General features: G+C 41.9%; 51 protein-coding genes and 2 tRNA genes (2 of these 53 cut by a window edge). 46 read left to right on the forward strand and 7 right to left on the reverse strand.

The window, feature by feature from the left end:
- The 10 genes from rpmE to WMO43_RS00315 form a co-directional block, all read left to right on the forward strand.
- A protein-coding gene (gene rpmE / locus WMO43_RS00270) for a 50S ribosomal protein L31 (RefSeq protein WP_177962797.1) crosses the window boundary here: on the forward strand, positions 1-62 show its final stretch. 145 nt of this gene lie to the left of the window's left edge; 62 of the gene's 207 nt are visible here — the last part of the coding sequence; the start codon falls outside the window, past its left edge; the stop codon is at positions 60-62.
- Between the two features lie 62 nt (positions 63-124).
- Complete coding sequence (locus tag WMO43_RS00275; RefSeq protein ID WP_353529291.1) at positions 125-1,060, forward strand: DUF1385 domain-containing protein; 936 nt, start codon at positions 125-127, stop codon at positions 1,058-1,060.
- Positions 1,061-1,079: 19 nt separating this feature from the next.
- Positions 1,080-1,907 carry a peptide chain release factor N(5)-glutamine methyltransferase gene (prmC, locus tag WMO43_RS00280; RefSeq protein WP_177962795.1) on the forward strand — a complete coding sequence of 276 codons (828 nt, stop codon included), beginning with the start codon at positions 1,080-1,082 and terminating at the stop codon, positions 1,905-1,907.
- A gap of 59 nt (positions 1,908-1,966) precedes the next feature.
- On the forward strand, positions 1,967-3,040 hold the full coding sequence (gene prfA / locus WMO43_RS00285; protein ID WP_353529292.1) for a peptide chain release factor 1: 1,074 nt from the start codon (positions 1,967-1,969) through the stop codon (positions 3,038-3,040).
- Positions 3,041-3,278: 238 nt separating this feature from the next.
- Entirely contained in the window at positions 3,279-3,557 is a 279-nt protein-coding gene (locus tag WMO43_RS00290; RefSeq protein WP_177962726.1) for a type II toxin-antitoxin system Phd/YefM family antitoxin, read from the forward strand.
- Between the two features lie 4 nt (positions 3,558-3,561).
- The gene (locus WMO43_RS00295; RefSeq protein WP_353529293.1) at positions 3,562-3,879 is read left to right on the forward strand and encodes a type II toxin-antitoxin system RelE/ParE family toxin; all 318 of its coding nucleotides are present in this window, start codon (positions 3,562-3,564) and stop codon (positions 3,877-3,879) included.
- Positions 3,880-3,979: 100 nt separating this feature from the next.
- Positions 3,980-4,174 carry a hypothetical protein gene (locus WMO43_RS14170; RefSeq protein ID WP_434784152.1) on the forward strand — a complete coding sequence of 65 codons (195 nt, stop codon included), beginning with the start codon at positions 3,980-3,982 and terminating at the stop codon, positions 4,172-4,174.
- Positions 4,175-4,284: 110 nt separating this feature from the next.
- Entirely contained in the window at positions 4,285-6,099 is a 1,815-nt protein-coding gene (locus WMO43_RS00305) for a ligand-binding sensor domain-containing protein (protein ID WP_353529294.1), read from the forward strand.
- Positions 6,068-7,837 carry an HD domain-containing phosphohydrolase gene (locus WMO43_RS00310; protein WP_353529295.1) on the forward strand — a complete coding sequence of 590 codons (1,770 nt, stop codon included), beginning with the start codon at positions 6,068-6,070 and terminating at the stop codon, positions 7,835-7,837. Before WMO43_RS00305 ends, WMO43_RS00310 begins: the two co-directional genes overlap by 32 nt.
- Position 7,838: 1 nt before the next feature.
- Positions 7,839-9,032, forward strand: a complete 1,194-nt coding sequence (locus WMO43_RS00315) for a BMP family ABC transporter substrate-binding protein (protein WP_353529296.1) — start codon at positions 7,839-7,841, stop codon at positions 9,030-9,032.
- Positions 9,033-9,045: 13 nt separating this feature from the next.
- Here WMO43_RS00315 and WMO43_RS00320 read toward each other — a convergent pair whose 3' ends face one another.
- Together WMO43_RS00320 and WMO43_RS00325 are read right to left on the reverse strand one after the other, a co-directional pair.
- Complete coding sequence (locus tag WMO43_RS00320; protein WP_353529297.1) at positions 9,046-10,791, reverse strand: hypothetical protein; 1,746 nt, start codon at positions 10,789-10,791, stop codon at positions 9,046-9,048.
- A gap of 14 nt (positions 10,792-10,805) precedes the next feature.
- Positions 10,806-15,050, reverse strand: a complete 4,245-nt coding sequence (locus WMO43_RS00325; RefSeq protein ID WP_353529298.1) for an acyl-CoA dehydratase activase-related protein — start codon at positions 15,048-15,050, stop codon at positions 10,806-10,808.
- Between the two features lie 245 nt (positions 15,051-15,295).
- Between WMO43_RS00325 and WMO43_RS00330 the strand changes: the two genes are divergently transcribed.
- The 12 genes from WMO43_RS00330 (at position 15,296) to WMO43_RS00385 (ending at position 27,602) form a co-directional block, all read left to right on the forward strand.
- Positions 15,296-16,150 carry a rhomboid family intramembrane serine protease gene (locus WMO43_RS00330; protein ID WP_353529299.1) on the forward strand — a complete coding sequence of 285 codons (855 nt, stop codon included), beginning with the start codon at positions 15,296-15,298 and terminating at the stop codon, positions 16,148-16,150.
- Between the two features lie 102 nt (positions 16,151-16,252).
- On the forward strand, positions 16,253-17,926 hold the full coding sequence (locus tag WMO43_RS00335; protein WP_353529300.1) for a glutamine--tRNA ligase/YqeY domain fusion protein: 1,674 nt from the start codon (positions 16,253-16,255) through the stop codon (positions 17,924-17,926).
- Between the two features lie 20 nt (positions 17,927-17,946).
- On the forward strand, positions 17,947-18,807 hold the full coding sequence (locus WMO43_RS00340) for a DUF2225 domain-containing protein (RefSeq protein ID WP_353529301.1): 861 nt from the start codon (positions 17,947-17,949) through the stop codon (positions 18,805-18,807).
- 7 nt (positions 18,808-18,814) lie between these two features.
- Positions 18,815-20,233 (forward strand): MocR-like pyridoxine biosynthesis transcription factor PdxR, encoded by a 1,419-nt coding sequence (gene pdxR, locus WMO43_RS00345; RefSeq protein ID WP_353529302.1) that lies wholly within the window; start codon positions 18,815-18,817, stop codon positions 20,231-20,233.
- Positions 20,234-20,254: 21 nt separating this feature from the next.
- Complete coding sequence (locus WMO43_RS00350; RefSeq protein ID WP_353529303.1) at positions 20,255-20,968, forward strand: LytR/AlgR family response regulator transcription factor; 714 nt, start codon at positions 20,255-20,257, stop codon at positions 20,966-20,968.
- Between the two features lie 280 nt (positions 20,969-21,248).
- On the forward strand, positions 21,249-21,971 hold the full coding sequence (locus WMO43_RS00355) for a LytR/AlgR family response regulator transcription factor (protein WP_353529304.1): 723 nt from the start codon (positions 21,249-21,251) through the stop codon (positions 21,969-21,971).
- On the forward strand, positions 21,958-23,271 hold the full coding sequence (locus tag WMO43_RS00360) for a sensor histidine kinase (RefSeq protein WP_353529305.1): 1,314 nt from the start codon (positions 21,958-21,960) through the stop codon (positions 23,269-23,271). The genes WMO43_RS00355 and WMO43_RS00360 overlap by 14 nt, the downstream gene beginning before the upstream one ends.
- Positions 23,272-23,691: 420 nt before the next feature.
- Complete coding sequence (locus tag WMO43_RS00365; RefSeq protein WP_353529306.1) at positions 23,692-24,129, forward strand: accessory gene regulator B family protein; 438 nt, start codon at positions 23,692-23,694, stop codon at positions 24,127-24,129.
- A 136-nt stretch (positions 24,130-24,265) separates the two neighbouring features.
- Positions 24,266-24,403 (forward strand): cyclic lactone autoinducer peptide, encoded by a 138-nt coding sequence (locus WMO43_RS00370; protein ID WP_353529307.1) that lies wholly within the window; start codon positions 24,266-24,268, stop codon positions 24,401-24,403.
- Positions 24,404-24,863: 460 nt separating this feature from the next.
- Entirely contained in the window at positions 24,864-25,361 is a 498-nt protein-coding gene (locus WMO43_RS00375) for a CarD family transcriptional regulator (protein ID WP_353529308.1), read from the forward strand.
- Positions 25,362-25,504: 143 nt separating this feature from the next.
- A complete protein-coding gene (locus WMO43_RS00380) occupies positions 25,505-27,223 on the forward strand; it encodes a methyl-accepting chemotaxis protein (RefSeq protein ID WP_353529310.1) in 1,719 nt (572 codons plus the stop codon).
- 28 nt (positions 27,224-27,251) lie between these two features.
- Positions 27,252-27,602, forward strand: coding sequence for a cupin domain-containing protein (locus WMO43_RS00385; RefSeq protein WP_353529312.1), 351 nt, complete (start codon positions 27,252-27,254; stop codon positions 27,600-27,602).
- Positions 27,603-27,763: 161 nt separating this feature from the next.
- On the opposite strand, the gene WMO43_RS00390 is transcribed toward WMO43_RS00385, so the two are convergent.
- Together WMO43_RS00390 and hydF are read right to left on the reverse strand one after the other, a co-directional pair.
- Entirely contained in the window at positions 27,764-28,198 is a 435-nt protein-coding gene (locus WMO43_RS00390; protein WP_353529313.1) for a lyase family protein, read from the reverse strand.
- Positions 28,195-29,436: a [FeFe] hydrogenase H-cluster maturation GTPase HydF gene (gene hydF / locus WMO43_RS00395; protein ID WP_353529314.1), complete on the reverse strand. Its 1,242-nt coding sequence runs from the start codon at positions 29,434-29,436 to the stop codon at positions 28,195-28,197. Before hydF ends, WMO43_RS00390 begins: the two co-directional genes overlap by 4 nt.
- Positions 29,437-29,603: 167 nt before the next feature.
- Between hydF and WMO43_RS00400 the strand changes: the two genes are divergently transcribed.
- The 7 genes from WMO43_RS00400 to WMO43_RS00430 all read left to right on the forward strand — a co-directional run bounded on the left by WMO43_RS00400 (position 29,604) and on the right by WMO43_RS00430 (position 35,661).
- Positions 29,604-30,128: an adenine phosphoribosyltransferase gene (locus WMO43_RS00400; protein WP_177962775.1), complete on the forward strand. Its 525-nt coding sequence runs from the start codon at positions 29,604-29,606 to the stop codon at positions 30,126-30,128.
- A gap of 173 nt (positions 30,129-30,301) precedes the next feature.
- On the forward strand, positions 30,302-32,053 hold the full coding sequence (locus WMO43_RS00405; RefSeq protein WP_353529316.1) for a methyl-accepting chemotaxis protein: 1,752 nt from the start codon (positions 30,302-30,304) through the stop codon (positions 32,051-32,053).
- Positions 32,054-32,072: 19 nt separating this feature from the next.
- Positions 32,073-33,212 (forward strand): class I SAM-dependent methyltransferase, encoded by a 1,140-nt coding sequence (locus tag WMO43_RS00410; protein WP_353529317.1) that lies wholly within the window; start codon positions 32,073-32,075, stop codon positions 33,210-33,212.
- A 70-nt stretch (positions 33,213-33,282) separates the two neighbouring features.
- On the forward strand, positions 33,283-34,311 hold the full coding sequence (spoVAD, locus tag WMO43_RS00415; RefSeq protein WP_353529318.1) for a stage V sporulation protein AD: 1,029 nt from the start codon (positions 33,283-33,285) through the stop codon (positions 34,309-34,311).
- Positions 34,312-34,353: 42 nt separating this feature from the next.
- The gene (locus WMO43_RS00420) at positions 34,354-34,710 is read left to right on the forward strand and encodes a SpoVA/SpoVAEb family sporulation membrane protein (RefSeq protein ID WP_177962771.1); all 357 of its coding nucleotides are present in this window, start codon (positions 34,354-34,356) and stop codon (positions 34,708-34,710) included.
- 76 nt (positions 34,711-34,786) lie between these two features.
- Positions 34,787-35,170, forward strand: coding sequence for a response regulator (locus tag WMO43_RS00425; RefSeq protein ID WP_353529320.1), 384 nt, complete (start codon positions 34,787-34,789; stop codon positions 35,168-35,170).
- Between the two features lie 65 nt (positions 35,171-35,235).
- Positions 35,236-35,661, forward strand: a complete 426-nt coding sequence (locus WMO43_RS00430; RefSeq protein ID WP_353529321.1) for a hypothetical protein — start codon at positions 35,236-35,238, stop codon at positions 35,659-35,661.
- Between the two features lie 90 nt (positions 35,662-35,751).
- Here the strand turns inward: WMO43_RS00430 and guaB are convergent, their stop codons facing one another.
- Positions 35,752-37,206 (reverse strand): IMP dehydrogenase, encoded by a 1,455-nt coding sequence (gene guaB, locus WMO43_RS00435; RefSeq protein WP_353529322.1) that lies wholly within the window; start codon positions 37,204-37,206, stop codon positions 35,752-35,754.
- A gap of 182 nt (positions 37,207-37,388) precedes the next feature.
- On the opposite strand from guaB, the gene hisA reads away from it, so the two are divergent.
- From hisA to WMO43_RS00475, 8 genes are all read left to right on the forward strand, one after another.
- Positions 37,389-38,183: a phosphoribosylformimino-5-aminoimidazole carboxamide ribotide isomerase gene (hisA, locus tag WMO43_RS00440; RefSeq protein WP_353529323.1), complete on the forward strand. Its 795-nt coding sequence runs from the start codon at positions 37,389-37,391 to the stop codon at positions 38,181-38,183.
- The gene (gene glnA, locus WMO43_RS00445) at positions 38,176-39,507 is read left to right on the forward strand and encodes a type I glutamate--ammonia ligase (protein WP_353529325.1); all 1,332 of its coding nucleotides are present in this window, start codon (positions 38,176-38,178) and stop codon (positions 39,505-39,507) included. The genes hisA and glnA overlap by 8 nt, the downstream gene beginning before the upstream one ends.
- A 108-nt stretch (positions 39,508-39,615) precedes the next feature.
- Positions 39,616-40,101 (forward strand): ANTAR domain-containing response regulator, encoded by a 486-nt coding sequence (locus tag WMO43_RS00450; RefSeq protein ID WP_353529326.1) that lies wholly within the window; start codon positions 39,616-39,618, stop codon positions 40,099-40,101.
- A gap of 17 nt (positions 40,102-40,118) precedes the next feature.
- A complete protein-coding gene (gene dapF / locus WMO43_RS00455) occupies positions 40,119-40,952 on the forward strand; it encodes a diaminopimelate epimerase (RefSeq protein WP_353529328.1) in 834 nt (277 codons plus the stop codon).
- Between the two features lie 41 nt (positions 40,953-40,993).
- Positions 40,994-42,208: an LL-diaminopimelate aminotransferase gene (locus WMO43_RS00460; protein ID WP_353529329.1), complete on the forward strand. Its 1,215-nt coding sequence runs from the start codon at positions 40,994-40,996 to the stop codon at positions 42,206-42,208.
- A 34-nt stretch (positions 42,209-42,242) separates the two neighbouring features.
- Entirely contained in the window at positions 42,243-42,992 is a 750-nt protein-coding gene (locus WMO43_RS00465) for a peptidoglycan recognition protein family protein (protein ID WP_353529330.1), read from the forward strand.
- Positions 42,993-43,059: 67 nt separating this feature from the next.
- The gene (locus WMO43_RS00470) at positions 43,060-44,541 is read left to right on the forward strand and encodes a Rossmann-like fold-containing protein (protein ID WP_353529331.1); all 1,482 of its coding nucleotides are present in this window, start codon (positions 43,060-43,062) and stop codon (positions 44,539-44,541) included.
- Between the two features lie 15 nt (positions 44,542-44,556).
- Entirely contained in the window at positions 44,557-47,211 is a 2,655-nt protein-coding gene (locus WMO43_RS00475) for a sensor domain-containing phosphodiesterase (protein WP_353529332.1), read from the forward strand.
- 15 nt (positions 47,212-47,226) lie between these two features.
- Here the strand turns inward: WMO43_RS00475 and WMO43_RS00480 are convergent, their stop codons facing one another.
- A complete protein-coding gene (locus tag WMO43_RS00480) occupies positions 47,227-48,246 on the reverse strand; it encodes a nucleoid-associated protein (protein ID WP_353529333.1) in 1,020 nt (339 codons plus the stop codon).
- A gap of 132 nt (positions 48,247-48,378) precedes the next feature.
- Between WMO43_RS00480 and WMO43_RS00485 the strand changes: the two genes are divergently transcribed.
- The 3 genes from WMO43_RS00485 to WMO43_RS00495 are packed head-to-tail and all read left to right on the forward strand — an operon-like array spanning position 48,379 to position 52,681.
- Positions 48,379-50,127: an ABC transporter ATP-binding protein gene (locus WMO43_RS00485; protein ID WP_353529334.1), complete on the forward strand. Its 1,749-nt coding sequence runs from the start codon at positions 48,379-48,381 to the stop codon at positions 50,125-50,127.
- Entirely contained in the window at positions 50,127-51,884 is a 1,758-nt protein-coding gene (locus WMO43_RS00490) for an ABC transporter ATP-binding protein (RefSeq protein ID WP_353529335.1), read from the forward strand. Before WMO43_RS00485 ends, WMO43_RS00490 begins: the two co-directional genes overlap by 1 nt.
- A 44-nt stretch (positions 51,885-51,928) precedes the next feature.
- Entirely contained in the window at positions 51,929-52,681 is a 753-nt protein-coding gene (locus WMO43_RS00495) for a tRNA threonylcarbamoyladenosine dehydratase (RefSeq protein ID WP_353529336.1), read from the forward strand.
- 150 nt (positions 52,682-52,831) lie between these two features.
- On the opposite strand, the gene WMO43_RS00500 is transcribed toward WMO43_RS00495, so the two are convergent.
- Positions 52,832-52,915 (reverse strand) — tRNA-Leu (locus tag WMO43_RS00500).
- Between the two features lie 180 nt (positions 52,916-53,095).
- On the opposite strand from WMO43_RS00500, the gene WMO43_RS00505 reads away from it, so the two are divergent.
- From WMO43_RS00505 to WMO43_RS00530, 6 genes are all read left to right on the forward strand, one after another.
- Positions 53,096-53,179 (forward strand) — tRNA-Leu (locus WMO43_RS00505).
- 594 nt (positions 53,180-53,773) lie between these two features.
- Positions 53,774-54,970: a PP-loop family protein gene (locus WMO43_RS00510; RefSeq protein WP_353529337.1), complete on the forward strand. Its 1,197-nt coding sequence runs from the start codon at positions 53,774-53,776 to the stop codon at positions 54,968-54,970.
- A complete protein-coding gene (locus WMO43_RS00515; protein WP_353529338.1) occupies positions 54,967-55,092 on the forward strand; it encodes a DUF3877 family protein in 126 nt (41 codons plus the stop codon). The genes WMO43_RS00510 and WMO43_RS00515 overlap by 4 nt, the downstream gene beginning before the upstream one ends.
- Entirely contained in the window at positions 55,082-56,065 is a 984-nt protein-coding gene (locus tag WMO43_RS00520) for an EFR1 family ferrodoxin (RefSeq protein WP_353529340.1), read from the forward strand. The genes WMO43_RS00515 and WMO43_RS00520 overlap by 11 nt, the downstream gene beginning before the upstream one ends.
- A gap of 9 nt (positions 56,066-56,074) precedes the next feature.
- The gene (locus tag WMO43_RS00525; RefSeq protein WP_353529342.1) at positions 56,075-57,253 is read left to right on the forward strand and encodes an aldo/keto reductase; all 1,179 of its coding nucleotides are present in this window, start codon (positions 56,075-56,077) and stop codon (positions 57,251-57,253) included.
- 309 nt (positions 57,254-57,562) lie between these two features.
- Positions 57,563-57,671: the 5' end (the start) of a metal-sensing transcriptional repressor gene (locus WMO43_RS00530; protein WP_177963261.1), read on the forward strand. It continues 200 nt past the right edge of the window; 109 of the gene's 309 nt are visible here — the first part of the coding sequence; it begins with the start codon at positions 57,563-57,565; the stop codon falls past the right edge of the window.

Below are 57,671 nucleotides of genomic sequence, written 5' to 3' on the forward strand. Positions count from 1 at the left end.
CTGCTCAGGCTCGTGGACGTATTGATAAGTTCAATAAGAAATACGGCATGGATAACAAATAGACATAGGTTGTTTGGAAAGGTTGAGGTGTTTATCTCAACCTTTTTTTAAGAAAGAGGAGACAATGGGCTATTCCGGAATTGGTGGTCAGGCAGTCATGGAAGGTGTAATGATGAAAAACGGTATTCATTATGCGGTGGCAGTCAGAAAGCCTGACAAAGAAATTGTGGTGGATGCACGGGAGTATCCCGGCATTGTCAAAAATCAGAAGATCAAAAAAATACCGATCTTGCGTGGTGTCATCAATTTTATCGATTCGCTGGTACTGGGCATGCGGACATTGATGTATTCCGCTTCTTTTTTTGATGAAGAGGCAAAGGAACTGAGCGAAGAGGATCAGAAGGCAAAGGAAAAGAAGGAAAGTGTGGCAATGGGGTTTACGGTCTTTTTGTCCGTGATCCTTGCACTTGTAATTTTTATGCTTCTTCCATATGGACTATCGCTCTTTTTTAAAAAATGGATTGCTTCGCCGACGTTACTTGCGTTGATCGAAGGTGTCATCCGCGTGGTTATTTTTTTCATATATATTGTTGCAATTACCTGCATGGAAGATATTAAGCGTGTATATATGTACCATGGAGCAGAGCATAAGTGCATCAACTGTGTGGAGCATGGACTGGATCTGAATGTCGAGAATGTGAAGAAGAGTTCAAGGTTTCATAAAAGATGCGGGACCAGTTTTTTGTTTCTGGTAGTATTTATCAGCATTTTGTTTTTTGCATGTATCCGCACGGACTCGGCAATCTGGAGATTTTCACTCAGGATTCTCTTAGTGCCGGTGATCGCAGGAGTTGCATATGAATTTCTACGTCTTGCAGGACGGAGTGAGAATGCTTTTGTGAATCTGCTCAGCAAGCCGGGACTCTGGTTTCAGAAGTTTACGACAAAAGAGCCGGATGAGGATATGATCGAGGTTGCCATTGCTTCGGTAGAGGCAGTGTTTGACTGGAAACCATATGTAGAAAAAGTACGCGGCGAAGGAGCAGCAGAAGCGGACTGAGAGAAAAAGGAGAGGTCTTATGAGATATCGTGAGGCATTAGCAGAGGGGACGGCAGCGCTTGAGAAAGCCGGAATTGAAACGGCAAGACTGGATGCGTGGTATCTGCTTGAGCATGTCTGTCATATCACAAGACAGTATTTTTATTTAAACGACACAGACGAATTAAAAGAAGAAGAACAGCAGGAATACGAGCTCGCGATCGGAAAGCGGGCAGAGCGTGTGCCGTTACAATATATTATCGGGGAACAGGAATTTATGGGACTGACTTTTAAGGTCAATCCAAGTGTTCTGATCCCAAGACAGGATACGGAGATTTTAGTGGAAGAAATCTTAAAGATCTGCAAGCCGGATGCCCGTGTGCTGGATTTATGCACAGGTTCAGGCTGTATCATTATCAGTATGGTACGGAATCTGCCGAATATAGAGGCGTATGGTGGAGATATTTCCCGTCAGGCGATCAATGCCGCAAAAGAAAATGCAAAGCTGAACCAGACGGCAGTTATTTTTGAACGCAGTAATCTCTATGAGGCATTCAGCGGAAAGTTCGATGTGATCGTTTCGAATCCGCCTTATATCCCATCGGCAGAGATTCCGAATCTGATGCCGGAGGTGCGGGATTTTGAGCCTCATCAGGCATTAGACGGTTTAGAGGACGGACTGTATTTTTACCGGAAGATCATTGCAGGAAGTGTGGAATACTTAAACGAGGATGGCATCCTGTGTTTAGAGATCGGGTGTGAGCAGGCTTCTGCCGTAACGGAGATGATGAAGCATTTTGGATTTAAAGATATCACGGTGGTGCAGGATTTAGCAGGATTAGACCGGGTGGTCCGTGGCCACTTGTAGCGGAATTAGGGTGATATCGGATATGACACAGAAGGAAAGCAGAGAAATGAGGTAGAGATATGTTTGACAGATTAGATGATACTTTGATGCGATATGAAGAAATGATGAATCAGCTCAGTGAGCCGGATGTTGCGAATGACCCGGAGCGTTTTAAAAGACTGATGAAGGAGCAGAGCGACCTAACACCGATCGTTGAGGCTTATAAGGAATACAAGCAGTGCAAACAGAATGTAGAGGATTCCCTTGCTATGCTTGATGAGGAAAGCGACGAGGAAATGCGTGAGCTTGCCAAAGAGGAATTAAACGAGTCCAAGGCAAGGATTGAAGAGTTAGAGCAGGAGTTAAAAGTTCTACTGCTTCCAAAAGACCCGAATGATGATAAGAATGTTATCGTAGAGATCCGTGCTGGTGCAGGCGGTGATGAGGCAGCACTTTTTGCAGCAGAGATTTACCGTATGTATGTACACTATGCTGAGAGTCAGCGTTGGAAGGTTGAGACCTTAGAAATGGAAGAAATCGGAATCGGTGGTATGAAATCTGTAAACTTTATGATTACAGGACAGGGTGCTTATTCTAAGATGAAATACGAGTCCGGCGTACACCGTGTACAGCGTGTACCTGAGACAGAGTCCGGTGGACGTATCCACACTTCAACGATTACGGTTGCGGTTATGCCGGAGGCAGAGGAAGTGGATGTAGAGATCGATGAAAAAGATGTCCGTATTGATGTTATGCGCGCTTCCGGAAACGGTGGACAGTGTGTCAATACCACGGACTCCGCGGTACGTCTGACCCATTATCCGACCGGTATTGTTATTTACAGCCAGACGGAAAAATCCCAGATCCAGAATAAGGCGAAGGCATTTGCCCTTTTGCGTGCAAAACTTTACGATATGGAGTGCCAGAAGGCTCACGATGCAGAGGCAGAAGCCAGAAGAAGCCAGATCGGAACAGGGGATCGTTCTGAGAAGATCAGAACCTACAATTTCCCACAGGGTCGTGTGACCGACCACCGTATCAACCTGACCTTGTACAAACTTGACAAGATTATGAACGGGGATATCCAGGAAATCATTGATGCATGTATTGCAGCCGACCAGGCGAAGAAGCTAGCGAAGATGGGCGAGGAATAGAAGATATAAAAAAACGGTCTTTGACATAGGTCAGGGGTCGTTTTTTTATGTATTTATTTATAAATAAAAGAGAATAAAAAAGGACATAATTATGGTAGAATTAAACCATAGATAAGGAAGTTTATACGATGCCACAAATAATTCCAATTAAAGATTTGAAGAATAAATAGAAAGAAACTTGATGCTGTAGGCAAATTAAGATATAATATGACTATTATAGAAAGAGGGGTGATTTTCTATGTATACATTACAGGAAACAATAAGACCATCAGCGGATTTACGAAATCATTATAGTGAGATTTCCAAGCAATGCCGGGAAGGAAAAGAAGCAGTCATTATAACCGTAAATGGACGCGGAGATACAGTATCTCTTTCATATGAGGAATATAAACACATGAAGTCCAGAATTGAGTTATTAGAAATTTTAGCGGAAGCAGAAAACGATGTAAAGAATGGTAGAGTTGCACCAATCGATGAAACATTTGACGATTTAAGACAACTGTTGCAGGAGGGCTAGTTTTTTGAAATATAAAGTTATTCGCACTGAAACAGCAGATGTCCAGATCAGAAAAATCATTTTATATATAGCTGAAAATTTTGGCAATGCAGTTGCATTAGAAAAGTTAAAAAAATTGGAACAAAGTATTTTGGATTTAGGGGATAATCCGTTTCAAGGAGTAGAACCTCGTTATTTAGTGTTAAAAAGGCAGGGATATAAAGTACTGATACTTGAGAAAAATATAGTATTTTATAAAGTGGATGAGCAAAAGAAAGAAGTTATTGTTTATGCCGTTGTAGACCAGAGACAGGATTATTTAAACATTATCAGAGGGTTATAATTGCAATCAAAAGAAAAAGCCATTTTCTACCAATAAGTAAAATTTCCGGTCTGCCAGACTTCATAAATACGGAATAAGCCAAGCGTTAAGGAGGGATAAGATGCAGTACACGAGTCATTACCGGTCGCCGATCGGAAATATTTTATTAGCGGCAGATGAGATCGGTCTGACCGGACTATGGTTTGAAGGGCAGAAATATTTTGCACTCTATTTAGACAAAGAGCATATAGAAAAAGAGATCCCGGTTTTGTGCAATTTGTCAGCACTAAGTTGTGAGCCGCCTTTAACAACATAATCCTATAAAAGGTGCAAAAAAACACATTCATAATTGTAATTGCAGCTCATTTCATTTACAATAGTTAGCAGGGAATCAAAAAAAAGAATGTTTAAGTAATGGAGAGAAAAATGAGTGAAAAAAAATGGTATAAGATAAGCCTGTTTGTAGGGATCTGCATCTTGATCAATTATGCAGGTAAGATTTTTGCACAAAATTTGCAGCTGCCGTTGTTTTTAGATTCGTTTGGAACAGTGGTGGCAGCCTATGTATTAGGACCGTTATGTGGGGCAATGGTCGGTATGACGGTCAATATCATCTATGGGATTCTATATTCCTGGACGTACATATTTTATGCTGTAGTCAGTGCAATTGTTGCAGTGACGGTAGGAATATGTGCAAGAAAGGGATATCTGAAAAATTTATTTGGTACGCTGTCGATCAGCTTTCTAACAACAATTCTGTCAGTAGTTTTATCAGTTCCGTTTAATTATATGTATTTCGATGGTTACACCAATAATAAGTGGGGTGACGGTGTCATCAATGCGTTAGAAAGAATGGGATTTAATCCGATCATCAGTCACTGTGCCGGAGAATTCTATCTGGATTTTTTAGATAAAGTCATTACGATCGTACTACTGTTCTTGCTGATACGTTTTTATAAGAGCAGAAAAAAAGTGCAAAAAAATGCAGTGATCGGAATCCTGTTGTGTCTGACCCTTGGAGCTTCGCTGTTTCAGGGAATGGGGGCAGCAGTTTCGGTGCATGCAAAGGAGAAAAAAGAGGTACAGGAAGAGAACAATTATAATACATATCTTCAGACAATCTATGGAAGAGAAAACGGGATTCCGGGCGGCTGTGCAAATGATATCGTGCAGACGAATGACGGAGTGCTCTGGATTGGAACCTATGGCGGACTGTACCGCTATAACGGTTCGGAATTCCGGTGGGTGGATGAATATGAATCCGTAAAGACAGTCAACTGTCTTTATACAGATGAGGAAGGCAGGCTCTGGGTTGGAACAAATGACAGCGGAGTGTCAATTTTTATCAACGAGAGCATCGCAAATGTAGTATCAGAAAAAGAAGGGTTGTCCTCCGATTCGGTACGCTGTATCACACAGAGTTCCGATGGCGAGTATTATGTGGGCACGTCGAGTGAGCTGTCTGTCGTAACACTTTCAGGCGGACTTTCCGTAAAACGTACCATTTCAGAAGTAACCTATGCAGAGAGCATAGACGCAGATAAGAACGGCAATGTAGCCGTAGTAGCAGATGAGGGAAAGCTGTTTTTGATACAGGGTGGAAAAGTAACAGCATCCTATCAGCCGTTGGATGAGTCGGCGTATGTCTGTTGTCTTTTTCAGGATGAACTGCTGTATGTCGGAACTTCAAAAAATCAGATTGATGTGTATTCCGTGCAGGGAGAAACATTAGAATATCAAAAAAGTATTACCTGCGGAGAACTTTCAAATATCAATTCCCTGTATCCATACGAAGATACTATATTTGTCTGCGCCGATAACGGAGTAGGGTATATAGAAAAAAAGAAAGAGTTTCAGGCAGTGGAAATGAAACAATTTAACAGTTCCATTGACCATATGTTAGTGGATTATCAGGGAAATCTGTGGTTTACCTCTTCGCGTTTAGGCGTGCTGCGGATGTGTAAATCCATATTCAGGGATATCCATTACGAAGCAGCAGAGGATGAAAAGATCGTAAATGCAGTGACGGAATGGCAGGGACAGCTTTACATCGGAACGGACAAGGGACTGAAGATTGTCGATACCAAAACCGGAGCAGGCGTTATGAATGAATGGACAGAACTATTAAGCGATGCCAGAATACGAAGTTTTATGGTTGACCGTAAGGGAAATCTTTGGGCGTGTACAACCGGAAAAGGTGCTATCGAGATTGAAAAAAAACGGTCAGTATACGATCTATAATTCGGAAAACGGCGTGAGCAGCGACAAGATCCGTACGACCATCGAATTAAAGAATGGGGATATTTTAGCGGCAGGGGATGCCGGACTTACCTATATCAAAGACGGAAAGGTTCTGCAAAATATCGGGGAAAAAGATGGATTGTTAAATCCGAAGATGCTCTGTACCTTAGAACTTGAGGACGGAACGATTTTAGCGGGTACGGATGGAAACGGGATTGAAGTCATCAAAGACGGTAAAGTGTCAGCAAAATATGGAAAGGCAGAAGGATTAAGTTCGGAGGTCATCCTTCGTATGGTTGCCGATGAAGATGGAGGAGGCGTCTTTATCGTAACCAGTAACAGTATCTGTTATATGGAATCTGACCGATCCATCCGAATACTGGATAATTTTCCATATTTTAATAATTATGATCTGGTAGGAAATAAAAACGGAATGTTGTTTGTGCCGGGTTCTGCCGGAATCTATGTAGTCGATAAAAAAGATCTGCTGGATGGAAAAGAAGTAGAGTACCAGCTTTTAAACAGTAAATCGGGACTTGAAAACGCATTGACACCGAATGCATGGAATTATGTGGATCAGGACGAAAATCTCTATTTTTCCACAGATAACGGAGTGACCTGTATGAACCTGAACCACTATAATGCGTCAATACGTTCTTACCGTATGCAGATGAAATCCGTAGAGATCGACGGTGTCCGTCACTCGGTAAAAAGAGGTGAACCACTCTATGTAGAGCGTGGAGCAGAGACCATTGAGATTTTTCCGGAGATCATCAACTATTCCGTATATAAGCCGTATGTCAGTGTATATTTAGAAGGCTATGATAAAGCACCAAAAGTCATGCAGCAGGGCGAACTGTCCAGTGTGATCTATACGAATCTTCCGGTAGGCAGTTATACCTTCCATTTAGCCGTGTTAGACAGCAAAGATCAGAGCGTACAGGTAGAAAGTACCTATCAGATCATCAAAAAAGCAGAGATATACGATAACTGGTGGTTTATGCTGTATATGGTAGCAGTTTTTGCGATCGCAGTCACTTATCTGACCTGGCTGGTATTCCATACACAGGTACAGAGAACGCTGAATATACAGAAGCGGGAATTAGAACTGGTGAAAAAACAGTTAGAGATGGGAAATGAAACGGTTCTGACCATCGCGCGTACCGTGGATGCAAAGGATGTCAACACCAGCCAGCATTCTGCGAGAGTAGCGGAGTATTCCGTTATGATCGGAAAAGAATTAGGCTTTGATGAACAAAAATGCAGCGAACTGAAACGAGCAGCACTGCTTCATGATATTGGAAAAATCGGAATCCCGGACCGGATCTTAAATAAGCCGGAGCGGCTGACAGACGAAGAGTATAAGGAGATGAAATCCCACGTTGTCAAAGGCGGAGAAATCTTAAAGAGCTTTACGCTGATAGACAATATCGAAGAAGGAGCGTTATATCATCATGAGCGGTATGACGGAAAAGGCTATGTGCATGGCTTAAAAGGAGAAGAAATTCCATTAAATGCCAGAATTATTGGAATTGCAGATGCATTTGATGCAATGACTGCAAACAGAGTCTATCGAAAGAAGTTAGATATGGATTTTGTGCTAGGCGAGCTGAAAAAAGGCAGGGGAACACAGTTCGATCCACAGCTTACCGATATCATGCTTCATTTGATCGAAACCGGGCAGATCGATATGCAGCGCCTGTATGACAATGCAAATGTGAAAGAGGAGGAAGAATAGTATGAAAAAGACATATACAGTGACCTTTTTTACCTGTGGCATTATTATTGCAGTGGTGTTAGCAGCAGTTCTTTCCTTTCATAAGAGCGAGAGCAAGACGCTCAAAGTAGGATTTATCTATGTCGGGGATGCCAGCACTTCTTATACGAATAATTTCATAGAGGTGCAGAATGCGATAGCAGACAAATACGGAAAACAGGTCAAGACCATTGCCATGTGTAATGTTGCCGAGGGAACCGAAGAGGAGTATTTAGAGCGACTGATAGACTCCGGCTGTGAACTGATCATTGCCACAAGTTATAATTATGGAGTGACGATGAAAAAGTTAGCGGAAAAATATCCGGATATCGAGTTCTGTATGGCAACCTGTTCTAACGCGAATGAAGAACCGCGTCTGGAAAATTATCATACCTTTATGGGAGCAATTTATCAGGGCAGATATACCGCAGGTGTTGCGGCGGGGATGAAACTGCAGGAACTGATCGACAACGGCACTATCACAAAAGAGCAGGCAAAGATTGGCTATGTTGCAGCCTATCCCTATGCGGAAGTTATTTCCGGTTATACGGCATTTTTGTTAGGGGTGCGCTCGATTGTACCGGATGTGGTAATGTCCGTACGTTATACGAACAACTGGAATGACTATCTGATAGAGAAAAAATATGCGAAAGAATTTATAGACGAAGGCTGTGTCATCATCTCACAGCACTCCGATACCACCGGACCGGCAACTGCCTGTGAGGCAACGGATTCCGACACACCGGTTTACATTGTCAGCTACAATGAGAGTATGGCAAATGTAGCGCCGACCACCTATCTGACCGGATGTAAGATCAATTGGGAACCATATGTGACAGGAGCCGTAGAATCAGTATTAAAAGATAAAAAAATCGAAGAAAATGTCAAAGGAAATGTAGTCGGCAATGACATGGGCGCGGGCTTTGAAGAAGGCTGGGTCGAGATGTTAGAGTTGAATGAGTTAGTGGCGGCAAAGGGAACCAAAGCAAAAATGCAGGAAGTCATAAACGGATTCAAAAAAGGAAAAATTCAGGTATTCCAGGGGGATTACATCGGAGTGGATCCGGAAGATCCAAAGGACACCTGTAATTTGAAGAAAGGCTATATCGAGAACGAGAACAGTTCCGCACCGACATTTCACTATGTATTAAAAGATGTGATAACAGTAGAGGAGTAAAGCCATTGTGGTTTTACTCCTCTTCCATTACCGGTACGATCATATTTTCTAAAGCATGACACATCTTCGGATGATGGATGACAAAATGGATCGCAGGGAACTTATTCTTAGAAACCATGACCCATTCACCCTCTAGGATGATGATCTGGATATTGCGGAACGGAAGCTGATGTGTGACCGTTACGCTATAATTTTCCTGTCCTTTTGCATAGTCCTTTGTCTGCGATAAATGCTGCAGATACTGTTCATAGGTATAAAAAATATCGGATTCAAAGAAGAGACCGGAAAGAGAGAGCACCATCGGATACTGTTCAAATTCCTCCCTTGTCAGTTCCGGAACATCATCCTGTAAAGGACCGGAATAGAGCATCTGCTCATAAATCTCTTTTTGCATCGTCACAAAATGGAAAATATTTGCAGCATCTTCTGTCGAAATCTTGTTCTGTTGCAGGATTTCTTTCAAAAGTTCCTCGGACATGGTACACAGAGGAAGGGAAGAGAGGATATGATGTCTTTTGCCCGGAAGTTTTGCATTCTCAAAAAGAAACTTCTCATATTCTGACTTTCTCTCTTTGCAGTAAATGTCCATCAGAGGAATTGCTTTCTGGAACAGACATTTGGTGATCGTCTTATAATGAGCGACTTCGTCCTTGTGTCTGGTCAGGTAATAACGTCCCTTATCATGGTATCCGGCGATACATTCTCCAAACAGGGCAGCTTCGCCGGATACATAGTGGAAATGACAGTAAACGTCATTCTGCGGACTTTTCAGATAATAAGGAGAGATCTGTCCGGTCATATAGAGCGGGATCCAGCTTTCGAGACCTAACATCATTTCCTCAAAAGGACGGTCTATGTTGTGGATGATATTTAAGTGCAGTCCTTTTTTCAGCATGACAGCAAGCCCGAACATCCATTTTTTTCCAAACTCTAAATCCTGTGCCATATCCTCCATTGGCATATCGCTGCACATATAGACGGATTCTGTAGACTTAGATAAAACCGTGGATTTCAAGAAGTCCAGTTCTCCGTTTTTCATAGCCTCCAGTCCAAAATAATTTTTTGAGGTGGCAAACTGAAACGGTACGGATGGAACCTTGATATCGTTAAAATGGATACTTCGGATATATTCATCTAAATTGAACTCGTCTAATTTTCTCAAAAAATCATTTGCAGAAGAACCGGAAAGCTCCATATCCTCAGAATCGGAAAAGAACCAGCTCTCTAATAAATAAAGGTAAGAGGAATTGTCCTCAAGATGTTGAATGTCACAGTCTAAAACATTAGCGATCAACTCTTTTGAAGCAGTGTCTGAATAACTGCGCACAATGAATACAGAAACACTGTGGAAAAAAGAGTGCATATCAGACGGACGGCGTTGTTTTGAACGGATACGGGAGATATAAGAAGCATCGTAATTCAAAACACGCGCCATCTGTGAAATATTGATATCCAAAAGAGAGATGATCTGATTGAAACGCTCAATGGTAATGGCATAGGAAAGGGATTCCTTTCCGAGTGCATTGGTCAGAGCGTTATAAATTTCTCCTTCTGTAATGGATTCTTTTCCATGCTCCTGTGCAAGTTTCGCAAGTCCGAAAGCCAGTTTTTTCAGTTGGGGACTGGAAAGGTCAGGAGTACGCTTTCCGGTACGGTAACGGCTGATATCCACAGCCGTTAGGTCGGAAGCACCGGCAAGTTCTTTTGCCGTGCAGGATAATAATTCAATATAGTCATTTAACAGTTCCTGAAAATCCATAGCAGTTCCTCATTTTAAGCGTTCTTAAGATTTTTTTGTGCGGTAGACAGCATCAGTTTAATACGGTTGAGCTGGTTTACCTCGGATGCACCTGGATCGTAGTCGATCGCAACGATATTTGCTTCCGGATGCTGGTGGCGCAGCTCTTTGATAACACCTTTTCCGACAATATGGTTTGGCAGACAGGCAAATGGCTGTGTGCAGACAATATTCGGAGTTCCGGTGTGGATCAGTTCTAACATTTCTCCGGTTAAGAACCAGCCTTCTCCGGTCTGGTTTCCTTCGGAAACGATTGGACGGGCATAGCGGGCAAGTTCTTCAATGTGGGCAGGCGGTGTGAAACGGCTGCTCTTTTCAAATTCATCCCTTGCAGCAGAGCGAAGCCATTCTAACGCTTTGATGCCAAGGTTGCATTTTCTTGCAGAGGACTTGCTCATACCTAATTTTTCTGCCTTAAAGTTCGCATTGTAGAAGCAGTAGAGGAAGAAGTCTAATAAGTCAGGAACGACCGCTTCTGCTCCCTCTGATTCTAATAACTCTACTAAATGGTTATTTGCAGCAGGTGCAAATTTGACTAAGATCTCACCGACGATACCGACTCTTGGTTTTTGGATATCGAGGATCGGAAGTTTGTCAAAGTCACGGATCATCTCACGGCACATTTTTTTATAAGTGCGGTGGGAAAGGAGTTTATCCTGTGAAAGGAAAGCAATACATTTTTCTTTCCATTTTTCATGCAGGGCATTGGCTGAACCCGGCTCTGCCTCGTATGGGCGGACATGGTAAAGACAGCGTAAGAAAATGTCGCCGAAAACAAGTCCGTACATACCTTTTTGCACTAAAGCAGGCGTGAATTTAAAGCCCGGATTCTTCTCTAACGATGCAAGGTTGATCGAAATGACCGGAACATCCGGATATCCTGCTTTTGCAAGTGCACGTCGGATAAAGCCCATATAGTTCGATGCACGACATCCGCCACCGGTCTGCGACATCAGAACAGCCGTCTTTGTCATATCATATTTGCCGGAAAGTACGGCATCCATGATCTGTCCGACTACCATCAGGGACGGATAGCAGGCATCGTTATTCACAAAACGAAGTCCGGTGTTGATCGCATCACGGTTATCGTTCTCTAAAACCACCAGATTGTAACCGGAGGAGCGGAATGCCGGTTCAATGATGTCAAAGTGAATCTTAGACATCTGTGGGCAGATGATCGTGTAGTTTTTACGCATCTCCTCGGTAAATACGGTGCGGTTGTAGTTAGCAGGACGGATCGTGCGTTCCTTCGGATTCTTCTCTCTGACGCGGATCGCAGCTAAGAGAGAGCGGATACGGATCCTTGCAGCACCTAAGTTGTTGACTTCGTCAATCTTTAAGCAGGTATAGATCTTACCGGAATTTGTCAGAATATCACTGACGCAGTCCGTGGTTACGGCATCCAGGCCACAGCCAAAGGAATTGAGCTGGATCAGATCCAGATTTTCCTGAGTCTTGACATAATTTGCCGCTGCATAGAGTCTGGAGTGGTACATCCATTGGTCTAATACGATCAACGGGCGCTCTACCGGATTCAGATGAGAGACAGAGTCCTCGGTCAGTACGGCAATTCCATAGGAGTTGATAAGCTCCGGGATACCGTGGTTGATCTCTGCATCTAAGTGGTAAGGACGGCCGGCAAGGACAATGCCGCGTTTTCCGGTTTCTTTCAGATATTGCAGGGTTTCTTCACCTTTTTTCCGCATATCGTCACGGGCATTTGCAAGCTCTTCCCATGCAGCATCAGCGGCGGCACGGATTTCCGCTGCCGGGATCTGGAACTCTGCCTGAAATTCTTCTACCAGACGTTTGGTTAAAGCCTCTTTGCTTCCAAAAGACATAAACGGATTTAAAAAGCGTACACTGCCACTTGTGATCTCATCGACATTGTTCTTAATATTCTCAGCATAAGAAGTTACGATCGGACAGTTGTAGTGATTGTTGGCATCCTTGATCTCCTGACGTTCATAAGGGATACAAGGATAGAAAATAAAATCGACCTTCTGATCGATCAGCCATTTCACATGACCGTGTGCTAATTTTGCAGGATAACACTCGGACTCACTTGGAATGGATTCAATCCCAAGTTCATAAATCTTTCGTGTAGAATCCGGTGAGAGAACGGTACGGAATCCTAACTTTTTGAAGAATACTGCCCAGTACGGGTAATTCTCATAAAAATTCAGTACCCTTGGAATACCGACCGTGCCACGCACAGCCTCTGCTTCAGAAAGCGGTTCATAGTCAAAAATACGATGATATTTATAGTCAAAAAGATTAGGGATATTTTCCTTGTTCTTTTCTTTTCCAAGACCTTTCTCACAGCGGTTACCGGTAATATAGGAACGGTTGCCGCTGAAACGGTTGATAGTTAAAAGGCAGTGGTTGGTACAGCCTTTGCAGCGTGTCAGTTTTGTATCATAGGTCAGGTTGCAGATGTCCTCAATGGAGAGCATAGAAGACACATGTCCTTCTTCGTAGCGTTCCCTTGCGATCAATGCAGCGCCAAACGCACCCATGATTCCGGCAATATCAGGACGGATCGCTTCACAGCCGGAGATTTTTTCAAAACTGCGCAATACGGCATCATTATAAAAAGTTCCACCCTGCACAACGACATTTTTTCCAAGGTCGGAGGCATCGGAAAGTTTGATTACCTTAAAGAGAGCATTTTTGATAACGGAGTAAGCAAGTCCGGCAGAAATGTCTGCAACGGTTGCTCCCTCTTTTTGCGCCTGTTTTACTTTGGAGTTCATAAATACCGTACAACGTGTTCCAAGGTCGATCGGATTTTTTGCAAAAAGAGCTTCCTTTGCAAAGTCACGGACACTGAAATTTAAAGATTTTGCAAAGGTCTCAATAAAAGAACCACAGCCGGAAGAACAGGCCTCGTTCAACTGAACGCTGTCTACGGTCTGATTCTTGATCTTGATGCACTTCATATCCTGACCACCGATATCTAAAATACAGTCTACTTCAGGATTGAAAAATGCAGCAGCATAGTAATGAGAGACTGTCTCTACTTCGCCTTCATCTAACTGTAGTGCAGATTTGATCAATGCTTCTCCGTAGCCGGTAGAACAGGAATAGACAATGTGAGCATTTTTCGGAAGACGCTCATGAATCTCTTCCATGGCACGGATCGTTGTTGCTAACGGACTTCCGTTGTTGTTGTCATAGAAAGAATAGAGCAAAGAGCCGTCCTCGCCGACTAAAGCAACTTTTGTCGTGGTAGAACCGGCATCAATGCCAAGATAGCAGTTGCCCTCATAGGAAGATAAATCCCCGGTAACCACATGATTGCTGTTGTGGCGTGCTAAAAAGGCATCGTATTCTTCCTGATCAGCAAAGAGCGGTTCCATACGCTCTACCTCAAATTCCATATGTATTTTTCCGGAAAGAGTCTGTAAAAGACTTCTTAAAGTGGTCGTAGTATCTTCTTTATAATTCAAAGCAGAGCCAATAGCTGCAAACAAATGGGAATTCGGCGGTGTAATGGCATGTTCATCGTCTAAATGTAAAGTACGGATAAAAGCTACCTTTAATTCTGATAAAAAATGCAAAGGACCGCCTAAAAAAGCAACATGTCCGCGGATCGGTTTTCCACAGGCAAGTCCACTGATCGTCTGATTTACAACAGCCTGAAAAATAGAAGCGGCAAGGTCTTCTCTTGTAGCTCCTTCATTGATGAGCGGCTGGATGTCCGTCTTTGCGAAAACACCGCAGCGGGCAGCGATCGGATAGATCGCCTTGTAATTTTTTGCATATTCATTTAATCCCGGAGCATCGGTCTGGATCAAAGATGCCATCTGGTCGATAAAAGAACCGGTCCCTCCGGCACAGATTCCATTCATTCTCTGCTCAACATTGCCGCCTTCAAAATAGATGATCTTCGCATCCTCGCCGCCTAATTCAATGGCAACATCTGTCTGCGGTGCATAGTGCTGCAGGGCAGTGGATACAGAAATAACCTCCTGAACAAAAGGAACACCGAGATGTTTTGCTAAGGTCAGACCACCGGAACCGGTGATCATCGGTGCTAAGTTCATATCTCCTTCTTTTCGGTATGCTTTTTCTAAAAGGGCAGCAAGTGTGTCCTGGATATTTGCAAAATGTCTTTCGTAATCAGAGAAGACGAGGTCGTCATTCTCATCTAAAATAGCGATCTTTACGGTTGTAGAACCGATATCAATTCCTAATTTGTATAAATTCTGATTCATAATACCACCTGTTATAACTTGTTTATTTCCTATTAAATGTATGAACGGTACTGATTTTTCAGTACACCCCATTCTACGACAGGAAATTACAAAAAACAACCCTTTTTTTCCATTTTATATTTTCTTTATAAAGTTATAATTCTAAAGATTTTGTGAAGAATTTCTGCATAGATTGACAAACAAAATGCTTAAAATTATAATGTGTTAAATATAAGGTTAAAAATTCCAGACAAATGAGGTGCAAGATGAATTATCTGAATAAATTAGAACGAAAGATTGGAAAATATGCAATTCCCAACCTGAGCCTTTGGCTTGTAGTAACCTATGCACTCGGTTATCTGATGATGTATATGACACCGGGGATCATCAGTTATCTGATGTTAGAACCGGCAATGGTGCTGCGAGGTCAGGTGTGGAGACTGGTTACATGGGTGTTGATCCCACCGTCTACAGGCAACATCTTTTTCTATATTATTATGATTATGCTGTATTATTCCTTAGGAACGGCATTAGAGCGTACCTGGGGAACCTTCCGTTTTAATGTCTATATCTTCGGAGGCATGATATTTACGGTAATCGGAGCATTTGTGGCATATGGATTTTTAAGTGTCACAGGTGGTCTGACCATTGGAATCGGTTATTATGTCACAACCTATTACATCAACATGGCAATCTTTTTAGCATTTGCGGTCTGCTTTCCGAATATGCAGATTCTGTTGTGGTTCATTATTCCGGTAAGAATGAAGTGGATGGCATATGTCTACGCGGCTTTGACCATTTATGATTTTGTTACAACCGGAGCAGTGGGAAGAATCTCCATTGCGGCAGCACTTTTGAACTTCCTGATTTTCTATCTGTCTACCAGAAATTATCAGAGGGTATCGCCAAAAGAAGTGCATAGAAAGTATGTATTTAAGACACAGATGCGGGATGCAGAGATGAGACATTCCGGCGGTGTAACCAAGCATAAATGCGCAGTTTGCGGAAGAACAGAGAAGGATGATCCGACTTTGGAATTCCGTTTCTGTTCAAAATGTGACGGAAATTATGAATACTGTCAGGATCATTTGTTTACCCATGAGCATATTAAGCGGAGTTAGAGATTATTTAAGCATCATCAAATAGAGGGCTTACATTGACAAAATTCTCTTGAAATCATATAATAAAAGCGATTGAGAAGAGATTTCAGGAGGATTTAGTTTATGGAAGGCGGTACAGTTTCCAAGAATTTTATTGAACAGATTATTGATAAAGATATAGAGGAAGGAAGATGTGAAGAAGTCGTTACACGTTTCCCTCCGGAGCCAAACGGTTATCTGCATATCGGACATGCCAAGTCCATCTTATTGAATTACGGACTTGCAGAAGAATATCATGGCAAATTTCATATGCGTTTTGACGATACCAATCCGACAAAGGAAAAGGTGGAATTCGTCGAGTCTATCAAGGCGGACATCCAGTGGTTAGGAGCAGACTGGGGTGACAGCCTTTTCTTTGCATCTGACTATTTTGAGCAGATGTACGAAGCAGCAGTTAAATTAATTAAAAAAGGAAAAGCATATGTCTCTGATTTATCGGCAGAGGAGATTCGTGAGTACCGTGGAACACTGACAGAGCCGGGCAAAGATGATCCATCCTGTAATCGGAGTGTGGAGGAGAATTTAGCACTCTTTGAGGATATGAAGAACGGAAAATTTAAGGATGGAGAAAAGGTTTTGCGTGCGAAAATTGATATGGCATCTCCGAATATCAATATGCGTGACCCGGTCATCTACCGTGTGGCACATATGACGCATCACAGAACAGGTGACACCTGGTGCATCTACCCGATGTATGATTTTGCACATCCGATTGAGGATGCCATTGAAGGAGTCAGCCATTCGATCTGTACCTTGGAATTTGAGGATCACAGACCACTCTATGACTGGGTAGTGCGTGAGTTAGAATATGAGAAACCACCAAAACAGATTGAGTTTGCCAAGCTCTACCTGACCAATGTGGTAACAGGAAAGCGTTATATTAAAAAACTGGTAGAAGATGGAATTGTAGACGGTTGGGATGATCCGAGACTGGTATCTATCGCAGCACTCAGAAGAAGAGGTTTTACACCGGAATCCATCAAGCGTTTTGTGGAGCTGTGCGGAATCTCAAAGAGCAACAGTTCTGTAGACTATGCCATGTTAGAGTATTGTATCCGTGAGGATTTAAAGATGAAAAAGCCAAGAATGATGGCAGTCTTAGATCCGATTAAATTGGTGATTGACAATTATCCGGAAGGCGAAGTGGAGTATTTAGATGTTGCTAACAATTTAGAAAATGAAGAACTTGGCAGCAGAAAAGTACCCTTCTGCCGGGAACTTTACATCGACAGAGATGATTTTATGGAAGAACCTCCAAAGAAATATTTCCGTCTGTTTCCGGGAAATGAAGTGCGTCTGATGCATGCATATTTTGTAAAATGCGAGAGTTTTGTAAAAGACGAGAACGGAAAAGTGATCGAGGTACATTGTACCTATGATCCTGAGACAAAGCAGGGAACAGGATTTACCGGACGTAAGGTAAAAGGTACCATCCACTGGGTTCCTGCACCATTTGCAAAGAAATGCGAGGTACGCCTTTATGAGAATCTTGTAGATGAAGAAAAAGGCGTTTATAATAAAGAGGACGGAAGTCTGAATCTGAATCCGGATTCCTTAAAAGTGTTAAAGGATTGTTATGTAGAGCCGGAGCTTGCAAAAGCAGAGCCATATGACAGTTTCCAGTTTGTACGGCAGGGATATTTCTGTGCCGATGCAAAGGATTCCACACCGGAGCATCCGGTATTCAACCGTATTGTTTCATTAAAGAGTTCATTTAAATTACCGGCTCAGTCATAGCCGGATTTGGGGGTCATCATATGAATTTATTATCAGGATTAGAAAAGTTTGGACTGGAAATTTCAGAAGATATGGATATCTTTGAAGAGGACAAGCCAAAGACAAGTGCAAGCACAGAAGCAGCCGGAGAAAAGCCGGATATTCCGACAGAGGATATGTTTTTATTGGAAAAAGGCATCCGTTGTCCGGTCTGTGATAAAGTGTTTAAGACAAAGATGATTAAGAACGGAAGGGTAAAGCGTTTAGAGTCTGATAAGGACTTAAGACCGCGTCATCAGTATATTGATACTTTAAAGTATGATATATGTTCCTGCCCGCATTGCGGTTATACGGCAATGACCCGTTTCTTTCCGCATATTACCAATGTGCAGAGTAAATTAATCAAAGAAAACATCTGCTCAAAGTTTCATGCACAGATTGAGCCGGAACCGGCAGTTTATGATTACGACCGTGCATTGGAAAGATATAAGCTGTCACTGTTTAATACCATTGTAAAAAAAGGCAAGACCAGTGAAAAAGCATATACCTGTCTGAAAATTGCATGGCTCTATCGAGGAAAAGCTGAGACCATGGATGCTGCAACAGAGGAAGGAAAGGCAGCGATTGCAGAATGTAAAAAGGAAGAGGAAGCCTTTTACAAACAGGCATATGACGGTATGCTTAAGGCAGTCAGCACAGAGATGTTTCCAATCTGCGGAATGGATCAGGGAACAGTAGATTATCTGTTAGCAACGATGTCAATCCATTATAAAAAATATGATGTTGCATCAAAACTCCTTGCAGGTATCTTAGCCTCCAATACGGCAGGAAGACAGATGAAGGACAAGGCACTGAATCTGAAAGAAGAAGTAGTTGCAGAATTAAAAAAGGGGAGAGGTTAAACAGACAGTGAATGAAATGATGATTCCACTGTCACACGATGAAAAAATTCCGCTGTATCAACAGATATATGACCATATCAGGATCGAGATCATGGACGGTAAGATTCCCCAAGGAGAGAAACTGCCGTCTACTCGTTTTTTATCTTCCCATTTGCAGGTGAGCAGAAGTACTGTAGAACTTGCTTATGAGCAGCTTGTATCGGAAGGTTACATAGAGGCACAGCCATACCGCGGATATTACGTCAGTGATGTCAGTGATTTATTAGACTTAAAAGAAAACAGCCAGCAGCCAAAGGAAGAAGAGCCAAAACGTGCTAAGAACCGGATGTTGGAAACACACATTGACTTTTCACCTTTTGCCGTGGACTTAGAGCATTTTGCATTTAATGCATGGAGAAAGGTCAATAAGAATCTGCTCAGCACAGACAATGCCGATTTGCTGACCGCAGGAGATGGTGCAGGCGAGCCGGAGTTTCGTGAGGAAATCTGTAACTATCTCTATCAGTCTCGTGGTGTTATCTGTGAGCCTTCCCAGATTATCGTGGGTGCAGGAAACGAATACCTGCTGATGCTGTTATCCCAGATTTTAGGTGCAGACAGACGCGTGGCAATGGAGAGTCCGACCTATGTACAGGCATATGAGACTTTTTTGAATTTAGGATATCAGGTCTGTGCGGTAGATATGGATGCACAGGGTATCCGTATGGAGCAGCTTCGCAGTGAACAGGCGGATATTGCATATGTGATGCCGTCACATCAGTTCCCAATGGGAACCGTCATGCCGATGAAACGGCGTATGGAGCTGTTAAAATGGGCAGCAGAGGATGAGGACCGATATCTGATCGAAGATGACCATGACAGTGAATTCCGTTATAAAGGAAAACCGATTCCTTCTTTGCAGGGTTCCGATCAGAATGAAAAAGTCATCTATCTTGGAACATTTTCAAAGAGTATTGCTCCGGCAGTGCGTGTCAGCTATTTAGTGCTGCCGAAAAAATTAGTAAAAGTCTATACCGAAAAATGCGGTTTTTATGCATCAACCGTTCCTAAAATTCAGCAGATGACCATTTGCAACTTTATGAAAGAGGGCTATTTTGAACGTCATCTGAATCGTATGCGGAGCAGTTACAAAAAGAAGCATGACTTTTTGATGGATGAAATTAAGAAAAGAAAATGGATACGGAAGGTCTATGGAGATAATGCGGGACTGCATGTCATTGCAGAGATTGAGTCGCATTTTTCGGATGAGGAACTGACAAAGTTAGCACAGGGGATTGGAATCCGTATCTATCCGATTTCAGAATACTATATAGATAAAAACAAAGTACCGGAATACCCGGCAATCCTTTTAGGATATGGGGGGCTGACAGAAAAAGAAATAGAGCAGGGATTTCGGGAACTGGACAAAATTATGTTATTTTTTTAGCAAAGGATTGCGAGGGTGGTTATGAAAAAAATAAGGATAGCAATTTGTGATGATGATTCCATTGGCAGGGGATTGCTGCAGGAAAGTCTGGAATACTTACTGCAGGAAAATAACCTGCAGGCTGAGATCAGCAGTTACAGCAGTGGTCAGGAGTTGTTACAGACACAGGACAGATATGATATTTTGTTTTTAGATATTAAGATGCCCAAGATCAACGGAATCCAGACGGCAGAGAAATATCGGAAATGGTATGAAGATACGATCATTATTTTTCTGACATTATACGAGAAATATGTCTTTGAGGGCTATAAAGTCAATGCATTTCGTTATCTAAAGAAACCAATGGAACAGGAAAAATTGCGGGAGGCATTGCTCAGTGCAGTCTCTAAGTTAGAAAAAGAATACGAGATCGAACTCTGGGACGAGGAAGGACTGCATATTGTCAGACCTAAAGATATTATCTATGTGGAGACAAGTGGAAGAAATGTCATTGTACGGACTGTAGAAGAGGATTACTGTGTGAAAATGGGGATTACACAGTTTGCCGAAAATCTGAATGGAACGGATTTTATATCTCCACACCAGTCTTATTATGTTAACATGCGTTATATCAAAGAATTTAATAAGCAGGAAGCAATTTTAGTAAATGGAGAAAAAGTTAAGATAAGTTGTAAAAAGTACGCACAATTTAGGGATATCTACTGCGAATACCGTAGAAATCGAAGAAATCACTAAAGAAAAACACTGAAATGTTGCTTTTGTGTCAAAATCAACTGCTTTTATGTAAATCCTGTTGAAAAATAGTTATCAATATGCAAGAATATAGACGGCTAGAAGAGAGGAGGGGGAGCAGATGATTTTATTTAGTTATTACTGCCAGAGCAAAGAGTGTTTATATTTACGATTTTGGCGTCAATTGTGATAGAGGGAAACAGGGATGACATGAGTTGTGTTATCCCTGTCTTTATGTGGAGAAAAACAGAGGGAACATATAGGTGAGGAAAAGGTTTGAGAAATGTATCATATATTTATTTGTGATGATGAAAAAAGGTTTACAGAAGTATTAGAAAAACGTGTAGAAACATGTTTGAAGGAACAGGGCCAAAGTTATGAGATACAGATATTCTATAATGGAATAGAAATGTTTCAGGCAATGCAGAAAAAAGCACCGGAAATATTGTTGCTGGATATTGATATGCCGGAAATCTCAGGAATGGAACTGGCGGAACAGATTTTTAGCAGTAATATGAATACCAATGTGATCTTTGTGACAAACAGAGATGATCTGGTATTTCAGGCAATACATTACCAGCCATTTCGTTTTATACGGAAGGAAAAGCTGGATCAGGAATTAGATGAGGCAATTTGTCATGTGATTAATAAATTAGAAAAAGATGAGAAAATGTGGGAAGTTCAGACAAAGAATGGAACAGAAATCCTTGCATTAAAAAATATATTGTATATTGAAAGCTGTAAACATTATCTGCGGATCAGACATGTTGATGGCGAGTGTGAGATGCGGGGAAAAATCTCAAATTTAGAAAAGTGGATGAGTAACTATGGTTTTGTGCAGACGCATAGAAGTTATCTGGTAAATGTGCGTTATATGAAGATGGTCCGTGCAAATGAGGTAGAACTGGACAATGGAGAAATCCTTTCTGTCAGCAGAGATAAGGCACAGGAAGTGAAAAAGAAACAAATGATATATCTGAGGAGTTTTGCATATGCAAATAGTTAGTGAGGTCGCGGAAATTGTAGCAACTGCTATTGACAATGTATTGGTACTGTGGTTTTTGACAAGTCACTTTGGAAAAAAGAAGCCAATCGAATGGTGGAAGTATGTAGTATGGTTTGTAATTTTATTTATTCCAAGTCATTTTATGGGAGAAATGTTTAATTTACAAAGCATTGCAGTAATATTAATCGTTATCAGTTTTTCAATGATTTACTTGCAGGGAAATAGTATTGAAAAATTAATTGTATCTCTGATCCTGTATATCATGTTGGCATTTGTAAATATTATGGTCATACAGCTGATTTCCGTGTTGAGCAAAAGTCCTATGGAAGTGCTCATCTCAGGGAATGGTATTCTTAGAATCCTTGTATTGTGCATCAGTAAGGTCACAGTGATTTTGACGTTTGTGATAGCAGAAAGAACATTTAGTAAAAAGCATTATTTCAAAAAAGAAGAGTATATTTTTGGAGCAATCTTATATATTACGTTTTTTATTGTTGCAGTGCTTACCTTTAAAATAGTCGGAACCGTTGAAATGACTTTTAGAGAACAGCTGATTTTCTTTATATTGACAATGCTGTTGTTAGTGATCAATAGCTTTATGTTCTGGTTGATCCGGAGAATGAACTATCAGAACAGATGTGAATTGGAAAATGAAGTTTTAAAAGTGCAGTTAGAACAACAGGAAAGTCAGATTCATAATACAGAATTATTGTATCAGAATACAAGAAAAATGCGTCATGACATGAAACACTATTTTACGACATATTTGCAATTGCTAAGAGATGGTGAAACAGAAGTTGTTATGAAAGAGATGCAGAGGATTTTAGAGACAGAGTTAGAAGCAGAAAATGTGTTTTATATGGACTGCAGAATGGTGAATGCAGTTATTAATCAAAAGGCAGCCCTTTGCAAGAAGAACAAAATATCTTTAGAAGTGCAGATTACAGGAGAATTTCATTGGGAAAATGAAAGTAATATTGCGATTTTATTATCAAATCTCTTAGATAATGCCATTGAAGCGGAAATACAGCAGGAGAGTAAAAAGGAAATCCGTTTAAAAATGTTCATTTATAAAGAGATGGTCAATATCATTGTGGAAAACTATATTTTGAAATCTGTTTTGGGAGAAAATCCAGAGTTAAAAACAACAAAAAAGGAAAAACAGGGACATGGGATTGGGATAGAGAGTGTCAAAGAACTGGTTCGCAGAGAAGAGGGAGATATGGAAATTTTTGAAGAAAATAATTATTTTATATCACATGTATGGATTCCCTGCAAAGCAGAAAAGATTTGCGTATAATCCGATTATTCTCGACAAAAAACAACAATTCATGCCTAAAAAAGACGGTTCATGCCAGAAGTATTGAAAAAGTGAAAAAAAGGAATATGATAAAAGATGTTATGAAATGTTATGCAGCTTTTGGGAAATGAACGGATAAAATAGCATCAGTCTATGTAATAGAATCGGAAACCTAAGGATAAAACTTCATTTGAAGAAACGGGGAATATGACATAGCAGCAAAACAAAAGAGAATGTATATTTTGTGAAGGGGTCACAGAGTATGCATTCTCTTTTGTTCTAGAGGATAGGGATAAAAAGTACATAAAAGGTATAAAAACAGAGAAAAAACGGTAATTCATGCCAGAAAAATGTCATTGGTGCCATAGGTATTGCAAAAATAGTCAGAGTTGTTAAGATGTAGAAGAAGGATGTGAGGCAATGTCTAAAGTTGCAGAAAAGGTAGCGGACTCCTTATACCGGAAAGATTATATCAGTGAAGAAGAAAAAGAGATTTATTCATATGGTTATGAAATACTCATTGATAATATCGGAAAAACTTTTCTGTTACTAATGGTAGGTGCGATCATTCATCAGTTCGTTGCAACCTTGGTATTTGTAGTAGTATTTACTACATTGCGCAGCTACTGTGGAGGCTATCATGCATCAAAGACGTGGCAGTGTAATTTACTTACAGTTATTCTTTGGGGAATAGTGATAGTTGGAACATACACAGAGGCAATCATTAAACAATGTGAAGCATTGACCATTGCAATTGCTGTTGTAAGTGAGTTGGTGATTTACCAATGTGCACCAGTGGAGCATCAGAATAAGAAGTTAACGAATGAAAAAAAGAGAGGAACAGAAGATGTGCATTAGGACTAGGCATGTTATATGGAATCTTAATATTACTACTTACTTTTTCGTTAACTAAGATAGCAATTGCCTTAGCGCTGACGGTATTAGAAGTCGTAATGTTGATGATAATACCAGGTGAAGGGAGGAGCAATGAGCCATGAAGAAACAGAATCTTTTCGGAGAGATGGTAAAAAAAGCAGGAGCAAAAGCAGCTGTATCTACAGCAAATAAAGCATCTGTATTTTACTGCTACCAGCCAAAAGAGCCAAAAGGCTTAGACAAATTCAACAAATAAGATAAAAGACTCCTGCCGCGAAATGGAACAACTTTAGTACATAAGGCGGCAGGAAAGCAAGCAGAACATGAAGGTATACCCATGAATTTCAATGCTTTTTTCTGCATCAGTACAACTGCAACCTATTACGATCAATCCATTAATAAATGTCCAAATATGAGGTAAGCCCAGACCGAATATAAAGGACACAGGACAATAGCGATTGAAATTCATGGAGATGTATTTATGTTTCTATATATTACCAGCATCCGACGGAAGCCAGCAATGGCTTCCGTCTTATTTGCGGGAACATTTGCCGGGAACCCGATTTTCAAAATAACTTTTAAAAACAGGAAAAATGTGGTATAATACCTGATATGAGAGCAATAGAGAGCAGTTTTTGTTTTTAAATGTTATAATAAAATCCGTTTCACTTACGAAAGAGAGTGCGGCGGTTTTTTTGTGGAAGAAAGGAGAGGCAATGTTTAAAGAAGGAGATTTCATAATTTATGGAAGCAATGGTGTATGTCAGGTAGAGCATATCGGAAGCATGGAATTACAGGGTGTTCCGGATGATAAAATGTATTATACGTTAGTGCCGGTTTATGAAAAAAAGAGCCGTTTGTTTACACCGGTGGACAACCACAAAGTAGTCATGCGTCCCGTGATCAGTAAAAAAGAAGCATGTGACCTGATAGACCATATGCAGGAAATGCAGGTATTTGAGATACAGAATGAAAAGAACAGGGACACTGTATTCAAAGAGGCATTAAAAACCGGAGATTGTGAAGAACTCGTTCGTGTGATCAAGACAATATACGAGAAAAAGCAGGAGCGTAAGGCACAGGGGAAAAAAGTGACTGCCGGAGATGAGCGTTATTTCAAGCTGGCAGAAGAGCATTTGTACGGAGAGCTTGCGATTGCTCTTGGAATTGAAAAGGACAAGGTTAGTTCCTATATTGAGAAAAGAATCGCGTAAAATGTACAAAAAAATATAAGTGTCAAAAAATTGCAAAAGAATGTGAAAAAAGTGCCAAAGAGAATAAGTTCTATGTTATAATTATGTACATGTTTAATAAGTGATAAAGTTTTTCGTTATATTTTAAGAGAGGACTAGGTACAATGGAAAGAAAAAGAAAAATGTCTATCATGGTGCGCCTGTTACTGATGGTGATCCCGCCATGCCTGTTGCTTGGAATTGCAATGACACTTTATTCCGGGTGGAACATGCACAGGGGAATGCAAAAGACTACGTTGGACGGAATGCGTGCAACGGATTATGCAGTCTTAGAGATGTTTGAAAACGTAGCAGACGGTGATTTTAAGCAGGATGCAAAAGGCAATGTTTACAGAGGAGAGTACAAGATTTCTGATAACAATGAGTTAGCAGATTATATCAAGAACAAGACAGATGTAGATGTTACTTTTTTCTATGGGGATACCCGTGTGTTGACTTCCTTAAAGGATAAAAAAACAGGGGATCGACTGATAGGAACCACAGCATCTAAAGAAGTTACGGATAAAGTCTTAAAAAATGGAAAAGAATACTCAGATACGGGTATTGTGATCAATGAAAGACCATACTACGGATATTATGTGCCGGTAAAGAATTCGGATGACAGTATCATAGGAATGGTGTTTGTCGGAAGAGAGAGCAAAGATATTAATGCCTTTATCAAAAGCAAGTCAAGCGCCGTATTTCTTATGGCACTGATCATTATGGCAATGGCATCGATCGCAGCATGGATCACCTCAAGATCCGTAGCGGTCAGCGTGCGTGGAACAGAAAAGGTAATCGGTGCGTTAGCAGACGGTAATCTGACCCTGGATGTGGAAGAAAAGCTGTTAGGGCGAAACGATGAAATCGGTGATATGGCACGTTCCGTCGAAAAGTTAAAACAGGAGCTTTTTGAGATCATCAGTGATATCAAAAAATCTTCAGGAATACTGAATGCATCGGGAGAATCTCTAAGTCAGATGGCAGAAAACTCCAGTGCAACAACGAACGAAATGAGTAAGGTCATAGAGGATTTATCCAAGGGTGCAGTCTCACAGGCAGAAGAGATTGAAGAAGCATCGGTACATATCGGAGAGATGGGACATGTCATTGAAGAGATTGTAAGCAGTGTGGATGGTTTGGATGATACATCTGCGAAAATGAAAAATGCCAGTGATGAGTCTTCTGTCATTATCCGTCAGCTTTCCGAATCCAATGACAGGACGACACAGGCGATCAACCGTATCGGAAGACAGATTGAAGCAACGAACGATTCTGTACAGATGATCCATGCAGCAGTAGAACTGATCACTTCGATCGCGAGTCAGACAAGCCTGTTAGCGTTAAATGCAAGTATTGAAGCGGCAAGAGCCGGAGAGCATGGAAAAGGATTTGCAGTAGTAGCATCCGAGATCCAGAAATTAGCAGAACAGTCGAATGACTCGGCGGAAAAGATCAAAGACATCATCCGCGATTTGTTAAGTGAGGCAGAACAAACGGTAAACGTCATGCATGAAGTAGAAGATATCGTTGCACAGCAGCAGGAAAAATTAGAAGAGACAAAGACAAAATTTGTATCCGTAGCAGACGGAGTCAATGCATCCAGAAGCGAGACAGAGGCAATCCAGAGTCATACGCAGATATGTGATCAGTCAAGATCCAGAATTATTGATGCAGTTCAGAATTTATCAGCAATTTCACAGGAAAATGCAGCAAGTACAGAACAGACGACAGCATCTATGGCAGGTCTGAATGAGGCAATCCGTCAGTGGTCTGTGGCAGCAAAAGAATTGCAGGGCTTATCCGAGGATTTAGAGAAGGATATGTCATTCTTTACGATTTAGAAATGATGATCAAAGTGGAGGAAATACAGTGGTAAAAAAATATCCAGAGATTACACATATTTTTAATGAACACATGAAAGGCGGAGATGGAACCGTAGAAGTGATCCCGTCCGTGGTACAGGGAGAATATGAGAGTGATGCAAATGTCATTGCACGTTTGATCTTAAAACCGGGCTGTTCCCTCGGAATGCATGAGCATATCGGAGAAGAAGAGATCATTACGGTACTTCACGGAACAGCGGAATATAATGACAACGGCGAAAGCAGTACGGTAGAAACAGGCGATGTCTGCATCTGCAAAAGCGGTGGCAGACACAGCATTGCAAATGCATCGCCAAGTGAAGATTTAGAGTTAATGGCAGTGATCATTCAGGTGTAGTACCTGACTTTGCCTGATAATACTGTTCTTCTGCTTTATCATATCCGATTTCAGTGCTCCTGTGGTAGAGATCTATCCGGGAGCATTTTAATGTCTCTAAGCAGGATTGTTCATCTGCAAGAATCCCATCAATACAATTTTTTTGAAAAAGTATTACGGTGTCACGGAGTAGTTCTAAACTTTCTAAAAGACTGTCCGCGGTTCACATCGTCTAAAGGGTGAATCGTATCATAATTTCCCGGAGCCTGTCCTAAGACAGTCAACGCAAGATTAGCAATGACCTCATTGACATTCATATTTGTGGAAGTGCCGGCACCTCCCTGTAAGGCACTGGTACAAAAAGCATCATCCACATCCCCGGCTAGGATCCGGTCGCAGGCGCAGAGGATAGCATCCCATTTTTGGGATTCCTCCGGGTGCAGTTCCCGGTAAGATAAGGCAGCCGCTTTTTTTACCTGCACCATGGCGTAGATCAGGGAAAGATTTGTAGTATGATAGGAAGTAATAAAATTTTCTTTGGCACGAAGCGTCTGTAATCCGTAAAGAGTATCATCGGAAAGGCTGCGTGTTCCTAACATATCATGTTCTGTTCTCATGACGGTTCCTCCGTAAGCATCATAGATACTGCAGGAAACGGTTCAACGCTCCGCTTTAAGATGCCCTGGATATAGGCAATCAGGATACCGTAATTGGTCATAGGGATATTCTGATCCTTTGCACAGGCAAGGCGGTATTTCATTTCACGCTCATTTAACATACAGCCGCCGCAATGCACGATCATCTTATAAGGTGAGAGATCTGCCGGAAATTCCGTGCCGGAGGCAAAGACAAATTCCGGTTCTTTTCCGGTATACTGCCGGATCCAGCGGGGCAGCTTGACACTGCCGATATCGTCACACTGTCTGTGATGAGTGCAGCCTTCGGAAACTAAAATTTTATCTCCGTCCTCAATCTGCTCTAGTGCAGTGACACCTTTGATCAGTGCCGGCAGATTTCCTTTATATCTTGCAAAGAGGATAGAAAACGAAGTTAACATAATATCTGCCGGAGTGTCGGCAGATACTTTTGCAAAGACCTGACTGTCGGTAATGACAAGACGCGGTTTTTTGCCTAAGTGAGCTAAGGTGTCACGAAGTTCATATTCTTTGACGACAATGGCAGTTGCATCTGCCTCTAAGATATCACGGATCGTCTGCTGCTGCGGCAGGATCAGTCTGCCCTTTGGAGCAGCCTTGTCGATCGGCACGACTAAAACCACAAAATCAGAAGGATGGATCAGGTCAGCAACGATCCGAAGTTTGGTATCCTCTGTTTTAGCAAGAGTTGCGATCTTTTCTTTGAGGGTATCGATTCCGGAAAGATCAGCCGTACTGACGGATACAAAATCAATCTGATGTTCTTTTAAATATTGAAGGTCTTTTGCAAGTGAAGCAGACGGAGCAAGGTCGGATTTGTTAAATGCCACGGCATAAGGAATCTGCTTTTTTTGGATATGCTCAATAAAAGCAAAGTCCTCTTCGCAGAGTCCGAGAGATGCATCGACTACTAAGACAGCGGCATCCGATTTATTTAGCACCTGATAACTTTTCTTTACGCGCAAAGCACCAAGCTCTCCTTCATCATCAATTCCCGGAGTGTCAATGACAACGACAGGTCCTAATGGGAGCAGCTCCATGGATTTTTGCACCGGATCGGTGGTGGTTCCCTTTACGTCTGAAACAACGGCCAGATCCTGTCCGGTCACGGCATTTAAGACACTGGATTTTCCGGCATTCCGCCGTCCGAAAAAGCCGATATGGACACGTTCAGAAGATGGGGTCTGATTCATTTGCATAAGTATTCCTCCTCAAACACATCATTTTTTGTTCTTTTTATTCTAGTTTGTTTCCGGAACCTTGTCAATGTGTGCATTTGGTTTGCTTTTTGTGAAAAATAATGATACTATTAGTTTCGGATATGAATGGTAGAGTACCAGAGAAAACAGAAGGGTGGAATATTTACATGAAAAAAATGGAGGATTACGTCCGCAGTATTCCGGATTTTCCGGAACCGGGAATTATATTCAGGGATGTGACCAGCGTATTGCAGGATGCAGACGGATTACATATGGCGATCGACAAGATGCAGGAACTGCTCGCGGATACGGAGTTTGATGTACTTGCAGGAGCAGAGTCGAGAGGATTTATTTTCGGCATGCCGATCGCATATAATCTTCATAAACCATTTGTACTGGTAAGAAAAAAAGGAAAGCTGCCATGTGAGACCGTAGAAAAAGAGTACGATCTTGAGTATGGAAAAGCAACGATCGAGATGCACAAAGATGCCATCAAACCGGGACAGAAAGTTGTCTTAGTCGATGACCTGATCGCAACCGGAGGTACAATGGAGGCTGCCGCAAAATTAGTGGAAGAATTAGGCGGCGAAGTAGTAAAGATTATTTTCTTAATGGAGTTAGCAGGCTTAAAAGGAAGAGAGAGACTGAAAGAGTATGACGTAGAATCTGTCATCTGTTATGAAGGAAAATAAGAAGAGAGAAGAGGCTGGGGTTTGATCAAACACAGTCTCTTTTTTCACCTCCATTTCTTGTGAGATAGTACAGATTATGGTATAATAAGACAAAATACAGGAATTGTCGACATGGTTAGGCAAAAACAGTTGTAATGAGGCAGTATGACCGATATGGCTGGAAAGGAGAAAACATGGGCAAGAAAGAAGGACAAGGGGAAAACAGAATATCCGGTATTGGAGTAACAGCGCGTCTGATAGGGATTACCATGGTACCAATTATAGCGATCCTTATTATTCTGACCTTTATTTCCGCAAAAGACATGAGAGACAGCATGCGTACGACCCAGTACCAGGGAATGGCAGGAATGGCGGGAAGCGTGCAGTCTGCCTACAATATCGTATATCAGGGAGATTTTAAGTTAGATGAAAAGACAGGAGTCTTATACAAAGGACCGGCTGACCTGACAAAGACCAATGAGATGATGGATATGCTCGTTGAAAAATCAGGTTATGATATGCTTTTAACTTACGGGGATAAGATTGAGATCACAACAATGAAAGGAAAAAACGGGGAGAGGATCATCGGACAGAAGATAAAGGATCAAGTCATCATTGATAAAGTTCTGAAAGGTGGAAAAGAATACAAAGACAATGATACAAAGATCAACGGAGTAGAATATTACAGCTATTCTCTTCCGGTTAAGAACACGGATGGAACTGTTGTCGGAGTGATCAGCATTGTGAACCCTCGTTCCGAGATTGATGATTATACACAAAGCCGTATCATGATCATTGTAGTTGTAGCAGTCGTACTGTTGATCATTACATTGATCACAACAACGATCGTATCAAAATCTCTTGCAGGTGCGATCAAGCATACAGAGGAAGCATTAGTCGGACTGTCACACGGAAAAGTGAACTTCAAGTTAGAGGATCGTTTCTTGACCAGAAAAGACGAAGTAGGAGAAATGGCAAGAGCGTTTGAAGCATTGCAGAAGAAGCTGATCCATATCATCAGCAATATCAAGAACTCATCAGAAGTATTGTTAGGTTCCGGTGAGGAACTGAACCATATGGCACAGCAGAGTAACCTTGCAGCAGGTGAGATCAGCCGTGCAGTAGAGGATATCTCCAAGGGCGCGGTATCCCAGGCAGAAGATGTGGAAGAGGCAACCGTTTATGTAGGAGATATGGGTAAAGTTGTAGGTGAGATCGTAGATGGTGTGGAGACCTTAGACGAGACCTCCAATGAGATGAAAAATGCCGGCGATGAGTCCACGAACATTATTGAGCAGCTTACCGTATCCAACGATAAGACAACAAAAGCCATTGAACATATCGGAAATCAGATTAAAGCGACCAACGATTCCGTACAGGAGATCGGAGAAGCAACGAAGATCATCACAGCGATCGCAGAGCAGACCAGTCTGTTGGCACTGAATGCATCGATTGAAGCAGCAAGGGCAGGAGAGGCAGGAAAAGGTTTTGCCGTTGTAGCTGATGAGATTGGAAAATTAGCAGATCAGTCCAACACCTCCGCAGAGCAGATCCGTCAGACAATCGACAATCTGTTAGAAGAATCTGAAAAGAGCGTTGAGGTTATGGAGAGTGTCAATGTACTTGTCGCAGAGCAGCAGGAAAAACTGAACCAGACCAGAGAAAAATTCGTAAGAGTCAGCAAGGGAATCACCACTTCCAAAGACGATATGGAAGTAATTAAGAGCCACACAGATTCCTATTTTGTAGCAAGAAAGAAAGTGGCAGATATCATCCAGAACCTGTCAGCAATTTCTGAAGAATATGCAGCAAGTACACAGCAGACAACAGCTTCCATGGAAGAATTGAATGCAACGATGAACCTGTTAGCAGAAGCATCCAAGAACCTGACAGATTTATCCAGACAGTTAGAAGAAGAGATCGCATTCTTCCGGATTGATGACTAATTCAAAAAGGAGTCAGGGAGTGCAGGAACAGATTCATGACATCTTACAGTCTTTGCCTTACAAGTTAATACTCAGTAAGGCAAAGAACTGTGAATATCGTAAAGTTCAGATTTTAAAAAAAGAAAAGAATTATCAGATTGAAAAGTATACGCAAAAGCAGGTGTTCCATGAGAATCTTGATAAAGAAGAATTAGAGGTCTATCTGCTGCAGGAACTTGGTACACATTTTTTCCAGATGAATGTATGGAATGCCAAAGTGGAATATCAGATGATGATCTCGAAAAAAGGCAAGGTGCATATCATCGAAAAGAACTGTACAAAGACGGCACCAAAGGAGCAGACCGGGCATAACCGGAAGAAGAAATATCTGATCCCGGAAGGCGAAATGATAGAGCCTTTAGTCGATATGGGAATCTTCACAAAAGAAGGAAAGATCGTACACAGCATGTACGATAAGTATCGACAGATCAACCGTTTTGTAGAACTTGTGGACGATGCCGTAAAGAACAGGGAACTGACATATTTGAATATCATTGATTTTGGATGTGGAAAATCCTATCTGACCTTTATTTTATATCACTATTTTACAAACATCCGTAAGATTCCGGTGCATATGACCGGACTGGATTTAAAAGAAGATGTGATCGAAAAATGTAACCTTGCAGCTAAGAAGTATGGTTACGAAAATCTTCATTTTGAATTGGGTGACATCTGCGGATATCAGAGTAATGAACAGGTGGATATGGTAATTACACTGCATGCCTGCGATACGGCAACCGATCATGCGTTATATCATGCCGTGCGATGGAATACGGAAATGATCTTTTCCGTACCGTGTTGTCAGCATGAATTGAACAGCCAGATACAGAGTGAGGACTATTCGATACTGACCCGTTATGGTCTGATTAAAGAACGGACAGCAGCGTTGATGACCGATGCGATCCGTGCAAATCTGTTAGAGGCATGTGGTTATAAGACAGATATCTTGGAATTTGTGGATTTTGCACATACGCCAAAGAATCTATTGATCCGTGCAAAGAAAAAACCAGTGTCTAAAGATCAGAAAGAAAAGCGTATCCGGGAAGTGGAGCGTCTGATGCAGGAATATCATTTACAGCCGACGTTTTATCAGCTTTTAAAAGAAGCGTCATACATTTAAAAGAAAAATACAATTAGAATAAAATTGGAAAAAATCTCTCATACTATCAAAAAGTTTGGGAGGTTTTTTTATGGAACAAAAAGATTTTTTTTCACAGATAAAAGGTTCGCAGAGTCTTTCATTTCAAAAACCGCCTTACATTCTTGCAAGTGGAAATGTTGTGGGAAAGAAGGAGGGCGAAGGCCCATTGGGAAAAGAATTTGATGTGATCTGCGAGGACGATAAATTTGGTGCAGACAACTGGGAAGATGCGGAAAGTACACTGCAAAAGGACGCAGTGGCGTTAGCGTTAGGAAAAGCAGGATTAGAAGCAAAGGATATCCGATATATTTTTGCGGGAGATTTATTAGGACAGAATATTGCCACCTCATTTGGTCTGATGGACTATGAAATCCCGCTCTTTGGACTATATGGTGCGTGTTCTACGGCAGGAGAATCCATGGCGTTAGGTGCGATGTGTGTGGCGGCAGGATATGCCAAAAATGTTCTGACATTAACTTCAAGTCATTTTGCGAGTGCGGAGAAACAGTTTCGATTTCCCCTGGAGTATGCCAATCAAAGACCACTATCAGCTACCTGGACGGTTACCGGAAGTGGTGCCTTTGTACTTAGCACCACAAGGAGCAAGGCAAGGATCACAGGGATCACGACCGGAAAGATCGTAGATTACGGGGTTAAGGATTCTATGAACATGGGGGCAGCCATGGCACCGGCAGCCTGTGATGTAATATATCATCATCTGTTAGATTTTGAGCGGAAGCCGGAGGACTATGACAAGATCATTACCGGAGACCTTGGAAAAGTCGGAAAAGAGATTCTGATCAAACTGCTTCGTGAAAAAGGAATCGATATAGCAGAGATCCATACAGACTGCGGAATCGAGATTTTTGACTGCGAGGAACAGGGAACACAGTCGGGAGGCTCCGGTTGTGGCTGTTCCGCGGTAACCTTAAGTGCGCATTTCTTAAAACAGGTAGAAAAGGGAGCATTAAAGAGAATTTTATTTGTCCCGACCGGAGCGTTATTATCGACCGTCAGCTTTAACGAGGGACAGAGTGTTCCGGGGATCGCACATGCGATCGTCATAGAACATGCATAGAAGAAGAAAAGAAAAATAAGGGAAAAGAGGAGGAATTATCGGATGGATTATATCAATGCATTCTGGGTAGGCGGATTGATCTGTGCTCTTGCCCAGATTTTAATGGAAAAGACAAAAATGCTGCCGGGAAGGATCATGGTTTTGATCGTATGTTTAGGTGCGGTGTTAGGAGCAGTCGGAATCTATGAACCGTTCATGGAATATGCGGGAGCAGGAGCAAGTGTTCCGTTGCTTGGATTTGGCAATGTTTTGTGGAAAGGTGTGAAAGAAGCAGTAGATGCGAATGGATTTTTGGGACTGTTTCAGGGAGGTTTTAAAGCAAGTGCCGTAGGAATTTCCGCAGCTTTGATCTTTGGCTATTTGGCATCCTGGATCTTCGAACCGAAAATGAGAAAATAGTACACGTTCCGGAATACGTTTGACGCGACTTTCTTATAATGCTATAATAGTGAGCGGTTAAGAAAGAAGGACGTAAATGCAGACAGAAGAGAGAAGAAAAATATTGATCGTGGACGATGACCCGATGGTGTTAAAAGTCATCCGTTCTTATTTAAAAGACAGTTATAAAGTGTACTGTATCCGTTCGGGAGAGGAAGCACTGAAGTTTCTTTCGATGCAGATTCCGGATGTTGTGCTGTTAGATTATATGATGCCGGGAATGGATGGTCCGGAGGTGTTTCGCAGGATACAGGAGGACGAACGGACACAGGGAATCCCTGTGTTTTTTATGACAGCTGTCACGGACAGGGATCGTGTCTTAGAGTGTATGGAAATGAATCCCGAAGAGTATTTGGTAAAGCCGGTCAGCAGCAGTAAGCTTTTGAAAAAATTGTCCGATTTATTTGAAAAAGAGAGTTAACATCGTATAAATACGAAAATAAAGGACATATTAGTACTATCAAAACAAAAGGAGATAGTATTGATATGAAAAAATTCAAAAAAATCATAGTTGGTGCTATGCTGGTAATGGCACTTGGTACGTTTACAGCCTGCGGTAACAATGACGATAATGTAAATGATACAACAGGTACGCAGGATAATGTAACAAACGATGCTGCAAATGATGAAACAACAGGCAGCAACAAGAACAAGAACAAGAACAATAACGATAATGATACTGACAATGCAGGAAATGCAGTCGGCGATGCAATGGAAGATGTCGGTGATGCAGCAGGGGATGTTGGAAAAGGTGTCGTAGACGGAGTTGGTGAAGTTGGCGAGGGCATCAAAGATGCAGCCAAGGATATGACCGGAAACGATGATAATGACAACAACAACCAGAACAACGACAACAATACCAGAAGTGGTATGCAGGAAAACAACGCCGATGACAATCGTGCAAATCGTTAGGGAATGATCATCGGAGAATAAAAAGGGCGTGAGCTGTATAACAGCTCACGCTCTTGGTCTATCTTATAGAAGTGTTTATAGAAATAAAAATTACTCGTCAATGCTGTAGTTTGGAGCCTCTTTTGTGATGTGGATGTCATGAGGATGACTCTCTTTTAAAGAAGCAGCACTGATTTTTACAAATTTACCGGTTTCTTTTAAAGTTTCGATATTTGGAGCACCGCAGTAACCCATACCGGAACGTAAACCACCGATTAACTGGAAGACTGTGTCCTCAACGCTTCCTTTGTAAGCAACACGTCCTTCAACGCCTTCCGGAACAAGTTTCTTAGCATCTTCCTGGAAGTAGCGGTCTTTAGAACCGTTTTCCATAGCAGCAAGGGAACCCATACCACGGTATACTTTATATTTTCTACCCTGATATAATTCAAAAGTTCCCGGACTTTCGTCACATCCGGCAAAAATGCTTCCCATCATACATACATTTGCACCGGCAGCGATTGCTTTTGTCATATCTCCGGAATATTTGATACCACCGTCTGCAATAATCGGGATATTATATTCTTTTGCAACTTTATATGCATCCATAATTGCAGTGATCTGTGGAACACCGATACCTGCTACGACACGGGTAGTACAGATAGATCCCGGTCCGATACCGATCTTAACAGCGTCAGCACCGGCTTCGATCAGAGCCTTAACAGCTTCACCGGTTGCAACATTTCCTGCAATGACCTGTAAGTCAGGATAAGTCTTTTTGATATTTTTTACAGCTTCTAAAATGTTCTTAGAATGTCCATGTGCAGAGTCTACGACGATGACATCGACATGGGCTTTTACTAATGCATCCACACGATCCATCATGTTTGCAGTGATTCCGACACCGGCACCACAGAGAAGACGACCCTGTGCATCTTTGGCGGAAAGCGGATATTTGATCTGCTTTTCAATATCTTTAATGGTAATTAAACCTTTCAAATTATTATCTTTGTCAACGATTGGTAATTTTTCTTTTCTTGCTTTGGCAAGGATTGCTTTTGCCTCTTCAAGAGTGATGGCTTCAGGAGCAGTGATCAGTCCCTCTGAAGTCATAGATTCTTTGATTTTTTTAGAAAAATCTGTTTCAAATTTCAGATCGCGGTTGGTAATAATACCGACTAATTTTGTTCCTTCTGTGATCGGAACACCGGAAATACGGAATTTTGCCATCAGGTTGTCCGCATCCTGTAATGTATGTTCTGGAGAAAGTGAAAATGGATCAGTAATAACGCCGTTTTCGGAACGTTTTACCTTATCTACCTCATCTGCCTGTGCCTCAATGGACATATTCTTATGAATAATACCGATACCGCCCTGTCTTGCCATAGCGATTGCCATTCTGTGTTCTGTTACAGTATCCATACTTGCACTCATCATTGGGATGTTTAATTTTACCTTTTTGGTAAGATAAGTGGATAAATCAACCATATTTGGAGTTACTTCCGAATATGCAGGAACCAGCAAAACGTCATCAAATGTAATTCCTTCACCGATAATTGTACCCATGAAATTTTCCTCTCTTTCCTTCACTATATAAAGTGTCTGATAATGTATATTATTTTTTCAATTCTAGCAAAAAAAAATGTGGAAGTCAATGTCGCAATTATCAAAAATGTAGAAATTCTGCCTTTATTTTTGTACACTTTTGTGGTATCCTTTTTGTGAGTTTTATGCAAAGGAGAGTCAGGATGGAATTTCGACCATGCATAGATATCCACAATGGAAAAGTAAAGCAGATTGTGGGTGGAAGCCTCTTAGATGAGGGAAATCGTGCAAAGGAAAATTTTGTAGCAGAGCAGGATGCGGCTTTTTTTGCGAAGTTGTACCGAGAACAGGGATTAAAAGGAGGACATATCATTCTTTTAAATCCGGTGGGTTCAGAGTATTATGAAGCGACAAAAGCACAGGCAGAACTTGCATTGCAGGCATATCCGGGTGGTTTTCAGATCGGCGGCGGCATCACGGCAGAGAATGCGAAGGGATTTTTAGACCTTGGTGCAAGTCATGTGATCGTAACTTCCTATGTATTTAAGGATGGAAGGATCAACTATGAGAACCTGAAAAAATTAGAACAGACGGTAGGAAAAGAACATCTTGTGCTGGATCTGAGTTGCAGAAAACAAAAGGATGACTATTATATAGTAACGGACCGCTGGCAGAAGTTTACAAAAGAGCGGGTAACAGAGCAGATTTTAGAGGAATTGTCCGGTTATGCGGCAGAGTTCTTAGTCCATGCGGTGGATGTGGAAGGAAAAGCATCCGGCATTGAAAAAGAGCTGGCATCTCTTTTAGGGAACTGGGGAAAGATCCCAATCACCTATGCAGGAGGAGTGGGAAGTTTTGATGATCTGCATCAGTTAGATATCTGTGGACACGGTAATCTGAATGTGACAATCGGAAGTGCGTTGGATTTGTTCGGCGGAACGATGGAATATAAAAAAGTAATTGATTATATAGAGAGAGCGAGGAATGGCTATGAGTAAGTATACCAAGAAGGATATCATACGTTTAGTGGAAGAAGAAGATGTGGAATTTATCCGTTTGCAGTTTACGGATATGTTTGGAACTATGAAAAATGTAGCGATTACCAGCAATCAGTTAGAGAAAGCCTTAGAGAACGGCTGTATGTTTGACGGTTCTTCCATCGAAGGCTTTGTACGCATTGAGGAGTCCGATATGTATCTTTACCCGGATTTGGACACCTTTGCAATTTTTCCATGGAGACCGCAGCAGGGCAAGGTGGCGCGTATCATCTGTGATGTCTACCGGCCGGATGGCAAGCCGTTTGCAGGCGACCCTCGGTATGTGCTTCGCCGTGTGGTAGAAGAAGCGAAAGAGATGGGATATACTTTAAATGTAGGACCGGAGTGTGAATTTTTCTTATTTCATACCGACGATGATGGTCAGCCGACCACGATTTCTCATGAAAAAGCAGGATATTTTGACCTTGGACCGATTGATTTAGGTGAAAATGCCAGAAGAGATATGGTGTTGACGTTAGAGGATATGGGATTTGAGATAGAAGCCTCCCATCATGAAGCCGCACCGGCACAGCATGAGATAGATTTTAAATATGATGAAGCAATTGCCACCGCAGACAATATCATGACCTTTAAATTAGCAGTGAAAACGATCGCAAAACGCCACGGACTGTTTGCAAGTTTTATGCCAAAACCAAAGTATGGGATTAATGGTTCCGGCATGCACATCAATATGTCCTTAGAAAAAGATGGAAAAAATATTTTCTTTGATGAAAACGATCAAATGCAGCTCAGCAAAGAAGCGTATTATTTTATCGGAGGAATTATGGAGCATGTCAAGGGAATGACAGCGATCACAAATCCACTGGTCAATTCTTATAAACGTTTAGTACCGGGCTATGAGGCACCGATCTATATTGCCTGGTCAGCCACAAACCGCAGTCCGTTGATCCGTATTCCGGCAGCCCGCGGTGAGGGAACCAGAGTGGAGCTTCGCTGTCCGGACCCATCGGCAAATCCATATTTAGCACTTGCTGTATGTCTTGCAGCGGGATTAGACGGTATCCGTAAACAGATCATGCCGCCGGCAGCAGTGGTAAAAAATGTATATGAAATGCGTTTAGATGAAAAAAAGGCAGAAGGGATCGAAGCACTTCCGGCAACTTTAAGTGAGGCGGTAGAGGAATTAGAAAAAGACGAATATATTTTAGAAGTTTTAGGCGAGCATATCAGCCGTAATTACATTGCCGCAAAACGTACAGAATGGGCAGAATACACATCACAGGTAACAGACTGGGAGATTGAGCAGTACCTGTATAAAATTTAGCAGGAAAACGAAGATGATATACACAGTAGGATAGGAACGGATGATAAGATGAATGTGGTAATAGCTTTTCCTAAAATTGAAAACGCGAAAAGCATCCGAAGCATTCTTATGAAAAGTGGTTATCAGGTGGATGCAGTCTGCACGACAGGGGGTCAGGCGCTGCAGAATGTAAATGCCTTAGATGGGGGAATCTTAATCTGCGGATATCGTTTTGCCGATATGATGTGCAGTGAGCTCCAGGCATATCTTCCTGCAAATTTTGAGATGCTGTTAGTCGGCTCTCAGAGTAATACCATGAATAGGGATGTCTCAGATGTGGTATGTCTCTCTATGCCGTTAAAAGTTCATGAACTGTTGCAGACCGTCGAGATGATGGCGTATACTTATGAAAAGAAGAGAAAGAAACGGCGTGCACAGCCCAAAGAACGTACCGAGGAAGAAAAAAAGCTGATATTAAATGCAAAAAAACTTCTCATGGAACGGAACCAGATGAGTGAAGAGGAAGCACACCGTTATATACAAAAGAGCAGCATGGACACCGGTACCAGCATTGTGGAGACCGCACAGATGGTACTCAGTCTGATGAGTGTATAATAGAAGGAGTGATGGATATGAAATTTACAAAGATGCAGGGAATCGGAAATGATTATGTATATGTGAATTGTTTTGAAGAAAAGGTGGAAGATCCGGCAGCGCTTGCCAAGTTCGTAAGCGACAGACATTTTGGAATCGGTTCCGACGGATTGATTTTGATAAAACCTTCTAAAAACGCAGATTTTACCATGGACATGTATAATGCAGACGGTTCACAGGGTGAAATGTGTGGAAACGGGATTCGTTGTGTGGCAAAATATGTCTATGATAAAGGATTGACGGATCAGCAGCAGATTTCGATAGAGACATTAGCAGGGATCAAATATCTGGATCTGACGGTGGAGGACGGAAAGGTCGTTCTTGTCCGTGTGGATATGGGAGAGCCGGAGCTGATCGCAGAAAAGATTCCGGTAATCGCAGACAGTGAGAAAGTTATTGATGCACCGATAGAAATTGACGGAACAACCTATCATATGACTTGCGTATCTATGGGAAATCCACATTGTGTGGTCTTTATGGATGATGTGGAGAATTTTGAGATCGAAAAAACAGGTCCGTTATTTGAAAATTATAAAGATTTTCCAAAACGGATCAATACAGAGTTTGTAAAAGTCATTGATGAGCATACCTTGCAGATGCGTGTGTGGGAGCGTGGTTCAGGCGAGACACTTGCCTGCGGAACCGGAGCCTGCGCAACTGCCGTGGCAGCAGTGCTGAACGGACATTGTAATGGAGAAATCCTGATCCATCTGCTGGGAGGAGATTTAAAGATTGAATGGGACAAAGAGACGAACCATGTATTTATGACAGGTCCGGCAGCCATTTCTTTCGAGGGAGAGATCAATCTGTAGAATATTTAAATACTAATCAAACAAGAAAAGAGGAGAAGATTATGTTTCAAGTAAATGACAATTTTCAGAAGTTACCGGGAAGCTATTTATTTAGCACGATTGCAAAAAAAGTCAGTGCATATCAGCAGGAAAATCCGGACAAGAACCTGATCCGTTTAGGTATCGGTGATGTAACACAGCCACTTGCACCGGCGATCATCAAAGCACTTCATGCAGCCGTAGATGAGATGGGAGCAGCAGAGACCTTCCATGGATATGCACCGGATTTAGGCTATGAATTTTTAAGAAGTGCCATTGCAAAAAATGATTATGAATCCCGCGGATGTGATATTAGTGCAGATGAGATTTTTGTATCTGACGGAGCAAAATGTGATTCTTCCAATATTCAGGAGTTATTCTCTGCGGATTGTAAGATTGCAGTCTGTGACCCGGTTTATCCGGTTTATGTAGATTCCAATGTCATGGCAGGAAGAACCGGAGTCTATGATGCAAAGACCGAGATGTGGAGCAATGTCATCTATATGCCATGTACCATGGAAAACGGATTTGTACCGGAATTTCCAAAAGAGACACCGGATGTCATTTATCTGTGTCTGCCAAATAACCCGACCGGTACGACGATCACAAAATCCCAGTTACAGGAATGGGTAGATTATGCAAACAAAAATGGTGCGATCATTATCTATGATGCAGCATATGAAGCATATATTTCAGAAGATGATGTGGCACATTCCATTTATGAATGTGAAGGAGCAAAGACCTGTGCGATCGAAATCAGAAGTTTTTCTAAAAACGCAGGATTTACAGGAGTCAGACTTGGTTTTACGGTCGTACCAAAAGATCTGAAACGTCAGGATGTTTCCCTTCATGGTATGTGGGCAAGACGTCACGGAACAAAATTCAACGGTGCACCATATATCATCCAGCGTGCAGGAGAAGCCGTATATTCAGAAGAAGGAAAAGCACAGTTAAAAGAACAGGTTGCTTACTATATGAAAAATGCATCTGTGATTAAATCAGGATTACAGGAAGCAGGCTATACGGTATTTGGTGGTGTGAACGCACCGTATATCTGGTTAAAGACACCGGATCAGATGAATTCATGGGAGTTCTTTGACTATCTGTTAGCAAATGCGAATGTCGTTGGAACACCGGGTTCAGGATTTGGACCAAGCGGAGAAGGATATTTCCGACTGACTGCATTTGGAAGCTATGAGAACACGGTAGCAGCATTAGAGCGGATCAAGAAAATGTAAAGGGGAGCTTTTTACAAAAAGGAGTTAACATTTTATGTTATCGGAAGAGGAACGACAGCGAAGAAGAAGAGCGCAGCTTCGGGAGCAGAGAAGACGTGCAGCGAAGAAAAGAAGACGAAGGGCATTGCTTGCGAGAACCCTGTTTATTACAATCATTGTTCTGATTATCACAGGGGCAGTGTGCCTGATTAAGCATTTTAAAAATGCAAAAGAGACCTCTGCACAAGTTGAGCCAAAGATTGTGGAAAATCCACCGGATTATGAGGTAGACCTGTTGGATATCAACGACTATTCCAGACCGGGAATGACTTTAGAAAAAGTAAATGGCATTGTCATTCACTATACCGCAAATCCGGGAACTACGGCAAAACAGAACCGGAATTATTTTAACGGACTCAAAGATTCTAAAAAGACAAAGGCAAGTGCACATTTTGTTGTAGGGTTAGAGGGTGAAATCGTACAGTGTATTCCCTGCAACGAGATTGCCTATGCATCAAATGACAGGAACAGTGATACGATTTCGATCGAATGTTGTCATCCGGATGCAACAGGAAAATTCAATCAGGAAACGAAGGACACGCTGGTACACCTTACCGCATGGCTGATCGGGCGTTACGGACTGACGACGGATGATGTGATTCGGCATTACGATGTGACCGGCAAAAAATGTCCGCTCTATTATGTGGAGCATGAAGATGAGTGGAACAAATTCAAGGAAGATGTAGATGCCTATATTGAAAAGAATGGCGTTCTGCCATCGGAATCAGAAAAGAATTCGCAATAGAGGTTGCCAACCTTATCAAAATCAAGTAAAATTGTATTAGATAACGGCAAAAGAGAATGGAAGTCAAATGTTAGAAGTAATATTAGAAGATCTGAAGAATCAGAAAGAGGTCCGCAAAAACCTGATACAAATGAAAGAACTCCTCAAAGATGAGGAAACACGAAAGGAATTGTCGGAGCTTTCTGCCGACAATTCTATATTTTTGGGATTTTTAAAAGAGGAAGATCCAAAGGTCAGGAAAAATGCGGCACTGATCCTAGGAATGACAGGTGATCAGGAAATCCTCCCTGCATTAATGGAGGCATATGAAAATGAAGAGACGCTTTTTGTAAAGAGTGACTATGTAAAGGCGATGCAGAAACTTGACTGCACAGATTACCTTACACCTTTAAAATTGCGTTTAGAAGAGCTTCAAAAGATGCAGGCAGACGAGAGTGAAAAAAAGCATATCCGAAAAGAACGGAAAGAGTTAGAAAAACTTTTAGAGCAGGAAAAGGGCAGTAAACTTCATGCCTTTTGTGGATATGACCAGCCTTGTGATATGATTCTGACAACGGACAGGGGATTTGCCCAGATGACAGCAGAACAGATTCATAAAGGCAGAAAAGCAGTGGCGGCATCCGGTGTTCGTCTTCATACGGAAGATTTAAAATCCGTACTGAATATCAGGACGTTTCGTGAGATACTGTTTCCGATCCACTGTAAGACGACTCTTTTACCGGAACCGGAGAAGACAGCAGAAGGACTGTTAGCGGGAGATCTACTGCAGTTGTTAGAAAGACATCTGCAGGGAGATGCACCCTATTTTTTCCGTATGCAGATATTAGCTCCGATGACAGAGGACAAGAAAACCGTCTTTTTAAAAAAGACAGCATATATATTGGAAGAAAAAAGTGGATATAAGCTGAAAAACACACCGGGAAGATACGAAGTTGAGATTCGTCTGATACAAAAGCGGGACGGAGATTTTCATGCATATCTAAAATTTTACACCTTGCCGATGCACCGTTTTTCTTACCGGAAAAATGCACTTGCGGTATCCATAAATCCGGCACAGGCAGCATTAATGCTCTATTTAGCCAAGCCGTATTTAAAAGAGGATGCAGCAGTGCTTGACCCGTTCTGTGGCGTGGGAACGATGTTAATAGAACGTAACAAGGTACTTCCGGCGAGATCTTTGTACGGTATTGATATTTATGGACAGGCCATTGAAGGGGCAAGAGAAAATACCCAACTTGCGGGAGTTGAGATATCGTATATACAGAAGAATTTTTTTGATTTTACACACCGGCACAAATTCGATGAGATTGTGACGAATATGCCAACGAGAGGAAAGAAGAGCAAGGAAGAGCATGATGCATTTTATGCGGAATTTTTCCAAAAAGCAAAGCAGCATCTGAAACCGGGTGGCATGATTATCATGTATACGAATGAAGCAGGGTTTGTCAAAAAACAAATGCGGTTGAAAAAGGATATGCACCTTTTAAAAGAATATTGTATCCGTCAAAAGGAAGAATGGTATTTGTATATCATAGAGATAGAAGAGTAAGGGGGCATGACACGGATGGATGGACAGGAAGCAAAGAGCGGGAGAGAGTTTGCAGTATCCTTATTGGATAGTCAGATGGTTCAGATGCTTCAGGACCGGTTTTGTCTGGCAAATAATGTCTACTGTGTTTGTTTAACCAGAAGTGAAGGTGTCCTGACAAAAGCATATGGTTCTAAGAAGGAGTTAGACTACCTGCATCAGAAGATGGGAATGGGACTTCATATTGCTTTGTTAAAACGTCTGATCGAAAATGATATCGAAGAAGTTGTGGAGCAGGAGTTAGAAGAAGACTACCTGAAAATGTGTGCACTTTCCATTAAGATTGGTGGAGAGACCGTGGCAATCTGGGTAGTGTTAGCTGTGTTAGAAGAACCGGGAATCCATGGAGAGGATGTTCCGCCTTATATCAAGACAACGACAACGGAGCGTTTTTATTCTTCCATCAGCTTTTTAGAGAGTCTGACGAAGCAGTATTTTGCCGTGAAGCTGGAAGAAGTCATTGCACAGGAAGCATTTATCAAGAGCCATGAATCGGAAGAGAAAATGAAAGCCGAGCTTAGAAGAAGCGAGGTCATGACACATATTGTCTCAAAATTAGAGAGTGAGGACTCTTTTGCAGACATTGTGGAAAATATCTTAGAGTCGGTCTGTGGATATTTAGATATCAGTGCAGCGAGCATGCTTCAGATTGATGATAAGAATCAGATGATGAACATGATCTGCTATTATGGATTCCATGACCCGGAGCAGGTAAAAACGATGCGGCATCTGCCGTTAGAGGAAGTGCCGTGGGCAAACGGAAAACCATATCTGATCTCTTCAGATACTTATCTGCCGGAAAATTTCTTAAAATATTTCCAGACCTACCACAGACGTGCGGGAATCTTTCTGCCATTGGGTGTCAATGAAAAATCCGGCATGTATTTGGCCTTTGTAGAGGAGTGTTTTCCAAGGGTCTGGTCACAGGAAGAGATCAAGTTTTTAAATGATGTCAAACAGATCGTACAGAGCATTTTAGTAAAGCGTATTACAAAGAATTCATTAGCAAGCTCCTATGCATCATTAGAGGCAATCTTAGAAAATATGGGATGCGGAGTCTGTGTGGCAGATATCAAGCAGGAAAAATCACTGTATGCAAACTGCAAATTCCGTGAGTTGTTCCGCAACTTTTTAAGTACACACAGCTTAGAAGATCTGATCCATAAATACAAACCGAACGGATTGGCAGCACAGCAGAAGACAGAGATGTATATACCGGATTCTAACCGCTGGTATGATGTGCGGTTTGCAAATATCAACTGGGTAGACGGAAAGAGTGTGACTCTTTGTACCGTCTATGATGTAACCGATAAGAAGCTGTATCAGCAAAAGATTGAAAAGCAGGCAAACAACGACTTTTTGACCGGTCTGTTTAACCGTATGCGCTGTGAGCAGGATTTAAAAATGTATATCCGGACTGCAAAAGAACAGAAGACGGAAGGTGCACTGTTATACATTGATCTGGATGATTTTAAACATATCAATGACGGACTGGGTCATCAGTACGGAGATATTCTCTTAAAGGCACTCTCTAACAGTTTGCGCAGGATCAAGGGCATTGAGGACAGTTGTTACCGTATGGGCGGTGATGAATTTATCATCATTGTCAAGCCGGAACAATATGACCGGTTAGAGCAGATCATAGAGGAAGTACAGGCAATCTTCAACAAGCCATGGTTCTTACACAGTGCAGACTATTACTGTACGATGAGTATGGGTGTAGTCCGTTTTCCAAAGGATGCCAATACCGTAACAGATCTGATCAAGAAAGCGGATATTTCCCTCTATGAAGCGAAAAAGGGTGGAAAGAACCGTGTGGAATATTACGGTGGAGATGGAGAAGATACGGCTTCAAGACGTCTGGATATGGAAAAGAACATGCGTGATGCAACAGCAAATTCCTGCGAGGAATTTGAGGTCTATTATCAGCCTGTCATCGATATTTCCGGCGAAAAAGAACGCTGCTCCGGTGTGGAGGCACTGGTACGCTGGAATTCAGGAAAAATGGGAATGGTCGGACCGGGAGAATTTATCCCGCTTGCAGAGTATTTAGGTCTGATCAATCCGATCGGAGATTTTGTACTGCGGAAGGCATGTGAAAAATGCAAATACTGGAATGATATGGGACATCTGGAGTACCGCATCAACGTAAACCTTTCTGTCGTACAGCTTTTACAGAATGATATTGTGGAACGCATCCGCACTGTATTAGAAGAGACCAAGATGCGACCGGAGAATCTGACTCTGGAGGTTACCGAGAGCCTTGCGATCAACGATATCGGACGAATGAAGAAGGTATTGAGTAAGATCAAAGAGCTTGGAGCTTTGATCGCACTGGATGATTTTGGAACCGGATATTCTTCCTTAAGTCATATCCGTGAACTTCCGATTGATATTATTAAAATCGACCGATGCTTTGTGATTGATTTAGGAAAAGATGACTATGCAGAGACCTTTGTGCGGATGGTTGCAGAGCTTGCAGATACCATTGGAGTGCGGATGTGCGTAGAAGGTGTAGAGGATGATGGTCAGCTTCAGATTTTAAAGGATATGAAGAAGGTGCAGTATATTCAGGGTTACTATTATGACAAGTCGCTTACGGAAGAGGCATTTGAGAAAAAATATCTGTAGAATGGATGGGGCGCATTACATCTTAGATGTAATGTGCCCAATATTTTTGATGAGGATCGAAATGCTTCCATCTTCATTTGTGATAAATTCAATGCTGTCCCCACTTCGGTACTGTTCCATAGGGATTTTGATCTCTACACCGGTATCGGTAGAGAGGCATTGCTTTTCATAGCGTTTTAAGGTGGCAGTATTCTGTGGAGTGATCTCTGCTTCGGAGATGTTATATTTTTCTAACTTCTCTGTGACCTCTTCGCGGAATTCCGGTTTTTCAGGAAAGACCTTATCTAAGACATCGGGAATGGAGAGCGTACCTTCCTCTTCTAATTCCGTATAGATGATATTTTTAGTGTTCATGGAAGCCGCATACTGTTCCTCTTCATCAAAATATTTTTTCTGGACCTTGTCAATTTCTTTGGTGACAATGGACAGCTTGGATTTAGAACTTAAAGAACCATGACATCCTAAAAAAAGTGAAGAGAAGTAGTTGGTCTTTGTACCGTTGACATCATACTTCTTTTCAATCAACTGGATCTGATAGTCGGTCAGGTTGATGACTGCCGCTTCGGTCAGTTTCTGGCTCTCATTTGGCAGGATGGCTTTGAATTTTATGATATCATTGGTATTGCCAAAAGCGTCAGAATCTGTATGGTGTGTATAGGAGGTTTTGTAATTCATTTTTAAAAGTGCAAGATAGGTGTTTTCATTTGCACTAAAATGGCAGATAATAAAGTCAGCCGGCGGAATGTCGATATTCTGGTTCATGATCGTAAAAAGATGAGTCGAAATATCCTGACTGACTTTGACAAATCCATGTTCTTCTAAGTCATCTAAGTATCCGCGGACAACGGAATCCTCAGAAAAAGAGCAGGATTTCAAATCATCACCGGAGGTGATCTTTGCAATATGAGCTTTTATAAAATCAGCAAAGTCGGAGCCGTGTTCTAATTCCGTATCAGACAGAACCGGCATTCCAACCGTTGAATCTAAAATATGTACGATCGTATTTTTTAAATAAATATCTTCTTGTCTTATCATGTTTGTACTCCTTTCTAACAAACTATAGCATAGAAAAAGAGACAACGTCAAATGGCAGACAGTGACAGATAAGGACGAGAAATCAATGCAGGAGATAAGGTAAGAGATAAAGATAAGAAAGGTTTATGATAGATGAAAAAGTTACTGGTATTTTTAAGAGATTACAAAAAGGAAAGTGTATTAGCACCGCTGTTTAAGCTGTTAGAAGCATCATTTGAACTGTTTGTGCCGTTAGTCATGGCGAAGATCATCGATGTCGGTATCGGAACGGGAGATAACAGCTATGTGTTAAAAATGTGTGGGGTGCTGATCCTTTTGGCATTTATCGGACTGACCTGTGCGATTACCGCCCAGTATTTTGCGGCAAAGGCAGCCGTCGGATTTGCGACAAAACTGCGTCATGCATTGTTTGAACATATTCAAAAGCTGTCTTTTGACGAACTCGACAGGGTAGGAACGTCAACACTGATCACAAGGATGACCAGTGACATCAATCAGGTGCAGTCGGGAGTGAATATGGTACTGCGGTTGTTTTTACGTTCGCCGTTTATCGTATTTGGAGCGATGGTCATGGCATTTACCATTGACGTCAAAGCGGCGTTGATCTTCGTTGTAACGATCCCGGCATTGTCCGTTGTGGTCTTTGGAATTATGTATGTCAGTATCCCACTCTTTAAAAAAGTACAGTCAGGACTTGATGAAGTGCTTTCGCTGACCAGAGAAAATTTAGAGGGCAGCAGAGGGATCCGGGCATTCAGGAAAGAGCAGGAAGAGACGGCACAGTTTGAGCAGAAAAACGGTCTGTTAACGGGAATGCAGCTTCATGTAGGAAAGATCTCGGCCCTGATGAATCCACTGACCTATATCATTATTAATTTCGCGATTGTAGCATTGATCTGGCAGGGCGGGCTCCGCGTAAATGTAGGAGCGATCACACAGGGGGAAGTCGTTGCATTAGTCAACTATATGTCACAGATCTTAGTAGAGCTTGTAAAACTTGCAAACCTGATCGTTACGGTTAATAAGTCTGTTGCCTGCGGAAACCGTATCGCACAGGTATTAGAGATGGAATCCTCTATGGAGGATGGTACACTTGAGATCGGAGAAAATTTCTCGGAGCAGGAAATGCAGGGGAAAAAGTCGGTGGTTTCCTTTGAAGATGTGGCGATGTGCTACCAGGGTTCTAAAGAGGATGCCATTACACACATTTCCTTTACGGCAGGGGCTGGTGAGACGATTGGAATTATCGGCGGAACCGGTTCGGGAAAATCCACGGTGGTCAATCTGATCCCAAGATTCTATGATGCCTCGGCGGGGCAGGTGTGCTTTTTAGGACAGGATGTACGAAAGTACCGGAGAAAAGAGCTGCGCGACCAGATTGGGATCGTACCGCAAAAGGCAGTGCTGTTTGCGGGAACGGTCCGTGAGAATATGCAGTGGGGAAAGAAAGATGCAACCGATGAAGAAATCTGGGAGGCATTAAAAACGGCACAGGCAGAAGAGTTTATCCGTGCGAAAGAAGGAGGTCTGGATGCGAATATCGAACAGGGAGGACGCAATCTTTCCGGCGGTCAGAGGCAGAGACTTACGATCGCAAGAGCATTGGTAAAAAAACCAAGGGTTCTGATCTTAGATGATAGTGCTTCGGCACTGGACTATGCCACGGATGCGGCACTGCGAAAAGCCATCCGTCAGATGGAGGGAGCACCGACGGTATTTATTGTTTCACAGAGGACTTCATCTTTGATGAGTGCCGACCGGATATTGGTATTAGATGACGGAGAGGCAACCGGCTACGGTACACATGAGGAATTGTTAAAAAATTGTCAGACTTACCGTGAGATCTACAACTCCCAATATGGAAAGAAGGAGGAAGCATAATGGAGAAAAAAGAAAAACGTCAAAAGCAGAAAGAGACTTTTAAAAAGGTACTCCGTTATATTAAAAAATACTGGTTTTATCTGATCCTTTCTATATTGTTAGCGGTAATTACGGTAGTGCTCACACTTTACATTCCGATTTTGATCGGTGATGCAGTAGATGAAATTGTCGGAGCAGGTCATGTGGATTTTGCAGCGATCTTTGTGATCTTAAAGCGGATGGCAGTTGTGATCTTAGCAACGGCAGCTGCCCAGTGGGTCATGAATCTTTGCAACAATAAGATGACCTATGGAGTTGTGCAGGATATCCGCAATGAAGCATTTCAAAAGATTGAAAGTCTGCCGATTTCCTATTTGGATGCTCATTCCCACGGAGACATGGTCAGCCGTATTATTGCGGACGTAGACCAGTTTGCCGATGGACTTTTGATGGGATTCACACAGTTTTTTACCGGAGTTATGACAATCGTAGGAACACTGCTTTTTATGCTGAGCGTCAATGCAGGAATTACTTTAGTCGTGGTAGGGATCACACCGCTTTCTTTTGTGGTCGCAGGATTTATTGCAAAACGGACATTTTCCATGTTCCAGTTGCAGTCAGAGACCAGAGGCGAGCAGACTTCTTTAGTCGATGAGATGGTAGGCAATCAGAAGATCGTGCAGGCATTTGGACATGAAAAAGAGGCATTAGAGAGATTTGATGAGATCAACGGACGTTTAGAAAAAGCGTCTCTGCGGGCTATTTTTTATTCAAGCACCACCAATCCATCCACCCGTTTTATCAATAGTTTAGTCTATGCGGGAGTTGGTGTTACAGGAGCATTGTTTGCCATACAGGGACGTTTGAGCGTCGGACAGCTGACCTGTTTTTTGAACTACGCAAATCAGTATACAAAACCGTTTAATGAGATTTCCGGCGTTGTAACAGAGCTGCAGAATGCATTGGCATGTGCGGCAAGGATATTTGAACTGATCGAAGAGGAGCCGGAAAAGCCAGATGCTAAGGATGCAGTTGTGTTAAACGAAGTAGACGGCAGTGTTGCGATGCAACATGTGTATTTTTCCTATCTGCCGAATCAGAAACTGATTGAAGATTTTAATCTGAACGTTCTGCCGGGACAAAGGGTGGCGATCGTCGGACCGACCGGATGTGGTAAGACCACGATGATCAATCTGCTGATGCGTTTTTACGATACGGACAGTGGTGAGATTGACGTAAGCGGTCATCCGATCACGGAGATTACCAGAGACAGTCTTCGTGCTTCCTATGGAATGGTTTTACAGGAAACCTGGTTAAAACATGCGACGATCCGGGAGAATATTGCCATGGGAAAACCGGAGGCAACGAAAGAGGAGATCATCGAGGCGGCAAAGGCTTCCCATGCCCACGGTTTTATCAAACGTCTGCCGGAGGGATATGATACGGTCTTAGGAGAAGACGGAGGAAGTCTCTCGCAGGGACAAAAGCAGCTTTTATGTATTGCAAGAGTCATGCTTTGCCTGCCACCGATGCTGATCTTAGACGAAGCAACTTCTTCGATCGATACCAGAACGGAATTGAAGATCCAGAATGCATTTGCAAAAATGATGGAGGGAAGGACGAGCTTTATTGTCGCACACCGTCTGTCTACAATTCAGGAGGCTGATGTGATCCTGGTCATGAAAGACGGAAAAATTATTGAAAAGGGAAATCATGAGGAACTTTTAGCAGCAGGCGGCTTCTATGCAACATTGTATCAGAGCCAGTTTGCCGTATAAAAAGGGAAAGTACAGACACAGATAGAAATAGGAGAACAACTAAAATGTTGACACAATTTGCAAGGACAGAATTATTACTTGGGAAAGAGGCAATGGAAAAACTAAAAAATTCCAGAGTTGCGGTATTTGGAGTAGGCGGAGTCGGAGGCTATGTCTGTGAGGCATTGGTCCGAAGCGGAGTCGGAGCATTTGATCTGATTGATGATGATAAGGTCTGCCTGACAAATCTCAACCGGCAGATTATTGCAACAAGAAAGACGGTTGGAAGATATAAGACAGAGGTTATGAAGGAGCGTATCTTAGAGATCAATCCCGATGCGGATGTCAGACTGCATCAGTGTTTCTTTTTGCCGGAAAATTCTGCTGATTTCCCATTTGAGGAGTACGATTATGTCGTAGATGCGGTAGATACCGTAACAGCTAAAATCGAACTTGTCATGAAATGTCAGGAAATGAATGTGCCGATTATCAGCAGTATGGGAGCCGGAAATAAGTTAGATGCCAGCAGATTTCAGGTGGCGGATATTTATAAGACCAAAGTGTGCCCGTTAGCAAAAGTCATGCGAAGGGAATTAAAAAAACGCGGTGTGAAAAAATTAAAGGTGGTCTATTCCGAGGAACAGCCGACAAGACCGATAGAAGATATGGCGATCAGCTGCAGAACGAACTGTATCTGCCCACCGGGAGCAGAGCATAAGTGTACGGAGCGTCGGGATATACCGGGCAGTGTGGCATTTGTGCCGTCTGTAGCGGGACTGATCATTGCCGGAGAGGTCGTAAAAGATCTGTGCCGATAACTGATAGAGCAATATATAATAAAGAATGGAATAAGAAAGTAATAAAAAACGGAATAATAAAAAAGCGATTGCAGGAATTTAAGCAATATAGAAAAACAGAGGATTATACAGAAAAAGCCTTGAAAATCAAGGCTTTTTCTTAAAAAATAATGCGGAAGATGGGACTTGAACCCACACGACATTGCTGCCACAAGATCCTTAGTCTTGCTCGTCTGCCAATTCCGACACTTCCGCATTCATTATGAAAATGAAATGTCATTCACGCGACTGTTCAATAATAGCAAATGTTTTCCAAATTGTCAATGCAGTTTTGCACATTTTTTAAAAAAAATTGTAGAAATTATTTTTATTTTTCTATTGACTTCTTATAGAAAAACAGATACAATAATTTTTGTCAGTTTTGAACTGAGCCATGCAGGAGTGGCGGAATTGGCAGACGCGCAGGCTTCAGGTGCCTGTGGTAGCAATATCGTGTGGGTTCAAGTCCCATCTCCTGCATTAAGCCTTGTAGGTATGAGTATCTACAAGGCTTTTTTGATGTTATAAGAAAATACAAAATAAAATTTTTTGTATCCGTTAGTATTTCCATATAGAAAAAATCTATAGGCAGTGGTAAGGGATAAGTATTACCTCTTTTTTTCGGGATATCTTATAATACATGCAACAGGTCTTAGAAGATCAAATACGAAAAAAGCAGGTGATAACATGAAACAAATCGTATGTTTTGGCGATTAGAATACCTATGGGCTGATTCCGGGCACGACAGATCGTTATGACTGGAATACAAGGTGGACAGGAATTGTAGGAGAGGAAATGAGCAGACAGGGGTATCTGGTACAGGAAGAAGGTCTGTGCGGAAGAACCACGATCTTTGATGATCCTTCATTTCATCTAAAATTTCATAAAAACGACAGAGATACGTTTTGGTAACGGAACTGAATTGCTGTTGCTGTATATAGAAACGTCCTTTTTAGTAATACCTTTTTCGTTATAGTATATGATAGTGTTCCTAAAAGATACTTCTCAAATTCCTGCAAAAATCATTGAAACATATAAAATCACTGGGTATAATAAAGAATATATGACAAATGAATGAAAACAGCAGGAAAGGATACAGGACAGACAATGGAAGATTACGAAATATCCGTACAGGAGTTATCAAAACGTGATGCAGACAGCTATATTCTGATCGATATCCGGGATGACAGCTCCTATTCCTATGGAAATATACCGGGAAGCCTTCATGTGCCAAAGGATATCTTAGAGGCTGATTATGAAAAATATAAGGACAAACCTTTGATCTTATACTGTAAAAAAGGTGAGACAAGTGCCGAAACAGTGCAGTTTTTAAAAGAGAAAAATATCGAGGCAAAAAGTCTCAAAGGCGGCTATCTTGCATGGCTGATGGAAAGCATGAAGCAGGAAGAAGAGCAGCAGGATGTGTACTTAGACATTGAGCAGAGCATCAGAAAGAAGTTTAAAAAGAGTATTTGGTGCAAATTTACAAAAGCAGTAAGAGAGTATGAGCTGGTCAAGGAGGGCGATAAAATCGCGGTATGTATTTCCGGCGGAAAAGATTCCATGCTGATGGCAAAGTTGTTTCAGGAACTGCAAAGACACAACCGTTTTCCGTTTGAGGTAACATTTTTAGTCATGGACCCTGGTTACAGCAAAGAGAACCGACAGATCATAGAGAACAATGCGAAAAAGCTGCATATTCCGTTGATGATCTTTGAGTCCGATATCTTTGAGGCGGTGCTCCATGTTGAAAAATCACCGTGTTATCTGTGTGCAAGAATGCGTCGGGGACATCTCTATGCAAAGGCAAAAGAACTTGGATGCAACAAGATCGCATTAGGACACCACTATGATGACGTGATCGAAACGATTTTGATGGGAATGCTCTATGGCGCGCAGGTGCAGACAATGATGCCAAAGTTGCACAGTACGAATTTTGAAGGAATGGAGCTAATCCGTCCGTTGTACTTAGTGAGAGAGGATGACATCAAAAAATGGAGAGATTATAATGACCTTCATTTTTTACAGTGCGCATGCAAATTTACGGAAACCTGTTCGATCGAGGGCGGAGACAGTTCGTCAAAACGAATGGAGATCAAACATCTGATACGGAACTTAAAAAAGACGAACCCATTTGTGGAAGGAAATATTTTTAAAAGCGTGGAGAATGTGAATTTGAGCACCGTGATCGCCTACAAGCAGAACGGAGTGAAGCATCACTTTTTAGAAAGCTATGATGATGTTGCAGAAAGCAGGGATGTAAAGCAATGAATTTTGAAAAGCTAAAAAACAGTCTGGTGGATACGATTGCAGAACAGCAGTTAAAAATAGGATATCAGAAAACTGTTTTGCAAATATTCCGATTGTGTCCATATTTTAAAAATGGAACATGAGGAATTTGATTACTGCTTCTATTTTGAAGATGGAAAGCCGGATGCATACAGATATTGTGTTGCGTTTGAAGAAGGACACGCCATTTATCACCGGTTTACGATCGAGGATTATGAGGAGTTTGGTTTTCGGAAGGGGGGAAACGATATGAAGATCAGCAGGGTGTGGGCAGTATATTTCAGTCCGACAGGAAACGTAAAAGAAGTGACAAACCTGATCGCAAAAAAATTGTCAGAGGAACTGTCAGTGCCGCTAGAGCAGTGGAATTTTACACTTCCGGACAACCGGAAGTCTGCCAAGGCATTTGAAAAAGAGGATTTAGTCGTATTTGGGACACCGGTCTATGCGGGAAGAGTACCCAATAAGATATTACCATGGGTGCAGCAGGGATTTACAGGAGATCATACACCTATGGTACCGGTGGTTGTTTTTGGAAATCGCAATTTTGACGATGCCTTAATGGAGTTAAAGCAGGAGTTAGAAAAAAATGGATTTCTTGCAGCGGCAGGTGCGGCTGTGGCAAGCAGCCATGTGTTTTCGGATAAGATTGCACCGGGCAGACCGGATGCATCCGATCGGGCAGAAATTTTGACGTTTGCAGGAAAAGCTGCACAAAAGATCGCAGAAACAGACATCTTACATACCGGATTACAGGTAGCGGGAAATGATCCCATAGGAGCGTATTATACACCGCTTGGAACCGATGGGAAGCCGGCAAAATTTTTAAAGGCAAAACCGATCACAGAAATTTCAAAATGCAATGGCTGTGGAAGATGCAGTGAGGTCTGTCCGATGGGTTCTGTTGATGGTGAGGATGTGTCACAGGTCACGGGGATCTGTATTAAATGTCAGGCATGCATAAAGAGCTGCCCAAACGGAGCAAAATATTTCGCAGATGAAGCATTTTTGTCACATGTCAGGATGTTAGAAGAGCACTATACCGACAGGGCAGAGAATCGCTTTTTTACTCTATAAGGAGAAATTATGTTATATCGTAAAAATCCAAAAAACGGTAAAGAATTGTCAATTTTAGGCTATGGTTGTCTGAGATTCACAAAAAAAGGCGGCGTGATCGACCAGAAAAAGGCAGAGGAAGAGATGAAGGCTGCCATTGAAAACGGTGTCAACTATTTTGATACGGCATACACCTATCATGGAAGTGAAGTCTGTCTTGGAAAATTTTTAGCAAAAGGATATCGGGATAAAGTCAACATTGCCACAAAACTGCCGCATTACTATATCAAAACGATCGAGGATATGGAAAAGTGTTTTGAGGAACAGTTACAGAGACTGCAGACGGATCACATCGAGTATTATCTGATGCATATGCTCAATGATGCTGCTACCTGGAAACGACTGACAGACCTTGGAATGGAAGCATGGATTGCAGGAAAAAAGGCCGAAGGAAAGATTGAAAACATCGGCTTTTCTTTTCATGGAGCAACGGAGCAGTTCATAAAGATCATAGATGCATATGACTGGGATTTTTGCCAGATACAGTTCAACTATATGGATGAACATTCGCAGGCAGGGCTCAGGGGATTACAGTATGCAGCGGGAAAAGGTCTGCCGGTGATCATTATGGAGCCGCTGCGCGGCGGACGATTGGTACAGGGACTGCCGGAGAGTGCAAAACGGGTATTTGAAAAAACAACACCAAAGCGCAGTCCGGCAGAATGGGGACTCCGCTGGGTATGGAATCACCCCGAAGTTACGGTTATCCTATCGGGAATGAATGAGATAGAGCAGGTAGAGGAAAATGTGCGGATCGCATCCGAAGCCAAGGCAGATTCCCTGAGCAAAGAAGAACTGGATGTCTTTGAGCAGGTAAAACAGGAGATCAATAAAAAAATCAAAGTACCGTGTACCGGATGTGCTTATTGTATGCCGTGTCCGCAGGGCGTGGATATTCCAGGATGTTTTTCGGCATATAATATGCGGTATACCGATGGCTGGTATGCAGGATTTAAGACGTATTTCATGTGTACAACACTTCGGAAAAATCAGACGAATGCTTCAAAATGTGTCGGCTGTGGCAAATGTGAACAGCATTGTCCGCAGAGTATTCCGATCCGGCAAAAATTAAAAGAGGTCCGACAGCATATGGAAGGACCGGTGTACCATGTAGGGCGGTTTGTGGCAAAACACACCAGAAAGGATTAGGGTTTGGCTTGCTATTTTTATACCGCCAGTTTATCAAAGTATCGGGAGAACCGATCTATCAAAAAGTCATAAGTATCGAAAAAATCGATACATCAAAATATCAAAAAGATTCACAAACATTCAAAATTCAAAGAAAAGCAGGACAGGAGTCTGTCTGAGAACAAACTGGAAAAGCTGTTTTTTCAATGACATAAAACATAAAAACAGGAGAGAAAGGAAAAACTAGATAGAAAACAATTTTTCTGCTTGACAAATACCCCCGAAGGGTATATAACAAAGATACCCAAATAGGGTATATGGAGGTGGAATATGGAAAAGAAAGATTGCTGTTGTTGCAGTGAAAAACAGACCATGCGGTCTGAGGAGCAAAAAAAGGCATTGCTAAACCGTTTGAAACGCATTGAGGGCCAGGTGCGTG

Origin of the sequence: Maccoyibacter intestinihominis (genome assembly GCF_040096355.1) — a bacterium.
GTDB classification, from domain to species: domain Bacteria; phylum Bacillota; class Clostridia; order Lachnospirales; family Lachnospiraceae; genus Maccoyibacter; species Maccoyibacter intestinihominis.

What these genes read in the sequence shown, in the direction of transcription:
- WMO43_RS00515 (WP_353529338.1), top strand. Translation starts at nt 54,967, where the DNA reads ATGAATTTTGAAAAGCTAAAAAACAGTCTGGTGGATACGATTGCAGAA.
- WMO43_RS00420 (WP_177962771.1), top strand. Translation starts at nt 34,354, where the DNA reads ATGGATTATATCAATGCATTCTGGGTAGGCGGATTGATCTGTGCTCTT.
- WMO43_RS00485 (WP_353529334.1), top strand. Translation starts at nt 48,379, where the DNA reads ATGAAAAAGTTACTGGTATTTTTAAGAGATTACAAAAAGGAAAGTGTA.
- dapF (WP_353529328.1), top strand. Translation starts at nt 40,119, where the DNA reads ATGAAATTTACAAAGATGCAGGGAATCGGAAATGATTATGTATATGTG.
- WMO43_RS00425 (WP_353529320.1), top strand. Translation starts at nt 34,787, where the DNA reads ATGCAGACAGAAGAGAGAAGAAAAATATTGATCGTGGACGATGACCCG.
- WMO43_RS14170 (WP_434784152.1), top strand. Translation starts at nt 3,980, where the DNA reads ATGCAGTACACGAGTCATTACCGGTCGCCGATCGGAAATATTTTATTA.
- WMO43_RS00495 (WP_353529336.1), top strand. Translation starts at nt 51,929, where the DNA reads ATGTTGACACAATTTGCAAGGACAGAATTATTACTTGGGAAAGAGGCA.
- WMO43_RS00475 (WP_353529332.1), top strand. Translation starts at nt 44,557, where the DNA reads ATGGATGGACAGGAAGCAAAGAGCGGGAGAGAGTTTGCAGTATCCTTA.
- hisA (WP_353529323.1), top strand. Translation starts at nt 37,389, where the DNA reads ATGGAATTTCGACCATGCATAGATATCCACAATGGAAAAGTAAAGCAG.
- WMO43_RS00290 (WP_177962726.1), top strand. Translation starts at nt 3,279, where the DNA reads ATGTATACATTACAGGAAACAATAAGACCATCAGCGGATTTACGAAAT.
- WMO43_RS00365 (WP_353529306.1), top strand. Translation starts at nt 23,692, where the DNA reads ATGTCTAAAGTTGCAGAAAAGGTAGCGGACTCCTTATACCGGAAAGAT.
- WMO43_RS00430 (WP_353529321.1), top strand. Translation starts at nt 35,236, where the DNA reads ATGAAAAAATTCAAAAAAATCATAGTTGGTGCTATGCTGGTAATGGCA.
- spoVAD (WP_353529318.1), top strand. Translation starts at nt 33,283, where the DNA reads ATGGAACAAAAAGATTTTTTTTCACAGATAAAAGGTTCGCAGAGTCTT.
- WMO43_RS00360 (WP_353529305.1), top strand. Translation starts at nt 21,958, where the DNA reads ATGCAAATAGTTAGTGAGGTCGCGGAAATTGTAGCAACTGCTATTGAC.
- WMO43_RS00375 (WP_353529308.1), top strand. Translation starts at nt 24,864, where the DNA reads ATGTTTAAAGAAGGAGATTTCATAATTTATGGAAGCAATGGTGTATGT.
- WMO43_RS00305 (WP_353529294.1), top strand. Translation starts at nt 4,285, where the DNA reads ATGAGTGAAAAAAAATGGTATAAGATAAGCCTGTTTGTAGGGATCTGC.
- WMO43_RS00355 (WP_353529304.1), top strand. Translation starts at nt 21,249, where the DNA reads ATGTATCATATATTTATTTGTGATGATGAAAAAAGGTTTACAGAAGTA.
- hydF (WP_353529314.1), bottom strand. Translation starts at nt 29,436, where the DNA reads ATGCAAATGAATCAGACCCCATCTTCTGAACGTGTCCATATCGGCTTT.
- WMO43_RS00330 (WP_353529299.1), top strand. Translation starts at nt 15,296, where the DNA reads ATGAATTATCTGAATAAATTAGAACGAAAGATTGGAAAATATGCAATT.
- WMO43_RS00490 (WP_353529335.1), top strand. Translation starts at nt 50,127, where the DNA reads ATGGAGAAAAAAGAAAAACGTCAAAAGCAGAAAGAGACTTTTAAAAAG.
- WMO43_RS00380 (WP_353529310.1), top strand. Translation starts at nt 25,505, where the DNA reads ATGGAAAGAAAAAGAAAAATGTCTATCATGGTGCGCCTGTTACTGATG.
- prfA (WP_353529292.1), top strand. Translation starts at nt 1,967, where the DNA reads ATGTTTGACAGATTAGATGATACTTTGATGCGATATGAAGAAATGATG.
- WMO43_RS00335 (WP_353529300.1), top strand. Translation starts at nt 16,253, where the DNA reads ATGGAAGGCGGTACAGTTTCCAAGAATTTTATTGAACAGATTATTGAT.
- WMO43_RS00480 (WP_353529333.1), bottom strand. Translation starts at nt 48,246, where the DNA reads ATGATAAGACAAGAAGATATTTATTTAAAAAATACGATCGTACATATT.
- WMO43_RS00390 (WP_353529313.1), bottom strand. Translation starts at nt 28,198, where the DNA reads ATGAGAACAGAACATGATATGTTAGGAACACGCAGCCTTTCCGATGAT.
- guaB (WP_353529322.1), bottom strand. Translation starts at nt 37,206, where the DNA reads ATGGGTACAATTATCGGTGAAGGAATTACATTTGATGACGTTTTGCTG.
- WMO43_RS00460 (WP_353529329.1), top strand. Translation starts at nt 40,994, where the DNA reads ATGTTTCAAGTAAATGACAATTTTCAGAAGTTACCGGGAAGCTATTTA.
- WMO43_RS00400 (WP_177962775.1), top strand. Translation starts at nt 29,604, where the DNA reads ATGAAAAAAATGGAGGATTACGTCCGCAGTATTCCGGATTTTCCGGAA.
- WMO43_RS00520 (WP_353529340.1), top strand. Translation starts at nt 55,082, where the DNA reads ATGGAACATGAGGAATTTGATTACTGCTTCTATTTTGAAGATGGAAAG.
- WMO43_RS00350 (WP_353529303.1), top strand. Translation starts at nt 20,255, where the DNA reads ATGAAAAAAATAAGGATAGCAATTTGTGATGATGATTCCATTGGCAGG.
- WMO43_RS00405 (WP_353529316.1), top strand. Translation starts at nt 30,302, where the DNA reads ATGGGCAAGAAAGAAGGACAAGGGGAAAACAGAATATCCGGTATTGGA.
- WMO43_RS00525 (WP_353529342.1), top strand. Translation starts at nt 56,075, where the DNA reads ATGTTATATCGTAAAAATCCAAAAAACGGTAAAGAATTGTCAATTTTA.
- glnA (WP_353529325.1), top strand. Translation starts at nt 38,176, where the DNA reads ATGAGTAAGTATACCAAGAAGGATATCATACGTTTAGTGGAAGAAGAA.
- WMO43_RS00450 (WP_353529326.1), top strand. Translation starts at nt 39,616, where the DNA reads ATGAAAAGTGGTTATCAGGTGGATGCAGTCTGCACGACAGGGGGTCAG.
- prmC (WP_177962795.1), top strand. Translation starts at nt 1,080, where the DNA reads ATGAGATATCGTGAGGCATTAGCAGAGGGGACGGCAGCGCTTGAGAAA.
- WMO43_RS00275 (WP_353529291.1), top strand. Translation starts at nt 125, where the DNA reads ATGGGCTATTCCGGAATTGGTGGTCAGGCAGTCATGGAAGGTGTAATG.
- WMO43_RS00510 (WP_353529337.1), top strand. Translation starts at nt 53,774, where the DNA reads ATGAAAACAGCAGGAAAGGATACAGGACAGACAATGGAAGATTACGAA.
- WMO43_RS00465 (WP_353529330.1), top strand. Translation starts at nt 42,243, where the DNA reads ATGTTATCGGAAGAGGAACGACAGCGAAGAAGAAGAGCGCAGCTTCGG.
- WMO43_RS00340 (WP_353529301.1), top strand. Translation starts at nt 17,947, where the DNA reads ATGAATTTATTATCAGGATTAGAAAAGTTTGGACTGGAAATTTCAGAA.
- WMO43_RS00470 (WP_353529331.1), top strand. Translation starts at nt 43,060, where the DNA reads ATGTTAGAAGTAATATTAGAAGATCTGAAGAATCAGAAAGAGGTCCGC.
- WMO43_RS00320 (WP_353529297.1), bottom strand. Translation starts at nt 10,791, where the DNA reads ATGGATTTTCAGGAACTGTTAAATGACTATATTGAATTATTATCCTGC.
- WMO43_RS00315 (WP_353529296.1), top strand. Translation starts at nt 7,839, where the DNA reads ATGAAAAAGACATATACAGTGACCTTTTTTACCTGTGGCATTATTATT.
- WMO43_RS00325 (WP_353529298.1), bottom strand. Translation starts at nt 15,050, where the DNA reads ATGAATCAGAATTTATACAAATTAGGAATTGATATCGGTTCTACAACC.
- WMO43_RS00370 (WP_353529307.1), top strand. Translation starts at nt 24,266, where the DNA reads ATGAAGAAACAGAATCTTTTCGGAGAGATGGTAAAAAAAGCAGGAGCA.